Source organism: Kitasatospora sp. NPDC047058, from assembly GCF_040643935.1.
GTDB lineage: Bacteria > Actinomycetota > Actinomycetes > Streptomycetales > Streptomycetaceae > Kitasatospora.
In genome coordinates this window covers 1-47078 of the sequence record NZ_JBEYVJ010000022.1, presented here as the reverse complement: position 1 = coordinate 47078, position 47078 = coordinate 1, and the positions used below count along the sequence as shown (strand labels likewise).

Genomic DNA, 47078 nt, shown 5'->3' with positions numbered 1-47078 from the left:
CGGGACGCCCGCACCCGGCCCGCGCCCGGCCCGGGTGCGGGCGAGGCGGAGGCGGTGGCCGCCGCGCTGCTCGCCGACGGTTATCCGCAGCTCGGCGGGCTCCGGCTGGGCGAGGTGATCGGGCCGGACCCGGGCGACGCCGGCGAGGGGGCCGCCCGGCTGCTGGCCGGCCGGTCCAGCGGCGGTACGACGGTGGGCGGGGTGCTCGGCGCCGCCGCCACGGCGTTCCGCCGGGACCCGGCCGGGCACCTGCGGGCGCGGGTGGACGAACGGGTGCTCACCGAGGTGCTCGCCCTGCGCCCGGACTCCGCGCGGTCGGCCGGGCGGGCCGGGAGCGCGGGTGCCCCGGAGCGCGACGAGGCGGCCGGCCGGGCCCTGCTGGCGTCGCTCGCGACGGCGTAGCGCGCGCCCTCGGGAGCGCCCCGGGAGCGGCTGCGGGGCGGCCGCGGATAGGCCGCGGATTGGCCGAAAGCGGGCCGCCGTCCGGGGTGCCGCCGCTACGCTGCCGTCCATGGAATGGAGGCCGGCGGTGCTCCACCGCCCCCGCGGCGACCGGGTCCAGTGCCTGCTGTGTCCACTGCGCTGCACGCTTTCCGACGGCGAGTCGGGTCCGTGCGGAGTACGCCGGCGGAACGGCGCGGAGCTGGAGACCGCGACCTTCGCGACCACGGTGCGCCACCTCGACGCGGTGGAGCGCAAGCCGCTGTTCCACTACCGCCCCGGGAGCCACTGCCTGACCCTGGCCGCGCCCGGCTGCACCTTCCGCTGCGACTACTGCATCAACCACCGGGTCTCCCAGTACGGCCGTGACCCCGGGGTGCGGTGGACCGGCGCACCGGTCGACGCGGCGGCCGTGGTGGCGGACGCCGCGGCCGAGCGGGCCGCGGTGGCGCTGTCCTACACCGAGCCGTCGCTGGCCCTCGAACTGACCCTGGCCCTGGCCGAGTCCGGCCGCCCGCTGGGCGTTCCGGTGCTCTGGAAGAGCAACGGCTTCCTCACCCCGGAGGCCGTCGAGCTGGCGGCCGGCGCGGTGGCGGCGGTCAACGTGGACCTCAAGACGGTGGACGAGGCGCGGCACCTGGAGCTGACCGGGGCCCGGGTCGGGCCGGTCCTGGAGACGCTGCGCGGCCTGTACGAGCGCGGGGTGTGGCTGGAGGTGTCGACCCCGCTGATCCCCGGCATCAGCGCCGCGCCGGAGGAGCTGCGGCCGATCGCCGAGGCCGTCGCCGCGCTCGGGCCGGGCGTCCCGTGGCACCTGGGCCGGGTCTCGCCCGCCTACCGGCGGACCGGCCACGCCCCGACCCCGCCCGCCGACCTCGCCGCGGGCGTCCGGGTGGGCCGGGAGGCCGGGCTGCACCACGTCTACGTGGAGCGCGCCCTCGGCGCGGACGGCCGGGCGACCAGGTGCCCGCACTGCCGTGCGGTGCTGGTGGAGCGGGGCATCTGGTCCCTGGAGCGGAACCGGATCGAGTCGGGTGCCTGCCCTTCGTGCGGCACCGCGGTGGACGGAAGGTGGTGAGGTCCGTGACCGGGGAACCGGAGGGCGGGCAGGAGGGCCCGGCGTACCGGATGGTGGAGCACCTTCCGGATCTGATCCAGCCGGAGGAGTACGACCGGCACCCCGAGGGGCGCCTGGTCCGGATCCGGATCGAGGCCGGCCCGGACGGCGTCCGGGTGACCGGGGACGCGTTCCGGCCGGAGGTGATCGACGCGCTCTTCCAGGGGCTCGGCCCGGACGAGATCCAGCAGATGCTCTGCGGCTGAGCCTCGCGCCGGCCCTGCGCCGGCCCTGCGCCGGCCCTGCTCAGGGCCGGCGCCGGGTCTGCTCAGGGCTCGACGAGGAGCTCGGTGAGGACGTCGCGCAGCAGGGCCGGCGTCGGGTCGGGCGGCAGCGTCCAGCGGAGCCAGGCCGTCTCCCGCACCGGCAGACCGGGGTAGTGCACGCGCAGCTCGCGCAGCCCGGGGTGCGGCGGGAACACCAGGTACGGGTGGGTCAGCACGATCGTCCGCGGCGCGCCGCCGAGCCCGGTGGCCAGCTGCCCGGCCGCCGCCGCGGCGGTGTGCAGGGCCGCCTCGGGCTGGGCGGTGGCGAGCGGGCCGCTCTCCCAGAGGTGCACCAGGTCCTCCGGGCGGGCCAGCGTCCGGTGCTGCCAGGGGGTGGCCATCCGGACCACGGCGCAGGGGCGGCCCCGGCGCAGCGCGGCGGTGGCCAGCAGGTGCGCGGAGAGCCGCAGCACCGAGCCGATCGCGCCGTGCGTCGCGGGGGTGTCGTCCAGGACCAGCACCACGCCGCGCGGGTCGGGCGGGATCAGGCCGTGGCTGGTCCGGAAGAGCAGCTCGTTGCGGCTGTGGCGCAGCCGCAACAGCTCGTCCGGAAGGGCGAGTTGGGTGGGCAGCAGACGGCTGGGCGCGCCGTGCCGGGCCAGTCCGGAGCGGCCGGTCGGGCCGCGGCCGGTGGCCGGGCCGCTCGCGCCCTCCAGCAGCCGCAGGCCGAGCAGGACCCGCTGGGCGGGGCCCGGGGGGATCAGCGTCATCCGGAAGTCGCGGACCCGGACCGGGAGGGTCGGATCGGCGGCGACCGCCTCCGGTCCGAGGATGCGCAGCAGGCCCAGCAGGCGTTCGTCGACGGCCTGGACCGCCGCGGTCAGCTCGGTCAGCGGCGGGGCCGGCGGGCGGGGCTGGACCGTCGCGCCGAGCAGCGCCCGGCCCAGGGCGGCGGAGAGTTCGGCCGGGCCCGCGTCGGCCGGGGCCAGGTACGCGGCGGCCGGGGGCAGGCCGGAGACCAGCAGCAGGACGAGTCCGGGCAGCGCCGCGGGCGGCCAGCCGAGTTCGCGCAGGGACTGCAGGCCGCGCAGGCCGGCCAGCGGCAGCAGCCCCGGCGGGGGTTCGGCGCCGCCGACCAGGGTGAGCAGCTCGGACAGCAGCGAGAGCGGGGTGCCGGTGGCCAGCCGCCCGGCGGCGGCGCCCAGGCGGGCGAGCCGGTCCTCGGAGTGCGGCAGCGGCTCGCCCTCGGGCTCGCCCGGCCGCTCGTCGGCGATCTCCCAGAACACGATCGCGCCCGAATGGTGGCCGGTGGCGAGCCGGTCGCCGGTCGGTGACCAGCGGACCGCCCAGACGTGGCTGCCGACCCCTTCCGGCGGGAGCAGGGTCCGGACGTGCCGGCCGGTCCTGGCGTCCCAGATCTCGATCGCGGCGTCCTGCTCGGCCGAGGGGAAGGCGAGCAGCCGGGAGTCCGTGTACCAGGACAGCGCCGGTGCCCACTCCGGGCCGCCGGCGACGCCGAAGGTGCCGGTGAGCGTCCAGTCGGCGGTGTTCCACACCGCGACGGGGCCCTGCCCGCTGCCCGGCGCCGCGGCCAGCCGCAGCCCGTCGGGGGACCACGCCGCCCGGCGGACCGTGACCGGCCCGGTCGGCCAGGCCAGGACCTTGACCCGCTGCCAGCCGCCGGAGCCGGTCCGCTCCCAGACCAGCACCCGGCCGTCGGCCCCGGCGGCGAGCCGGCGGCCGTCCGGGGACCAGGCGGGGCGGCCGACCCCGCCGTCGACCGGCAGCCGCCAGGTGCGCGGCTCGCCCGCGGTCAGGTCGTGGACCAGCAGCTCGTGCGGGTGCCGGCCGTCCTCGGGGGCGGCCCAGCGGAGCGCGCCGGTGGGGTCGGCGGCCACCGCCGGGCCGCCGGGCAGCGCGGCGACGGCCTCGCCGGTGGTGAGGTCCAGCAGCTGCTGCCGGCCGCCCCGGCCGGGCGGCGCGAGCAGGAGCGCGTCCGGGCCGAGCGCCTCGGCGTCCGCCCACCCCGTCGCGGGGCCCGGGACGGGCACCGTCCGCAGGACCGTCCCGTCGCCCGGCCGGAACTCGCTGAGCGTGCCGGGCCCGGACTCGTACCAGCAGGTGTCGCCGGCCGGGGACCAGGCCGGCACCGGGGTGGCGCAGCCGTCGCCCGCGCCGGGCACCCGCAGCGGCCGGACCAGCAGCCGGCCCTGGTCGACGGTCGCGGAGACCTTGCCCACGGTGGCGCCCATCGCGTTGGCCCACCGGCGGACGGCCGACCGCCGGGCCAGGTGGTGCCGCCGCCGGGGCGCGGCGTCCGGCGGCTCCCAGACGGCGACCGCGCCGTCGTCCAGCCGTGCGGCGATCAGCCCGGTGGCGGAGAGACTGAGTTCGGCGGGGCCCCGGACGTCGCCGGGGACGGACCCGCGCGGTTCGAGGTGGGAGTCGAACAGGGCCGGCTGCTCACCCGGGACGGCGAGGGCGAGCAGCGTGCCGTCGTCGGTGAAGGCGAGCGCGCCGCAGCGCCGGTCGAGCCGGCGGCCGGCCAGCTCGGCGTGGGTCACCGGGTCGACCAGGACGACCCGGCCCTGCTCCTCGACCGCGAGGTACCGGTCGTCGGGCGCGCAGGCGAGCCGGCCCAGGCCGTGGTGGCGGGGGCCCACGGTGCCGCTCATGATCTGGTCGAGCGGCTCCCAGAGCTGGACCGAGGACGGCGTGGCGACGTAGAGCTGGGTGGTGCGGGGGCGCCAGTGGACGGCGACCACCGGGTCGAGGCCGTAGAGCTCGACGGTCTCCCCGCTGCCGAGATCCCAGACCAGGACGTCGCCCGAGTGGTGGCCCACCGCGAGGGTGCGGCCGTCCCCGGACACCGCGAGGGCGGCCGCCGTGGCGGTGCCGGCCAGGGCCGGCGGGAGCGGCAGCGGCGTGCCGGTGTCCGCGTCGAGGGAGAGCAGCCGCCCGCCGCCGAGCAGGAACAGCCGGTCGCCCTCCGCGGTCCAGGCGGCCGCGGTGCCGCCGCGGTCCGGGGCCGGGCCGCTCCACGGCACCTCCCAGAGCGGCCGGGCGCGGTCGTCCACCCGGCGCACCATCGTGCCGTCCAGCAGGACCAGGCCGGAGCCGTCCGGGGAGAGGGTGAGCAGCCGGCAGTCCGGGACGGGCACGGTGAGCAGCCGGCGGGCCGTCCACGCGGTGCCCCGCTGCGTGCCGGGGGTGCTCACCGGAACCGCTCCCCGGGCCGCTGCGCCTCGGCCGCCCGCTCGTACATCTGCGCGGCCTGGAGGAAGTGCCCGACGTCCTCCAGCCGTTCCGCGGCGGCCCGGTACTCGCGCTGGAGGGTCAGCTCGGCGGCCTCCTGGAGCAGTCGGCGGCGGGCCTCCCCGGTGCCCGGCCCGGGGGCCTGCGGGGCGGGCTCCTCGGTCTCCTCCTCGCCGAGCCGCCGGAGGATCTCCCGGGCGGGGCCGGAGACGCCGGCGGCGAAGGCGGGCGGTTCGGGCAGCCAGAGCGTCCAGGCCGGGACGGGCTTGGCGGCGAGCCGCCAGGCCCCGCCGCGGCCGAGGACGGTGACGGTGTCCGGCCGCAGCCCGAACACCTCCTCGCAGGCGGCCGGGGGCAGCGGCGGGGAGAGGACGCAGCCGCTCTCCACGTAGAGGGCGCCGGGCCCGACGTGCCGCAGCGGCAGGCCGAACGGCAGTCCGCGGGCCAGTCCGGGCGCGGCGCTGACCAGGTGCCGGCCGGGGCCGAAGACGAGGAAGGCGCTCTCGTGCAGCGGCCGGCCCAGCAGGAAGTGGCGCAGCAGGTCGAGTTCGCCGTCCTCGACCAGGACGGCGTCGGTCCGGACGGTGGTGGCGGCCGTACTGGCCACCACCCGGACGGTCATCGGCGCGCCGCTCCCGGGGGTGGCGCGGGTGCCGCCGGCGGGCGGCGGGGCGGCGACCGGACGGTGCTCGGGCACGGCCAGCAGCGCGGCCTCGGACTCGATCCCGGCCGGGGTCCAGTACCAGGCCGGGCCGGCGGCGGGCAGCACCTGGCGGACGTCGTCGGGCAGGGCGTCCAGCAGGTGCCGGTCGTCGAGCGGGAGGCGCAGCCGGACGTCGACCAGGAGCCGCCCGTCGGGGCTGGCGCGGCGGCAGACCACGGTGTCGGGCAGCCGGAGGAGGGAGGCCAGCAGCGCGGCCGGCACCGTCCCGTGCGGGGACCGCAGCCGGACCAGCAGCCAGCTGCGGTCGGTCACCGCCCCGCCCTCGTCCACCCGGTCGACGGCCATGAACCCGGCGGGCACGCCGCGGCGCATGCTCTGCCGGAGCACCCAGCGGCCGAGCGGGCCGCTGACCAGGACGGTGACGTCGTCGAGCGCCTCGGGCAGCCGCCCGGGCGGGGCGTGCACCGCGAGGTCGGCCGGTCCGGCCGGCCGCCAGTCACCGGCCGGGCCGGGCACCCGGCCGCCCTCGTACACCTCGCCGCCGTACCGGACGGCCAGCGCGGTGCTGGAGTGCAGGACCGGGTCGAGGTGGAACAGGACCGAGCCGTCCCGGGCGGAGACCTGGATCGGCGGGACGCGCAGGGCGGCGATCTCGGCCAGGTAGCCGAGCGCGGCGCGCGGGGAGGCGAAGCGGACGGTGGCGGACCAGGCCGGTGCCTCGGCCGGTTCGCCGGCTTCGGGCGGGCGGGGCGGCGGGGGTGGTGTCCGGGGCCGCGGCGGCCGCTGGTCTATGTCGTAGTGCGGCGGCTGGCGCGACAGGTTGACCCGCTTCACCTCGAAGCCCGGCCGGCCGCCGCGGCCGTCGTCGGCTCCGGTCGGGCGGGACTGCTGGCTGCGGTCGCGGAACCACTTGCCGACTCTGCTGGTCACTGTGCCTTTCCTGCCTGCCTCGGGCTCCGGTTGGTGCACCGTTACGGTCGGTGGGGCGGCCCGGCTCCGTTCGGCCGTGCGTTCGTGGTCCCTGCGTTGGTGGTCCGTGCGTTGGTGGTCCGTGCGTTGGTGGTCCGTGGTTCGTGCGTGGGTGGTCGGCGCGTCGGCGGCCCGGCAGGGTCAGCGCGGGAGCGGTTCGGCCGGCACGCCGGCGGTGCCGCCCAGCGCCTGGACCGCCCACTCCTGCCAGCGGTCCACCACGCCGGGCACCCGGGCGAGGTAGGAGCTGGTGAACACCACGGCGCCCAGGTCCGGCCGTTCGACCAGGTCGGCCGCGGCCACGGCCCACCGCTCGGCCCGGCGCTGCTGGTCGGGCGGCAGCTCCGGCAGCCGGTCGAGCAGGGCGTCGACGGCGCGGATCAGGCCGCCGGTACCGCCGCCGTCGAGGGCGGCGGCGAGCGCCAGGGCGAGGTCGAGCCGGGCCTGCTCGCCCGCATGGCGGACGGTGGCGGTACGCAGCATCCGCTCGCCGGCGGCGGTCCGCCCGGTCCGGGTGACGAGCAGCCAGCCGCCGGTCAGGGCGTCGCCCGCCTCCCGGTGGCACTCGGCCGCCCCGGCGAACTCGCCGATCGCCTCCAGGCATTCGGCGGCCCTGGCCGGACGGCTGCCCCGGCGCCAGCAGTCCGCCGCCCGCGCGAGGTCCCCGGCCTCCTCCCAGAGCGGGGCCGCGGCCAGCAGGTGGCCCGCGCGCTCCTGGCAGTCGGCGGCCTGGGCGTAGTGGCCGACGGCCACGTAGCACTGGGCGGCCCGCTCCAGCAGCGCCGTTCGGCTGGTCACTGGAACCGGCGCTCCCGCCGCTCGGCCGGGAGCTCCTCGTCCTGCTCGACGCCGACTTCCTGCGGGATCGTCGCGGCGTCCTGCGGGATCGTCGCGACCTCCTGCGGGATCGTCGCGGCGTCCTGCTCGGGCAGGAGCTCGTTGACGAGGGGGTCCCGCTCGACCAGCAGGCCGAGCCGGAGCGCGATGTCCTCGTGCTGCTGGTCGTGCTCCTCGTCCCAGGTCTGGTCGAGGTCGTCCACCCGGAACTCCTCGACCCGGCCGGTGGCGGCGTTGTACCGGAAGGACACCTTCACGCGCACGGCGTCACTCCTCGATCTCGAACTCGATGGTGAGGACGTCGCCGTCCTCGTTCACGGACAGGTTCTGCGCCCCGTGGGTCCTGGCGTAGGCCTCGAACATGTCCCGGTAGGCGGTCCTGAGGACGAGGTTGACCGGGCGCAGGTAGGTGTCCCGGGCCTCCCCCAGCTGCTCGGCGGCCTGCCGGTCCAGCCCGGGGCGGGCCTGTTCGGCCACGGCGCCGAGGTTGCGCCGGGCGTCCGCCGCGGCCAGGTCGTCGATCTCCTGCTGCTGGCCGGCGAGTCGGCTCCGGCCCTGGTCGCGGGCCTGGGCCTCCTGCCGGTCCGCCTCCTTCTCGGCCTTGCGGTCGGACTCCTTCTGCAGCCGGGTGTGCAGGTGCGACCTGACGTGATTCTCGGTCTGGCCGGCCCATCCGTCGGTGTAGAAGGTGCCGGACGCGGTCGCGTCGGTGCTGGCGACGACCCGGCCGGAGAGCGTCCGGGTGGCGCTTCCGGAAGCCTCGACCAGCTCGGTCCAGCGGGCGGTCATCTCGATCTCGCCGGTCTCGGGGTGGTAGGCGACCTGCCCGTGCGGCAGCTCCAGCCGGTAGGCGCCCTCCGACCAGGTCCAGCGCGGGTCCGCACCCAGGGCGGCCTCGAAGGCCCGGCGCAGCGGGGCGCCGAGCTGCGTGCCGAACGGCTGGTTCAGCCGTGCCTCACCGGTGACGTCGATGCTCGCACTGGCCGTCCTGGTGAGGGCCACCTCCCAGCTCCGGCTCAGGGTGCTGGTGGCCCGGACTTCGATTCGCCGAGGGTTGCACATGAAGCCCCCTAGGGGTGTCTGGCGGTCAAGCCGCTCACGGCAGCAGGCCGTTGACCGATGCGATGATACGCGACAGCTCGTGCAGGGCGGTGCCGTCCTGCGGATGATGCAGCGTCAGATCATTGCGGAGTTCGTTGAGTTGCCGCAGGGCGGCGATGATCACGTCGTCGTTGACGGGCCGCCGCTCCAGCAGCGGGTCGGCGACCGCCCGGGCGTCCGCCAGGAGCTCCGCCGCGGAGACGGCCCGCTCCCGCCGCGCCCCGCCGTGCCGCTCGACCGTGGCGTGCACCGACTGCTCGACCACCGCCCGGTCGGCCGGGTCGGTCCAGATGTGGGCCAGCGGCCAGAGGTCGGCCGGGGTGGCGGTGTCGGCCTCGCGCAGCAGCGCGGCGCCGGCGACCAGCTTCAGGCTCCGCACCAGCCGCCGGTCGGACAGCTCGACGCCCTGGACCAGCAGCTCCTGGACCAGCTCGTGGTGGACCGGCAGCACCTGGTCCAGACGGACCTCGAACAGCGCACGGGTCAGGGCGGCGAGCCGGCGCATCGAGACCACGGCGGACAGGTCGCCGTCCGTCCGGGGCGGACCCGCGGGCCGGTGCCAGGGGTGCAGGTCCTCCGCGCGCTCCCGCTCGTGCTCCCAGCCCACCGCGAGCAGGTCGTCCAGCCGGGTCGCCGCGACCGGCGCCACCTCCAGGCGGAGCAGGAAGCGGTCGGCGAAGGCCTTCAGTCCGGGGTCCTCCGGTATCTCGTTGGACGCGCCCAGCAGGCTGACCAGCGGCGTCCCGCACACCTCGGCGCCGTTGTGGAAGCGCCGCTCGTTGAGCAGCGTCAGCAGGGCGTTGAGGATGGCGCTGCTGCCCTGGAACACCTCGTCCAGGAAGACGAGTTCGGACGCCGGCAGCATGCGCTCGGTCAGCACCCGGTAGGTGCCCTGCTGGAAGGCGCCGAAGTCCAGCGCGCCGAACAGCTCCGACGGCTCGGTGAACCTGGTCAGCAGGTAGCTGAACCGGCTCGCCTCGATCTGCCGGGCCATCGCCGCGATCAGCGCGCTCTTCGCGGTGCCGGTCGCGCCGAGCAGCAGCGCGTGCTCCCGGCACACCACCGCGAGCTGCAGCAGCTCGACCGCCCGCTCCCGGCCGACGAACCGCCGGCCCAGCTCCCGGCGGGCGTAGTCGAGGTCCCGGACGGTCCCGACGATCTCCGGACCCCACGTCATGCTCTTCCCCCTCGACCGCGGCTCATGAGTGCCCCGCCATCCGCCGCTCCCGGATCGACCGCTTGAGCCGGCCCACGATCCGGCCCAGCTGCTCGGCGTCCGGCGGCACCGGCGGGTCCTGGAAGTGCTCGGCGACGAACGCGTCCCGGAACACCGAGTGGATGTCGTCACCGTTGCGGTGGCGCATCGCGTCGGCGACCAGCAGGTCCACCCCGCGGCCGACGTCGATCCCGAACTTGCCCGCGTGCAGCCGCACCATGGCCAGCCGGGTCTCGTCGTCCGGCAGGCCGATGTCGATGCTCTGGAACCGGCTGGGGCGCAGCAGCGCCTCGTCGATCATGTCCAGCCGGTTGGTGGTGCCGATCACCAGCACCGGCAGGTCGGGCCGGAACCCGTCCATCTCGGTGAGGATCTGGGCGACCAGCGCGTTGCCGGCCCGCGACGCGCCGTCGTTGGTGCCGGAACGGCGGGCGGCGATCGAGTCGAACTCGTCGAAGACGATCACCGCGGGCGCGTTGCGGCGGGCGTCGGCGAAGATCTCGCGGACCCGGCGCTCGCTCTCGCCGACGTACTTGTCGGTGACCTCGGGCCCGGAGACCACCAGGATGGTCCCGCCCATCCGGTTGGCGATCGCCTTGGCGAACAGCGTCTTCCCGGTGCCCGGCGGGCCGTGGAAGATGAAGCCCTTGGGGATCAGCCGGCCGCGCAGCGCCTCGTACTCCGGCGGGACCTGGTGGTGGCCCATGATGATGTCCACGGCGCGCTGGATCTCGGCCTTGACGGTGTCGTAGCCGGCGATGTCCTCCCAGCCGACGTCCGGCACCTCGAAGTTGGTCGCCAGCTGCGCCTTGAAGGCCCGGATGGTGCGGTAGAGCTCGCGGGGCGTGGCCGCGCCCTCGGGGTGGGCGTCCATCGCGTACCGCATCGCCTGGCGCAGCAGCACCGGGTTCATCCCGGCGACGTGCTTGTAGAAGTCGTCGGCGTCGAAGCCCGGGAACCGCTCGGCCTCCGCGGTCGTGACCAGCGCGACCCCGAGCGGGACCTCCGCGCCGCCCTCCGCGTCGGGCACGGTCCGCGGCGTGCCGGTGATCACCACCCGGGCGCTGAAGCGCTCCGCCAGGACCTCCGGCACCGACAGCGACGGGGCGACGAAGGCCAGCAGGATCTGCTCGGGCGCCGCGTGCACCAGGCCGGTGAGCTCCCGGGACTCGCCGGACAGCGTGCCGTCCGTCCCGCCCGCGAGCAGGTCCAGGTGCTGCACCACCAGCACCTGGTCGGACTTGAGGGTGCGGGTCAGGGTGCGCAGCCGGGCGAGCAGCCGCTGCCGCTGGTTCTGCTGGACCGGCACCAGGCCCTCGGGCTGCTCGGCCTCCTCCTCCCGCTCCTCCTGCTCCAGCAGGGCCGGCCGCAGCGCGGCGCGCTGGGCCATCTCCCGCCACAGGTGCGGCACCACCGACTTCTCGGCGACCACCAGGACGGACAGCCCGGCCCGCAGCAGCGAGGCCACCCGGGCGATGTCGGCGCGGTGCGCGATCCGGCTGGCGGTGGCCTCGTCGAGGGTCTGCGGACGGTCCGGTGGCGGGGGTCCGGCGGGCTGTTTCCGCAGGCCGGGCGGCGGTTCCGTCCCCGATCCCGTCCCGGGTCCCGGCCCCGGCGGATGGTCCGGCCCGGCGGGCGGGGGCGGCAGGTAGACCGGGGTGTTGCCGGCCAGCTCGTGGCGCAGCGCCGGCTCCAGCCGGACGCCGGTCAGCGGGAGCCCGGCCCAGTCGGGGCGGAGCGGGGCGAGCAGCAGGTACGGGCCGGTGCCGAGGGCCTCGGCCACCGTGACGGTGCCCGGCAGGCGGCGCAGGGCGCGCAGGGCGTCCTCGTCGGGCACCACCACGGGCAGGGGTCGGATCCGGGTCACCGCAGGGCCTCCAGGCGGGTCAGCTGCCAGTGCAGGCGGACACCGGCGAGGTAGTCGGAGTGGAGCCCCGGGCGTTCGCGCAGCAGGCGCCGGCGCGAGCGCTCCAGCTTGGCCAGCGCCGACCACCAGCGGGCGACCGGCCGGGCCCGGTCCAGGTCGGCGGGCGGGGCGAGGGCGGCACGGGCCTCCTCGACCCGGGCGAGGTGGCCGGGGCGGTGCAGCAGCATCGCGGTCTCGTAGACGTTCAGCACGAACGCGGTGTCCGTCAGGCGCAGCCGGTCCAGCATCCCGCCGCGCCACAGCGCCTGGGCCGGCGAGGCGGGTGGTTCGGCCCAGGCCGAGGCGACGGTGCGGCGGCCCTGCGGGTCGTTCAGCAGGACGTCGACCAGCAGTTCCTCGGCCGCCGCCCGGGTGCGCCCGCCGGGCCGGTCCAGCACCCCGGTCAGCGGCGAGACGTCCAGCAGGGCCTCGGCGAACCGCCGTTCCAGCTGTCCGCGGTGCAGGCCCAGCACCGGGCCGGCCACCCCGTGGCAGGCCAGGACGTCCCAGAACGAGCGGGACGGCGGGACGGCGGTGAGCAGGGCGGTGGCGGCCGGCTCGGCCCGGCCGCCCACGGCGGCGGCCGTCAGGACCGCGCCGACGCCCACCGGTCGCCGCTCCGCCGCGGCCAGCCGGTCCAGCCGCAGCCGGGCCGCCGTCCGGGCCGCCAGCGTGGCGGTGAGGGAGGCAGTGTCCGGGCCGGGGTCGGCGAGGTCGAGCGGGTGCCGCAGCCGGCCCTCGGGGAGGGCGGCCGCGTCAGGCCGCATAGTCCAGAGCAGTACCCGCAAAGCGGTATCGGCCGCGCTCATCGCCCACCCACACTGCGCATTCCCGCATCTCCTGGTCGGCCCACCGGTAGAAGCGCAGCAGCCGCTCCTCGGAGGTCAGATTGATCAGCGCGGCGACCTGCCAGGGCTGCCGGAAGGTCCCGTGGTGCATGTCCACGTCGATGCTCGACAGCCCGGACGTGCGGCCGCTGAACAGGTGGGTGTGGTACCAGCCGACGAGCTGTTCGTCCCGCTCGGACTCGGTGAGCCGCCGGTTCACCTCCCGGAACGAGTCGCCGGTGAAGGTGAAGTGGGAGACCGAGGCGCCCGAGTGCTCGGCCGGGGTGATCGCCGACACCTCCAGCAGGTAGCGCTCCCCGCCCGGGGCGCCGTCGGACGGGGCGAGCCGGTGCGGCCGGCCGAGCAGGAAGCCGCCCTCCTCCAGCCGGGTGGACAGCGGCATCGTCGCCAGCTGCTCGCGGAGCTCGTGCCCGAGCAGGATGCCGACCTGCCCGACCCGGGCCGGGTCGATGCCGAACTCGTCGGGCTCGGCGAGCGGCACGGGGTCGGCCTCGACCGTGCTGACCGTCAGGCCGGGCCGGGTGTCCCGCAGGTCGATCTCCATGCTGCCCTCGACCGGCGGCGTCGGGCGGTGCAGGTCGTACCGGTCGAGCCGGGGGTGCTCCAGGCAGTAGCCCCATTCCTCGGCCTCCGGGTCCAGCTCCGCGACGGTCCGCAGCAGGATCTCGCCCAGCAGCTCCCGGACGCTGAACACCTCCCGGACGACCGGCCGGCCCTGGGCGCCGATCTCGACGTGGATCTGCCCGATCTGGCTGCGCAGGTTGTGCAGGACCGGCGGCCCCTCGATCACCCGCGGGTCGGGGCGGGCCAGGAACCGCAGCCGGACGGAGAGCCGGGTCGGTGCCTGCAGCGCGGGCAGGTGCGACTGCAGGGCGGCGACGACCATCCCGCTGAGCGGGACGGTCGCGGCGCGTTCGAAGCTCCGGCCCTTGTACAGGACGATCATGGCCGAACCGGCGCTCGGGTCAGCGCTCATCCCGGCTCTCCTCCCAGGCGGTGATCTGGAGTGGCATCGGCGGCCGGTCCGCCGGGACCAGGCCGGCCCGCGACTCCAGGGTCCGGCCCCCGATGGCGTCGATCTGCTCCTGGCCCTCGTCGGAGAAGGCCCAGAAGGCCGCGCCCCGGTCGAAGTAGTTGCCGTTCAGGAGCAGCTCGTTGACCAGGCTCTCGTCGTCGAAGACGACGCTGTTGTCGGAGAGGATCCCGTAGTTGAGGTAGCTCGCGATGTCGACCACGTGCTGGCAGAGGTCGTACAGGCTGGAGTCGGGCTTGTAGTCCTCGGTCAGCGGGCCGAGGCAGACGATGCGCGGCCCGACGGCGGCCCGCCGGATGTTGGGGTGGAAGACCGGGGTCAGCCAGATCACGCTCGGCGGCCTGACCGGGAACTCGGTGGGCAGCCGGAGCTCCAGCCGGTGGTGGTGGATCAACTCGGGCTGGAGGATGAGCCGGTCGGGCGTCGGCTCGGCGAAGGCGAGGGCCTCCGGCAGCGCGAAACCGGTGACGTCCAGCTCGACGGTGAAGACCTCCGGAACGTCCTCGTTGTCGGTGCCGACCAGCCGGAACGCGGGGTGGCCGGCGGCGAACTGGGCGATCTCGTCCCAGGCGATCTGGATCGCCTCCAGCCGCAGTTCGGGGTCCACGCCCGCGGTGGACTCGGAGGACAGCTCCAGCCGGGCCCCGGTGCGGATGTTCTGCCGGTGCAGCGGGATGTCCGGGTTCAGCCGGGTGGCCTCGCCGTTGGCGTCCCGGTGGTCGATCACACTGCGCACCGGCGTGCCCTGCGGGGTGCGGGACTGCTCGTCCCGGTACTGGGCCCAGACCGCGGGCACGATGTCGCGCGGCAGCGCCGTGTTGGGGACGTGCGGCATGCGGAAGAGCTGCCGGTCGGGCCCCTGGACCTCCAGGGTCAGCAGGGCCGGCTGGAAGTCGTACTCGCCGTAGTAGGTCTCCACGTTCGGGTCGACGGCCCGGGCCCGTTCGCGCAGTTCCTCCAGCCCGCCGGGCGGCATCGCCGAGACCTGGACGGCGGAGTGCTGGCCGCCGATGTAGATCTGGGTGGCCTGCGGGTCGATTCGGTCCCGCACCAGCTGCAGCAGCGTCCGGTGGTCGGTGCTGCCGGAGAACTCCACCGTCCGGTGCGTGCCGTCGGAGTCGTCCGGGCGGACGGCGGCGGCCGCGGCCGGGCGCTGGAACCGCTCCTCCTCGGCCTCCTGCGCGGCCTGTTCGGCCCGGAGCCGCTCCAGGTGGCGCCGGACGTCGGGGTTGCCGGTGTAGTCCTCGCGGACCCGCGTCATCAGGCGGACCATTCCGCTGTCCAGGACGCCGAGTTCCAGCTGCTCGATGACCACGCGCCAGGCGAACGCGGGGCCGTTGGCGCCGTTCCAGGCCGGCAGATTGGCCGGCCAGTGGATGTCGTCCAGCACGGCCGTGGCCCGGCCCTCCTCGCGGTAGAGGAGGGCCAGCAGGCTGATCAGGGCCTTGCGGTTGCGTTCTCTCTGCTCGTCCGTCACCGGGACGCCTCCTCCTCTTCGCCGGACAGTTCCAGATAGCGGACCGTGCGGGCGCCGTCGGGGCCGCGGCCGATCACGGGCAGGATCTCGCGCGGGGCCACCGCGACGTCCGCGAGCCGGGCCTGCGGCGGCGCGTCCGCGAGCTTGGTGGACCCGGCGGTCGCGTCGGCCGCCCGCTGTCCCGGGATCCGCACGGGTGCCCAGGCCAGCACGGTCTCCCCGGGGGCGGTCGCGGCGAGCAGCTCGGCCACCGTGGCGCGGTGGGTGAGTGCCACCCGCTGCACCGCCCCGGGCGGGATCCGGCGGTGCAGCGGGCAGTCCGGGTCGCGCCGGACGGACACCGGGCCGGCCTGCCGGCCCGCGGCGTCCACCCGGAGGATCCCGGGCTCCGTCTCCAGCAGGAGCAGCAGCCGGACCGCCGTGGCCGCCATCCAGGAGCCGATCAGCGCCGAGACCGGCGCGGTGGCGCCGGCCACGGTGGTCCGGGCCGCGGCGCCGCAGCTCCACGGGTCGTCCTCGACGGCCCGCCGGCCCGGCGTCAGGGCGCAGCCGTAGCAGTCCTCCCCGGTGCGGTAGTAGCGGACCTCGCCGCCCCAGGCGTTCGTCCCGCCGTCGAGCAGGTCCACACCGACCTGGTTGCACCGGCTGGCCAGCTGGACCCGGGCGGCGACGCTGTCCAGGCAGCTCACCACCAGGTCGGCGTCCCGGAGTTCGGCCAGTCCGACGCCCTCCGCCAGGGCGGCCGTCCGGGGCGCCACGCGGATCCCCGGATTCAGGGCGAGCAGTTCGGGGACGGCCGCCTCCGCCTTGGGCCGGCCGACGTCGGCGGGCCGGAACAGCGGGGTGCGGCTGAGGTTCGACTCGGCCACCACGTCGGGGTCGCAGAGCAGCAGGTGGCCGACCCCGGCCAGGGCGAGCAGCCGGGCCACCTCGTTGCCCAGGGCACCGATGCCGCAGACGATCACCCGGGACCGGCCCAGGCGGTCCTGGTCCCAGCCCGGTACGAGCCGCTGGCGGGCGAACCTGTCCACCTCAACCCCGTTTTCTCGGCTGGAAGTTCATCGGGCACCGGGTGACCTCCAGGCCGGGCTGCCAGTCCTCGTAGCAGGTGAGGCCGCGGGCCGGGTCCTGGTGGGCGCTGGTCCGGCAGCCGGGGGAGACGGGATCGGGGTCGCAGGGGCAGATCACCGCCGACTCGAACGGGCGCAGGCTGTGCGCGCAGACGAAGCAGCGGACGTGCTCCGGGCCGGACAGCACGGGGTCGCCGGGCATCAGCCGGGTGACGTGCACCTCGTCCGGCAGCGGGTCGCCGAGGTCGACCCCGCGGAAGAAGTCCGCCGCGGCCCGCGGGTCCGTCTGCGCCGCCTCCTGGACCAGCCCGCTGCACGGCAGCTGGGGCATGTGGTGGGTGACCTCGACCAGCCGGTGGTCGGCGTCGTAGCGCAGGTACACCTGGTCGCCCCGGCGGAAGGTGTGCCCGCAGACCAGGCAGGGGAGCCGCCGGGTCGCGCCGGGCGGCCGCCAGGTGCGGACCCAGGGCGACTCCCGCCGGGTGGGCGCCGGGCCGTCCACCCCGGAGGAACCGGGCTCCTTGCCCTGGACCAGGCCCAGGTTGAAGGCCGCCTCGACGCCGGTCCCCGGCGGCGGGCCGCCCGGGGTGCCACCGGCCGTGGCCGTGCCGTCGGGGCTCTGCGGCGTCGTCACGCGGGCACCTCTTCCGTCGGATACCGGTGCAGTCCGTCCGTCGGCAGGCCGAGCAGCCGGACGGCGGCCACGGCCTCGGTGTACGCCCGCGCCGGGGTGCTCCCGGCGGCCAGCGCGTCGTAGAAGCCGGCGCTGAACTCCACCGCGGCCCGGTCGCCGAGCTCGGCCTCGGTGCCGATGGCGAGGCGGCTGCGGGCGGCCAGCACGTCCGAGTGGCCGGCCGACCAGCAGCAGCTGAGCAGGACGCACTCCAGCCGGCCGAAGGCCCCCAGCGCCCCGGCGAGCGCCTCGACCGGCAGGGTGGCCGGCAGGCCCTCGGCGTCCTCGAAGACCAGGCCGTCGAGTGCCGTGCCGTGGCCGGCGAAGTGCAGCAGGTCGGGGCGGGCCCGCCGGAGCAGCGGCAGCAGGTCGGCGATCCGGGCGGCCGGCTGCACGGTGAGCTCCAGCCGGCCGCCCGAGGCGTCGACGGCGTGCATGATCCGGCGCAGCTCCTCGCCGAGGCGCAGCGCCGGTTCGCCGACCGGGCCGGCCAGCAGGCAGAGGATGCGCAACGGGCGGCCGGAGCCGGCGCCGGGCCGGTCGGCGTCGGCGAGCAGGCCGGCCAGGCGCCGCAGTTCCCCGCCGGCGGGGAACTGGTCCGCGGCGGCGGCCAGCAGCCCGGCCAGGTCGACGTGCTCGAAGCGGCCGTTCGCCACCAGCCGGCAGACCTGCCGCCACCAGTCGGCCGGCGCCAGCGGGCCGAACGCGGGCACGTCGGCCAGGCTGACCCCCACGTCCTCCAGGAGGTTCTGGCAGGCGGTCTGGTCGGTGAACAGCCGGCCCAGGAGGGCGAATCCCCGCTCCCGGCGCATGAGGTCCCACTGAGCGCTGATGATCAATCACCCTCCCCTCAAACGTTATGAGTTGATGCCGAATCCTACGCAGGAAAACCGTGCCGGAGGTGTACTTTCAGTACCGGTCCCGGACGAGCCCGGGGGTCCGAGCATGCCTGGGGGCGGGGAGTGTCCGAACGGCTTGAGTTGATCGAGTGCGGAGGGTCGGGGCCTGACCGGCAGGCCGTCTTCGTGGTCGAGTTCGAACCGGGCGAACGGGTGCGGAACGGCTTCCGCGAGCGCACCGGGGTGCTCGTCCACCGGGGCGGCGAGCGGGTGGTGCTCCTGGTCGCCTTCACCGATGAGGCGCGTCGGCAGCTGGCCCAGTCCCTGCGCATGTCAAGGCAGTTGATCAGGAGGCTCGGGGAGCGCAGCTATCCGGCGGAGCTCATCCGGGTGCTGGGCTACCGGACCGAGGCGCACGCGCCGCAGCTCCTGGTCGCCGAGAGTGGCCGGCCGCTGTCCGCTCGCGACCACCAACTGCCGATACGGCCCGCCGAGTTGGGCGAGATGATCGACGGGCTGTTGAATGCCCTCGCCGTGCTGCACAAGGAGCGGCTGGTCCACCGGGCGGTCAGCGCCGACAGCGTCCTGTGGAACGGCTCGCGGATCCAGCTCCGTGACCTCGGCTCGATGACCGACGAGGGCGTGCCGCGCGGCGGGCCGGTGGGCGCGGACCCGTGGCGCTGCCCGGACCAGGCGGCCGGCCACGGCAACACCAGCCACCAGGACGACGTCTACTCGGCCGGCGCCCTGATCTTCCGGCTCGCCACCGGTGAGGAGCTCGGCCCGGCGGCGCACCTGGCCCACCAGGCCGGCCTGCAGGACACCGCACTGCGTTCCCTGCTCGACGGCGTCTTCGTCGAGGACTCCGGGCGGCGCCCCACCGCGGCCACGCTGCGCTCCCGCCGTCCGGGGCGACCTCACGACCATCCGTTCGGCCCGGGCCCCCGCCCCGACCCGGGCGAGCGGGAGCGGCAGGCCCGCGCCGACTTCCGCGAGATCCGCCGTCAGCAGGAGGCGTTCCGCACAACGGTGGCCGCCGGCCCGCCGCCGGCGGCCCCGCCCCTGCCGCGCCCGCAGCGCAGGCCGTACCCGGGGGTGCAGGGCACCCCCGGGTCGTACGGGCCGCCACACCGCTCGTACGGGGGGTACTCCGGGGTGGTCCGCCGCAAACCACTCGACCGGTTCCTGGACCTCGGCCCCAGGGTGGTGGGCGGCGCCGTGTCCGTCGTCCTGCTGGCGGCGGCGGCCGTGGCCGTCCTGGTGATCCGATGACCCCCGGCCCCACCCGCGCCCCACGAACGGCCCGCGCCCCACGAACGGCCCGCAGCACACGAAAGGGGAGGGCGTGACCACGGTCAGATGCCCGATCTGCCTCCGTCTGATCGACTGGTCGGCGGCCGAGGAGGTCGTGATGACCCCGGCCGGCACCTACGAGCGACTGGAACGCCGCCCGGACGAGGACGACATCCAGTGGAACCACCGGCGGCTGAACGTCTACCGGATGTGCCCCGGTTCGGCCGGCTCCTCCCAGCACGCCCTGCCCGGCCGCTACGGGGACTTCGGCGAGCCGCTGGTGATCGGCATGGTGGGGGAGTCCGCGAGCGGCAAGACGCACCTGCTGGCCGCCATGATCGGCATGTTCTGCGACGCGGCGCGGATGACCCGGATCGGGCTGTCGGTCGGCGCGCTCGACCTCGCCATGCACGACCAGTACATGCGTGAACAGGTCCGCCCCTTCCTGGACAACGGGCAGGGGCTGCTCGGGACCAGGCCGGCCCCGCCCGAGTTCACCGACGCGTTCTGGGTCCACAACCGGCGGACGGGCCGGGACACCGCCATCGCCTTCTTCGACGTGTCGGGCGAGTGGCTCGCCTCGCACGAGTCCGAGACCCCCTTCCTCGGGGCCGTCAACGGGCTCATCTTCGTGGTGGACCCGGCCCGGATCCGCCGTCTGGGAGGGGCCGGGGGCTCCGTCACCGGCGATCCCTCGTTCGGGATCGTGCTCGACAAGCTCGCCCGGATCCGCGGCTTCGAGGGCAGCGCGTTCCTGCCGGTCCCGGCGGTCGTGGTGATCGGCAAGTGCGACCTGCTGCGGCACACCGAGGACCTGGTGGGCCGGTGGTTCCCCCGGGGAGGCCAGGACGACCAGGAGGAGTTCGACCTCGGCACGGTGGAGGAGGAGAGCGAGGACGCCTACGCCTTCCTGTGGACCGTCGAGGCCGGCGGCTGGCTGGCCCCCTTCGTGCGCTGCGCCGACTCCACCCTGCACTTCGCCACCGCGACCGGCACCAAGGCCGTCCTGGAGGGCGACGGCGAGACCTTCCCGCTGGAACTCCTCAAACCACGGCGGACGCTCAAGCCCCTGCTCAGCCTGCTGGCCATGAGCGGCGTCCTGGAGCGCGACAAGCTCAGCCCGGCGGGCCGGAGGGGGGACCGGTGAACGGGGCCGGGACGGGCTCGCCGGGCCGCGGCCCGGAGCAGCCGGTGCACCAGATCCTGTACGGCTGGGCGGAGCGGGACTCCGGCGGCAACGCCGGGGTGCGTCCGATCGCGCACTCCGGACCGGCCACCATCGACCGCTGGGCCGAGCGGCTGGAGCACGTCTGGGCGACCCACGAGGCCGCCGGGGAGAACGCCGGCGATGCCAGCCTCGCGTACCTCGTCCTCGACGGCGAGGCGGCCGTCCTGCGCAAGCTGCCCGCCTCGAACATCCTGGGCCGCCCCGGGGCGACCCTGACCCATGTGCTGGTCGGCGCCCCGGAGCTGTTCGACGCCAGGACGGCGCTCGGCCTGGCCGCCTGGCCGGGCTGGGCGAGCGCACTGCCGCCGGCCGGGACCAGGCTGCCGGTCCTCGACGGGGACGAGCTGCAGGAGCGCGCGGACGACGGCCTCGCGCGGCTCCGGGAGGCCGCGGCCGCCCTGCCGGCGGCCGAGCTGGCGGCGCTGCTCGCCCGGGTGCTGGGCGAGCCGGAGGCCGACTTCTCGGTGATCGCGTCCGGTGCGGGGCGGGCGGAGTCGGCCCGGGCGGAGGCGAGCCGGGAGGAGACGGGCCGGGCGGAGGCGAGCCGGGAGGAGCGCACGGCGGCCCCGGGCGACTCCGACGGCCCCGCGCCCGCCGAGCCCGCGGCCGGCACCGACGCCGCGCGCGCCGAGGAGCCGAAAGCGGCCGCTGCCGCCCGGGCCGTCGCCTCGTCCTCGCGGGCCCTCGGCCTGATGACGGCCCTGGTCGACATCCTCGGCGAGGACCCGGCCCGCCCGTGGACCTTCGCCAGCCGGGAGAGCACCGACATCGGCCGGCACCAGCCACGGGTGGTTTTCCTGGTCGGCCCGCCGAAGCGCTCGCTGTACATCCCGGACCGGCGCCGGCTCGAACTCGGCGCCCCGGTGCCTGCCGCGGTCGGCGCCCAAGCCGAACTCGGCGCGTTCGCCGCCCTGTTGGCCGAGTTCTACCAGCGCTCCGGGTGGCGGGCGGTGGCCCGGGTCCGGCCGGGCGCCCCGCTGCGCTCGCTCAGCGACGCCGAGGTGTGGCGCCGCTCGGTACCGGTCCGCGACGGCCGGATCGCGGACCCCGGCGGCCTGGTCGACCCGCTGCTCGACGACACGGCCCTGCAGTCGCTCGCCCACGAGTACCGCGGCCGGCCGTCCGGCTACCCGGTGGAGCTGGTCGAGTCGATCGCGGCCGAACTTCGCCAACGCCCCGCCGAGTTGCTCGAACGGCTGCTGAGCCGCTGGAGCCGGACCAGCCCGCGCTCGGGGCGCCACCCGCAGCTGCGCTCGGTGGTCGAGTACGAGGCCGTCCGGGCCGGACTCACCGCGCCGTTGGACGACGACCTGTCCGGGCACGTGCGGACCCTGGTCGGCCGGGTCCGGGCGGACGGCCCCTCCCCGACGGTGGTCGCCCGGATCGTGCTCGACCTCACCCCGCACGGCGGACTGGACCTGGAGCGGCCGGCCCACGCCCGGTTGCTGGCCCGCGCCCTCGTCATCGGGGTCGACACCCGGCTGCTCACCGCCGAGCGGGCCCTGGCCGCCACCTCCTCCGGACGGCTGCTCCGGTTCGCCGTCGACCGCGCCCGCGAACGCGACCCCGCAGCCGCCCGCTGGCTGCTGACGGAGGTGCTGCCGGACCGGGTGGACGAGGCGCTCGCGCACGGCGGCCCGACCCAGTCGGTGCACGACTTCCGCGCCGTCCAGGAGCAGCTGCGCGGCGGGTACCTGCTGACCGAGGAGGTGCCGAGGATCGCGGGGCACGACCGGACCCGCCAACTCGACTGCCACCGCGAGCTGTTCCGGGCGGCCTTCGGACAGCCGCTGGACGAGGACGCCGTGGTCTGGCTGCTGCGCGAGGCGGGGAGCCGCTCCACCCCGGCGATGCTCGCCGCGCTGCGGTCGCTCGCCCGGGAGGGTGCGGCGCAGGACCGGGTGGCCCGGGAGGCGGCCGACCGCTACTTCCGGGAGCACGGTCTGCTGCCCGCCGAGGGCTGGCGGCGGCCCGTCCCCGCCCGGCCGGCCGGACCCGCGCCGACGGGCGGGGCGTCGCCCGCTCCGGCCCGGGCGGCTCAGGCCCACGACCCCGCTCCGGCCCACCGCCACGAGACGGCTCATCCGCCCGGCCCGGCGCATCCCTCGCACGAGCTGACCTCGTCCGACTCCGGGTACCTGCCCCGGCCGGTCCACCCATCCGGGCCGGCGGGGCACCCCGCACCCCCGGCGGACCCGCCGGCCGGCCCCCGCCCGGACCCGTACGCGCGGCCGTCCCGCGCCGAGCGGCAGGCCGAGCGGCGCGGCGCACGGGAGGCCAGGAAGCAGGCCAAGCTCGACGCCCGGCGGCGGTCCGGGCCGTTCCCGGAGCATCCCGCCGGCCGGCCGGCCCCGTCCGCGCCTCCGCTCCCGGCGTCACCGCCGGAGGCGCCCCCGTCCGCCCCGCCCTCACCGGAGGCGCGGCCGGACCACGACCACGACCACCACCGTCACCACGACCACCACCACGACCACGACCACGACCACGACCGTCACCGGGGCCGCCGCGGCCGTGAGCGCCGGCCGGTGAGCGGCCGCGCCCGGTCGGGCGCGCTGGAGCTGGTCGGCTTCGTGCTGGGCACCGTGACCCTGGCCGTCCTGCTCGTCCTGCTGGTCGCCTCCCTGATGGGGCGGCTGTGACGCCCCGGACCCGGCACGGCCGCCGGCCCGCGCACCCCTGAGGCCCGCGCACCCCTGAGCCCGCGCGGCCCCGAAGAGAGAGGCACCTGCGTGTCAACGCCCGCACCTGAAGTCCGGTACGAGCTGGGCGGCATCGCCGGACGGATCCGGCGGACGGCGTCGCCCGGCGGCATCCCCGTCGTCGACCTCATCGCCGACGAACTCGAAGCCGGCGGAACCGCCCTGGCCGGCGTCGACCTGGTCCGCGCCTACCCGGCGGAGGTCCTGCTGCCGGACCCGCCGACCCGCCAGTGGCACGGCGCCGAGGGCTGGCTGAGCGTGCTGCGGGACGTGCTCGTGTTCGCGCCCATCGGCCTGATGTGGTGGCGCCTGGGCAGCGCCCTCTCCGCCTACCGGGACAGCCCGGGCGGCGACCAGTTCCTGCTCGCCTGGACCAAGGGCTTCCCGAAGGCCGGATCGGCCACGGCCACCACCGCCACCCTGGGGGACGCCGCCTTCCAGATCGTCCTGCTGATCGCGGCCGTGGTCGTGCTCACCCTCGTCGTGCACCTGCTCCGTTCCCGCCGGACCGGCCCGGCGCTCGACCGCCGCCGCCAGCTCCTCTCCGCCGACCTCGCCCTGGTCACCTTCCTGCTCGCCACCCGGCTGCCGGCGCCGACCGCCCCGGTCGACGCCCGACGGCTGCACGGCGTCGCCGAGCGGGTCGCGGCCAGCACCACCCAGCTGGAGTCCGCGCTGCGGCGGACCGCCGAGGAGATCACCGCGGCCCTCGACTCCGGGCCGGCCTCCCGGCTCCAGGGCGCCCTCGACAGCTGGAACACGGCCGCCGCGGGCCTGACCCGGGCCGCCGAGTCGCTCACCACGCCGAGCCGGACCTTCGAGGCCTTCCTCGCCCTGCGGGAGGAGCTCGCCCGCGACGAGGTCAGGCTCCGTGCCGCGCTGGAGAACCTCGTCGCCGAGCTGCGCCGGACCCAGGAGATCTCCGGCGACGAGATCCACCGTCACGACCTCGCCGTCGCCGCCGTCCGCGACCTCGCCCAGACGCTCGGCGAGGCCGTCCAGGTCTTCACCGAGCGCACCGAGTACCTGATCGACTCCACCCGGAGCATCTGGCAGCTGGTGGAGCGGATCGACTCCCGCGACAGCCCGTGGGGCGGCCGGCGCGCCGACGGCGTCCCCGGTCCGGGCGCCGCACCGGGAGGCCTGCTGTGACCGCCGCCCGCCGGAGCGGTCCCCCCGGCGGCGGCCGGACGATGCTGCTGGCCGGCTGGCTCTTCGCCGACCTGCTCCTGGTGCTCCTCGTGGTGGCCCTCAGCGCCCTGCCCGCCCCGCCGCCGGAGGCCTCGGCCACCCCGTCCGCGTCGGTCACCGGCCCGACGGCCACGTCCGCAGCCCCGTCCCCGACCGCGACCAGGGCCGCCGAACGCGGCCTGGTCACCCAGCCCTGCCGCTTCACCGTCAACGTCGGCTACGCCTCCCTCGGCGCCGGCGGCGGTGCCGACCAGGTCGCCAGCCAGCTCGACGGCCTGCTCCGGGCGGCCGGCGTCGAGCGGCGCACGGCCGGCTTCGTCCTCTCCTTCGGCCACGCCCCCGACGTCAACGCCGGCCAGGACGCCGCCCGGAAGGTCAACGACATCATCAACGGCAGGCTCTCCACCGTCTTCGGCAAGGCCCCCAAGAAGGGCTACTGGACCGGTGACAGCGCCTCCGACGTGGTCGACGTCGACGTCTTCTTCCTGGCCGACGCCAACGGCGACACCTCCTTCCCCCCGCGCTGCCGCACCTCCGACCGCTGACCTCCCCGCCGGCTCGCGTGGACGCGCCGGCACCGGGGATGATCGGTCATAGGCGCCGACCGCCCACCGTGAGAGGGCGCCCACCGATTCGCATAGGCGGCAGGAGGTCGACCTCGGGCAGTGGCACTCGTTCCACCTTCGCGAGCGCCTTGTCCACCTCGGCCCAGACTCCCTGCGCCACCCACTCGTTGAAGTACTTCGAGGCAGTGCTCGTCGATCCGTACTCCTCGCGGAGCGTCGGCCAGGAACCGCCGGTCCGGGCCTTGGCAAAGATCGCGTCGACCGAGCGACGAACGCGGTCGCGTCGGCCGGCGGGGAGCAGGTGGGAGACCATCGCCCACTGGTCGTCCGACAGGTCGGCCGCCGGGACGTTCACTCCGGCCGACTTGTACCAGGATTGCACGGTGCAGACGTGGCCTCCGGCTCGAACCGGAACCGGCGCCTCGATGAACACGTTCACGTCGAGCAGGCCGAGTACCTCGCTCTGCTCCTCCAATCTCATGCCCACCAGCTGGTGCTGAGCCGGGTTGGCCAGCGCCTTGAGGTCACGGGCCCGGCGGTCGGCCTCCTCGACCTCGGCCAGCCAGGCGGCGGCCTCGGCGCGCATCTCCTCCAGCTGATGCAACTCCTCGTTGAGGGCCGCTGTCGCGGTGGCGATCGCGTCCGGGGACTGCTGCTGCTTGGCGGCAGCCACGATCACAGCGGCGATGGACGCCTTCATGGCGTCGATCTGCCGGTCGAGGCCGGCGATCCGCTCGGCGTGCGCCTCCTGATCTCCGTCGGACATGCCGACCCACTCGGCGGCCAGCGCTTCCAGCTTCTGCGAGTCGCTGAGCAGGATGACGACCTCTGACCAGACGCGCTTCTCCACCGCTTCGGCGTCCATGTACGAGCAGTCGCAGACCCCTTGCCCGGGCACGGTGTCGGCCTTGCCGCTACAGCGATAGTTGCGACGACCGTACGAGAGGGACTCGCGGCTGATGCCGGTGTACGGCGCCTTGCAGAGGCCGATCAGCCGGCCCGTGAGCGGGTAGACCGCTCGGTTGCGGCTGCTGGTCTTCGCGCGGGCGGCGACCTTCCGGCGGAGCGTGGCGGCCTCGTCCTCGGACAGGATTCGCGGGAGTGTGATGGTCACGGAGTCGCCCCACAGCGGCCTGCCGTCAGCGTCGGTCTTGGCGTGCGCTCCGCGGAAGATCAGCTCGGCGTCGAGCACCGCCCGGGACATGATCCGATCACGGAGGTTGGCCACCGACCACGGGCGGCCCGATCGGCAGCTGATCCCCTCGGCGTTGAGCCGGATGGCGGCCTGCCGCAGGTTCAGCCCATCGATCACCACCATGTCGTGGACGCGCTGCACTACGGCACGCTCGGCCTCGTCGACTACCAGCCGCGACTCGCCCTTGACGCCCTTCGCCTCGATCCGGTAGCCGTACGGAGGCCGGCCGCCGATGTGCGGCGAACCGGGGTCCTCGGCCTTCTCCTGGAGGCCGCCCTGGGTGCGCGATCGGATGTTCTCCCACTCGGTCTCGGCGTAGTCGGCTTCCCGCCGAATCTGCGCCCGGCCCTCGGGGGTGGTGTTGTCGATGTTCCGGTTGGTGATGGCGACGAAGATCCCTATGTCCTCCAGCGCCCAGACCCAGCGCCAGAAGGCCCGACCGACACGGCCGATGCGGTCACCTTTCTCCACCACGACGAGGTCGAACCCGCCGAGCTTCGCCTGCTCCATCAGCCGGTCGAAGTCCGGGCGTTCGCCCATCTCCTTGGAGCCGGAGACGCCCTCGTCCTTGTACGTGCCGACGTGGTCCCAGCCCTTGTTCGCGATGTGGCGGCTGTTCTTGCGCGCCTGGCTGGCGATGCCGTAGCCGAGCTTCTGTTCCTCGGTGCTCACCCGGAGGTAGTCCACGGCCCGGAGGGCGCGCGGCGTCGTGGCGCGGGTGACCGTAGCGGTCGCGGCGCGTAGGCGTGTGCTTGGATTCGTCACGTCGACTCCTAGACAGTCGGCCGGCCCCGGGACGGTTGCAGCCGTCGCCGGGGCGCTCAATGTGGGGCGAGGGTATGCGAATTACTCGCGGCTTGCTGCGGTTTCCGCGCGAGCGCGAGGACCTGCAGGGCGCGGACCGAACAGCAGGCGCAGGAGACGAACGCGCTCGGCTGGGGTCAGATCGGCTCCCTGCGACCACGTCACGGAGATCGTGGGCTGCTGGGCGCCCACGTGGCGATTGCCCACGCGCGGCCGGCCGATCGCGCAACCGCTTCCCCAGCACCGTCACCGCCTGGAAATGGAGCGGGATCGCCGTCGATCAGCCAGATGGGTGCGTCGCCATCTTCGGAGTCGAGGGGTCCGTGCAGCCGGAGGGATGCCGCTCGTCATCCATGCTCCCCGATGCGCGCGCTGCCAGCGCCCGTCAGGCAGACGGGTTCAGCTGCGAGACGCCGAACGCAGACCATGGGAGGCTGAGGACATGAAGGTGATCGGTTTCGTGCTCAACGTGCTCTGGCTGCTGTTCTGTGGCATCTGGATGGCCATTGGATATGCGATTGCCGGAATCATCTGTTGTGTCCTTATTATTACGATTCCATTCGGCATCGCCGCGTTCCGCCTGGCCGGGTTCGTGATCTGGCCGTTCGGGCGGAAGGCGGTGGAGCGGCCGGACGCGGGGGCGCCGTCGTGCGTCGGCAACGTGATCTGGCTGGTGTTCGCCGGGTGGTGGCTGGCACTGATGCACCTGGTCACGAGCATCCCGCTGTTCCTGTCGATCATCGGGATCCCGTTCGGCTGGGCGAACCTCAAGCTGATCCCCGTCTCGCTGACGCCGCTGGGCCGCGAGATCGTCTCGACCGACGAGCCCTGGGGCGGCCGCTGAGGCTCCCGGCCACGGTCGGACGGGCCCGTCGGGCGGACCTCGTGGGCGTGGTCCGGGCGCGGGACGGACGCGTCCGCCGCCGCCCGCCGGCCGTCACGGCGCGTCGGTGAGCTGGACGATCATCTTGCCGGTGTTGGCGCCCCGGAGCATGCCGAGGAAGGCGTCGACGACGTTCTCGAAGCCGCGGACGACGGTCTCGTCCGGGACGACCGCGCCGGAGCGCAGGTGCGGGACGAGGAAGTCGTACAGCCCGGGGCGGGCGTCGAGGTGGTTGCGGACCAGGAAGCCCTCCAGTCGCAGGCTCTTGCCGACCACGTCGTACAGGTTGCGCGGCGCGGCGGGCGGGTCCTGGAGGTGGTTGTACTGGGCGACGGCGCCGCACCAGGCGATCCGGCCGTGGTCGCGCAACGCGGCGATGGCGCCTTCGAGGTGGTCGCCGCCCACGTTGTCGAGGTAGACGTCGAGGCCGTCGGGGGCCGCCTCGCGGAGCCGGGCGGCGATCGGGCCGTCGTGGTAGTCGAACGCGGCGTCGAAGCCGAGGCGATCGGTGAGGTGCTCCACCTTGGCGGCGGAGCCGGTGCTGCCGATGATCCGGCCGGCGCCGAGCAGCCGCGCGAACTGCCCGGCGGCGCTGCCGACGCCGCCGGCGGCCGCCGAGATGCGTCACCCGTCCGGTCTGCCGGTCGCCCGCCGCTGGCGACGCCGAGGCGCTGCACGCGGCCGTCGCCGCGCACGCGCCGGACATCGTCATTGCAACATCCTGATGAAGCTGGACCTGCCGCCGGCCGGGGAGACCCACCGCCGGGTGCTGGCGGTCCTGGAGTACCTCCGCGCGTGAACGCCCCGGAGCGCGGCGGCGTGAACGCCCGAGGCACGCGTGCGCGGGGCACGGTGGCGTGCCCGTCAGGGCCTGTCCGGCGGGCTACTCCACCGCCTCCCGCAGCCGCCGGAACTCCTCCGCGAGGCCGTCCGGCGTGTAGTGCGCGTTGAGCCCGCTCGGGTTCGGCAGCACCCAGACCTCGGTCTCCCCGATCCCCTCGGGCTGCGGCCCGACGGCCGCCGTCCGCCGCCCGAAGGCCGTCCGGTACGCGCCGATGCCGAGGACGGCGAGGACGCGCGGGCGGAGCCGCAGCACCCGCTCGGCGAGTGCGGCGCCGCCCGCGCGCAGCTCGTCCGCGGTCAGTTCGTCCGCCTTCGCCGTCGCCCGCGGGGCGACGTTGGTGATGCCGAGGCCGAGGCCGAGCAACTCGGCCTGCTCGTCCGGGCGGAGCAGGCGAGGGGTGAAGCCGGAGCGGTGCAGGGCGGGCCAGAAGCGGTTGCCGGGGCGGGCGAAGTGGTGGCCGGTGGCGCCGGACCAGAGCCCGGGGTTGATGCCGCAGAACAGCACCCGCAGCCCGGGGGCGGCGACGTCCGGGATGGTGGTGTCGCGGGCGGCGAGCAGCTGTTCGGCGGTCGGCTTCACGGGCTTCACGGGCTTCACCGGCTGTCCGGGCCCCGCCGCGTCGGCGGCGGGCTGTCCGGGCTCCGGGGGCTTCGCAGGCGTCACCCGTCCAGTCTGCCGGTCGCCCGCCGCTGCGCCCGCAGCCACCCCACGCCGAACACCACCACCGCCGCGTACGACCAGCCGGCCAGCACGTCCACGATGAAGTGCTCCGCGCCGTACACCAGGGTGAACGCCATGGCGAGCGGGTACGCGACGAGCAGCACCCGCAGCCATCGTCCGGCGGTCGGCCAGAAGAAGAACAGCAGCATCGCCGGGTACGCGGAGTGCAGCGAGGGCATCGCGGCGACGTCGTTGGCGAACCGGCTGCCGTTCTCGAAGACCGACCCGGCCCGGGGCAGACCGCTGCCGGTGAGCACGTCCGACACCACCCGGGTCAGCGCCGGCAGGTGGCCCTGCTGCGAGGCGAGCCACGGCGGCACGGCGGGGTAGAGCAGGTACGTCGCGAAGCCGGCGAAGGTCAGTGCCAGGTAGCAGGTGAGCAGGTGCCGGAACCGGTCGTGACGGCGGCGCCAGAGCACCGCCAGCACCACGAAGACCAGGAAGAAGTGCGACAGGTAGACGACGACCGCCGCGTAGTCGTACCACTGCGGCGAGCCGGGCGTGTAGAGCCCGTGCTGGAGCCGGACGGTCCACGTCCCGCCGAACCCGAGCAGTTCGTCGGCGCGCAGCTGGGGCCACAGGTACGGGCCCCACGGGGTGTGCGCGCCGTAGCCGCGCAGCAGCGAGTACGCCCAGACGACGGCCATCACCGGCACCCAGTCCCGCAGCACCAGCAGGAACCCGCGCGGCCCGTGGCCGCTGTGCACGGCGGCGGCCAGCAGTGCGCCGATCAGCCAGAGGAACACCACGTCATTGGCGTAGGGCAGCCCGTAGACGAGCAGGTACCGGAGCAGCGCGAGGAGGTAGAGCGGCCACGCCAGCAGCCGGAGCCGTGCCAGGGCGCGGACGCGCGCACCGGGCAGCGGCCGGCGTACCGGACGCAGCCGCCCGGCGCGCGCGGGTGGGAGCGGCGCCGGGCGGAGCAGTTTGGTCATGCCGGTCGAAGCTAGCAAGGCATTCTTGGAGATCTCTTCACGCGAACGTTCCGTCGCCCAGCAAAGACTCAGAAAGCCACCGGTCGGCCGAACGCCACGCCCGGTCCGGCACCTGGCACCACGCCTGGTCCGGCGCCCGGTCCGGTGCCTGATACGGCGCCCGGTCCGCGCCCCGCGGTGCGGCCGGGACGGGCCCGCGGCGCGCCTACGCGACGATGCCCAGCTCGTGCGGCGTGTTGTTGAACCGCCGCCCGCCCTGCTCGGTCACCGTCACGATGTCCTCGATCCGCACCCCGAACCTGCCGGGCAGGTAGATGCCGGGCTCGATCGAGAAGCACATGCCGGGGACGAGCGGCCGCTCCTCGCCCTCGACCAGGTACGGCGGCTCGTGCGTGGTGATGCCGATGCCGTGGCCGGTGCGGTGGATGAAGTACTCGCCGTAGCCGGCCCCGGCGATCACCCGCCGGGCGATCCGGTCGATCTCCTGGCAGCTCACCCCGGGCCGGACGGCCTCGAACGCGGTCTGCTGCGCCTCCCGGACGACGTCGTGCACCTTCCGCACCTCGGCCGGGACGTCCGCGCCGACGTGCACGGTCCGGGTGGTGTCGGAGCCGTAGCCGTCCTTGAGGCCGCCGAAGTCGAGCACGACGGTGTCGCCGGGCCGGATGACCCGGTCGCCGGCCTCGTGGTGCGGGTTGGCGCCGTTGGGGCCGGAGCCGACCACGGTGAAGTCGACCTGGCTGTGCCCGTACCGGACGAGCAGCGCGCTGAGGTCCGCGGCGACGTCGGTCTCCCGCCGGCCGGCGAACCGGACCTCCAGGATGCCCCGGTAGGCGGCGTCGGCGGCGCTGCCGGCCGCGGCCAGGCGGTCCAGCTCGTCGGCGTCCTTGACCGCCCGCAGCATCGGCAGCGCCTCGGTGAGCGCGGTCCAGCCGGTGCCGGGCAGGGCGGCCTGGAGGCCGAGCAGGTGCATCGCCCAGGCGTTGTCGGAGACGCCGTACCGCCCGGCCGGGTCGAGCAGCGGGACGGCGGTGGCGTACGGGTCCTCGCCGTCGCTCCAGTCGAGCAGCCGCAGGGCGGGGGCGCCGACCGCCTTCTCGGCGTCCGGGCGTTCCAGCCGGGGGACGATCAGGGCCGGCTCGCGTCCGGCGGAGAGGACGAGCGCGGTCAGCCGCTCGGTGACCGCGGTGGGCCGGTAGCCGCTGAGGTGGACCAGGTCGGGGCCGGGCGCGACGACCAGCCCGGTGAGTCCGGCGGCGGACGCGTCGGCGGCGGCCCGGGCCAGCCGGGCGGAGTAGTCCTCGGTGGTGAACGGTCGTGGCACGGGTGTCTCCCGCCTTCCTGGGTCGACAGCGCTCGGTCCGGTGTGCGGGCTCGTCGGGTGTGCGCCCGCCGGTGACGCTCTATCACGTCCGGCCGGAGGCGGCCGTCTTCGCCCTGCGGTGCGGCCTCCAGCCGGCAGGCCCCTCTCGGGGCGATTCCCATCCAGCCACGGAATCGTAAATCGCAGGCGCACTGTCAGTGCCGTGGTTCAGGATGACTGGATGCCCTACGAACTCCAGGCGCTGATCGGCTCGGCGGAGCTGCTCGCGGTGGCCGCCGCCGAGGTACCGGCTGCCCGCCTCAGCCCACTGTCCCAGGGGCTCGCCCTGATCCCGGCCACCCCCGCCTTCCTGTCCGCACCCCAACTCGGCGGCGGTGACGGGGCGTCGGGCTGCAGCGCCGGCTTCGCGTGGTTCCCGTCCGGGCTGGAACTCCGGATCGCCGCCTGGTCCAAGGCCGGGCCGGTCGTCTGCGTGGAGGCCGACTACTTCGGCGGCTCCGGCACCCAGCGCGCCGCCGTCTGGGCCGACGGCCGGCTCGACCTCGGCCCGCTCACCAGCGGCGAGTTCGAACCCTTCCCGCCGGAGGGCAGCCCGATATCCCGCGCCCTGCGCCGGATCGGCGCCCGCGTGGACGCCGGCTGCGCCGACGAGTTCGAGGCCGTCGGCCTGGCCGCCCACTCCAGCACCGCCCGCTGGGCGATGTCCGGCTGACCCGCCGGTCCCCCCGTCCTTCCCGTCCTCTCCCGGCGCTCCCGGTGTGTCGTCACCGTTCGGCGTACGTGCGGTGGCCGGCCCAACTGGCCTGCCCGAACGTGTGAGTCAGGCGATCTCGCCTGTTTCGCACCGAGAGGAAGCAACACCCATGCGTGCCACCCGGATGGCCGCCGCGCTGACCGCAGCCCTCGTGCTGACCCCGGTCGCCACGGCGTCCGCCACCGCCGTCGGCAACGGTGCCGCGGCCCCCGGAATCTCCCCGGTCTCCATCACCGTCCCGGTCCTCCCGGGGCTCCCGGGCCTCCCCGGCATGTCCGCCCTGTCCGCCGTCCCGGCGGCCCCCGCGCGCCCGGCCGACGTGCCGCTGCCCGTTACCGTGCCCCCGGCCGACGCCCCGGCGCTGCCGGAGCTTCCGGAACTGCCGGAACTGCCCGCCGCTGCCGAGCTGCCGGCCCTCCCGGAGCTGCCCGCCACCCCGGACCCGAGCGCCCTCCTCGGAACGGTCGGCAGCCTGGTCGACACGGCCACCGGCCTGGTCTCCTCGCTGACGTCCGCCCTCCCGCTCGACGTCGTGCAGCAGCTGCTCGGCTCGCTGCAGGCCGTCCTGCAGGGCCTGCTCGGCCAGCTGCCGACGCCACCGGTGACCGTCCCGTCCCCGCCGGCCCGCCCCGGCACCGCCGCGCCGGGCCGCGCCGACACCACCACGCCGGCCCTCTCGGAGCAGCTCGACTCCCTCAAGTCCCTCAAGGCGCAGGCCCAGTCCCTCGCCGGCGCCGCCGCGGCCCGCCCCGGCGCCGTCCCCCACCGCCCCGCCGCCGGCTGACCCCGGCCGCCCGGCAGCAGGAGGCCCCGGCCCCGAACCCGGGACCGGGGCCTCACCGCGTCTCCCGCCGGTATCAGCGGTAGTTCACGAACTGGAGCGCGAAGTCGAGGTCCTTGCCCTTGAGCAGCGCCTGCACGGTCTGCAGGTCGTCCCGGCTCTTCGAGCTGACGCGCAGCTCGTCGCCCTGGACCTGGGCCTTCACGCCCTTCGGGCCCTCGTCGCGGATGATCTTCGCAACCTTCTTGGCATCGTCCTGGGAGATGCCCTCCTTCACGTCCGCGAAGATCTTGTACTCCTTGCCGGACAGCTGCGGCTCCTTGGCGTCCAGAGCCTTCAGCGACAGGCCGCGCTTGATGAACTTGCTCTGCAGCACGTCCAGCACGGCCTTCACCCGCTCCTCGCCGTTGGCCTTCATCTCGATCGTTTCGCCGGAGCGGCTGATCTCGGCGCCGACGTTCTTGAAGTCGAAGCGGGTGGCGATCTCACGGGAGGTCTGGTTGATCGCGTTGTCGACCTCCTGCCACTCGACCTTCGAGACGATGTCGAAACTGGAGTCGGCCATGGGTGTTGGTCTCCTTGATGCTCTGGCTTCACTGGCACGGCCCGCCCCACCGGGCGCCCGCCGTCCCAGCCTATCCAGCCCCACCCCGCCCCCGCCCGCGACAGCCACGCCGCACCCGGTGATCGTCACGCGGTCAACCGAGTGGCGAACCACCCCCCGGCATCAGGTATCGTTTACGACGTCGAACGGGGCAAGCGCCCGGGGAGACACCAATCCTGGCTGGTTGCCCGAGCGGCCAAAGGGAGCAGACTGTAAATCTGTCGCGCAAGCTACGCAGGTTCGAACCCTGCACCAGCCACTGGATAGAAAACAGGCCCTGATCTGCGGAAGCGCAGATCAGGGCCTATTTCGTTGTGCTCGAACACCGGTCATGCCGGATGGTCGTTCTGGGTGGTTTGTCTCACCTCGTTCACCCGGATCCCAGTTCTGACCAGCGGTTCCGGACCAGCTACGGACCAGGATCCGGGGCCGGCGGCGCCGGGCGGTTCCGGTTGAGCCGCTTCGAGATCAGCTCGTTCGCGTACTCGACGGTGCCGTGCAGGCACTTCGCGTAGACCCGGAGCATGACGGCCACGCTGTGCCCCGCGCGCCGGGCGACCTCGGTGGGGTCGACTCCGGAGTTCAGCCCGAGCGAGATCCCGGCGTGCCGCAGGTCGTACGGCCGCTTGCCGAGCTTCGTGGCGCACTCGGCGGGCGACAGCACCTCGGCGCGCGCTCGCTGCCAGACGACCCCGTAGCCGCTCTCCTGCACCATCCCGCCCCTGGACGTGCGGAACAGCCGCCCGTCGGGCGCGGCGCCGAAGGCGGCGACGTGCTCCCGCAGGATCGCCACCAACTCGGGCGGGATCGGAACGCGGCGGGTCGCCTTCTCGGCCCGGTGCTTCAGTCCGCGCTTGTCGTGCGACGTCCCGTCGTCCGTCCAGGACGATCCGACCCGCGGCCGGGTCTCGTCCAAGACCACGTATCCCCAGCCCTCGGCGGGCAGGTAGCAGCGCGAGAGCGTGAGGAACACGGCCTCGGCCGGCCGCAGCCAGCCGAAGTAGAGGCAGGCGAAGAAGGCCCGGAGGTGGGCCCCACGCTTCCCCTGGCGTCCCACTGCCTCGATGAGCGCGGCGGCCTGGTCCTCGTTGACCACCAGGCCCGGGTCGACCTCCTCCTCGCTCTCCGGCGGCTGCCACTGGACGGTCGGGAGGGGGTTGGCGGTCAGATAGCCCTCCTCCACGGCGTAGCCGAAGAGGTGGCCGAGGATGCGGCGCTTGCGCAGGATCACTGAGGGGGCGGCCTTCTTGCCGTCCAGCTTCACCGCCAAGGCGTTCAGCAGGCGGCGCACCATCGGCGGCTCCTCGAAGGCGGAGACCGGCACGGACTGCTTCTGCACCCACGCCAGGGCCTTGGCCCAGTCCGCCGGCGGCTCCTCCTCCCACGCGTTCACGTTGAAGGCCCAGCTGTAGAGGGCCCGGCGGACGATCCGCTTGTCCGGCATGCCGGCCTTCGACTTCACCAGCTCGAACGTGACCGTGGCGAGGGCGTCAGCCCAGGTCGTACGGGTCTTGGCCGGCGCCCCCTCCCAGCGGGCCTCGACGTACTTCCGGCCGAGCTCGTACCAGCTGATCTGCTTCTCCTTGCGGAGCTCGGAGAGCGGTAGGCCGCGATCGACGTCGAACGGCTGCCCGTCGCGGAGGGCGGAGATCAGCTCGGCCTTTCGGCCGTCGGCCGCGGTCTTGGTCAGGAAGGACTCGGAGCACTCCCTCCCGGCGACGGTCCAGCGGACCATCCAGGGGGCCCGCCGGTCCGGGCGGTGGCGGTGCTCCCAGAACTTGACCTTGTAGGAGGTGGGCATCAGGCGGCCACCTCGCAGGAGTCGAGCCACGCGTCCAGGTCGGCGCGGTCGACCCGGACCTGGCCGTTGGGGAGCTTGATGAGGCGCGGGGCCTTGCCCCGGGCGCGCATCCGGTAGAAGGCGGCACGGGACATGCCGAGTTCGGCGAGCACGACGGGGAGCTTGAGCAGTTCGCGCTTGGGCATGGCGAAGTCTCCTGCTGTGGGTGCGGATTGATGACTGCGGAGTGTCGCGCGCCCTCTCGCGGGTGGACGTGGAGGGCGGAAGGCGTCAGGGATGTCAGGAGAACTCGCTGACCTGCAGATATGGCCGCTGGCAGGGCGTCAGGGATTGTCAGGACTGTCAGGGAATCCCGGGTATCCCTAAAAGCCCTGACGCTCCCTGACAGGCCGTCCGGTGGCACTTTGAGCTGGTCAGGGCTTTGTCCTGACATCCCTGACGGTTACGTGGCCGCGTCCGTGTCCGTGGGGGTGCTCGCGGCCGGGTGGACGCGGTAGGTGACGGCCTGGGGGCGACCACGTCCGCCGCCGGCAGGGGGCTGGTCGGTGCGGAGCCAGCCGTGTTGTTCGAGGAGGGTGAGAGCGGGTTCGACGTCGGCGACCTTCTTGAAGCGGCGGCTGCTGGCTACGGCGTCGTGGGCCTTGATGTGGGTGCGGTGGGTGCCGTCCTTCTTCGGCCGCTGGAGCCACTGGAGGAGGGCGTGGGCGTCCTCGGTGGCCGGGTCGGCGGCGATGAGGTCGAAGACCGCGAGGGTGTGGGCGGTGTAGTACTCGGCGATTTCGGCCGCGCGGTCGACGGTGGCGGCCTCCAGGCCGGCGCGCCAGGCGTTGCAGTCCTGGGCGGAGGCGACGTGGTCTGCGAGGTGGAGCAGGACGGCGATCCGGGCGATGTGGCCGACCAGCTTGCCGGCCCAGTCCTTGATGTGGGAGAGCGGCTGGTCGGGGCGGAGCTGGACCTCGACGCGCTCCTGGAGCTTCTCGATGGCGAGGTCGGCGGCCTGGTCCATGAGCACGGTGACCGGTTCGGTGAGGTCGGTCATGGCGTGGAGCAGACGGGTCAGGTTGCGGTCGTAGGCGTTCGCCACCTTGTCGGGGATCGGGTCGGTGCGGACCTTGCGGTAGCCGAGGTTGGAGGGTGGCAGGGAGTAGAGGAAGCGGGCGAGCAGGCCACGGTCACGGGCCCCGGGGGCGGCGCCGAGTTCCTGGAGGACCGCCGGCTGCGGCGTGACGCCGATGGTCAGGGCGGGCTTGTCGACCGTGGGCTGCTCACGGGTGATGCGGTCCGTCTGGAGCCGCTCGCCCTTGTGGGCCTGGAGGAACACGCCCAGGTTCGGCTTGCTGCTGTAGCGGCCGACCATGTTGTCGAACAGGTCGCCCTCGGGGGAGAGCGCGGCCAGGCAGCGGTGCACGGCGAGCTGACTGGTGACGGTCTCGGACGTGATGTCCCCGGACAGCGTCAGACGCGGGCTCGGCGGGACGGTGATCTCCTCGGAGAGCATCTTCGCGGCGGAGATCTCCGCGACGAGCTGGGTGCGGTCGAGGTTGGGGTTCTTGCGGGCCTTGGACATCAGGGCCTCGACCTCCGCGAGTGCGGCGTCCTTGGCGGTCTCGGCCTCGATGATCGCCGCCCTGGCGCCGGCCTGGAGCTCCGCCTCGACCTTGTAGACCGGGCCCATCGTGAACGCGAACACGTCGGACTTGCGGCTGGCCGGGGGCATCGCGCAGGTCAGGTAGAGGTTGGACTGCTCGCGCCAGCCGGGCCGGATCTCCACGTTCACCCGCCCGCCGGCGGCGGTCGACAGCGCGGCCAGCGCCATGGTGGCGGCCGCGTCGGGCGGGGTCTGGGTGAACTCGGCGACCGCCTCCACGTAGGCGCCGACCCATCCGGGCAGGGCCTGTACGGGGAAGGTCGGCAGGGCGCCGTGGGAGCCGAGCGGGACGGGGTCGAGCCAGGTCTCGCCGGAGGCGAGGTCGGCGAGCGCGGCCAGGGCGGCGGTGCGGACGTCGGCCAGGTCGGCGTGCTGGTCGCCGGCCAGGTGGGCGAGTCGGCTGGTGGCGGTGTTGATGCGGCGGCGTTCGGCGCTGGCCCGGACGAGGTCGGCGTAGTACTCGCCGTTCGCGGCGGTGGGGGTGGCGGCGATGCAGGTGTGCAGGTAGCCGGGCCCGCCGACCTTGTTCAGGTCGCCCTGGGCGTGCAGGACATCCGTCAGCAGCAGCGGGTCGACGGGGCGCTCGGCCGCGTTCATCCGGGTGATGGTGCGCCAGATCGTCTCGTGGGCGGGCCGGTAGAACACGCCGGGGTCGCCGAGGATTTCGGCGAGGGCGGGGATGCGCGCGGGGTCGAGCAGGGCGGCGCCGATGACGGCCTGCTCGGCGGTGAGGACCTCGGAGGGCTCGGGCCGGAACGGGATCACGTTCAGGGAGTTCTCGGTCACCGCTCGTCCTGGTTGGGGAGTTGGTGGTGGTCGAGCCAGGCGAACGCGGAGGTGGCCTGGGCTCGGTCGTAGACCTCGGTGGCCGCGCCGGGGACGCTGCCGGGGTGGACCTGGGGGCCGACGAGGCTGGCGTACAGGCGCGTGCCGTGGTGCACGCAGGCCTTGGCGGCGTCGCCGTGCCGGTCGAGGACGATCACGGCGTCACGCGGGCCCTCGCAGGGGCTGGCGTCGCCGAGGTGGGCGGCTTCGCAGCGGGGCTGCGGCGGGGTGGTGTTTCCGGGCATGCTGAAGTCCTCTGGTCTCTGAGAGGGATCGGATTGGCCCCGCAGCAACCGCCAGTCACCCGGCAAGGTCGACGGTTGGTGCGGGGCTTCGTGCTGTGCGGGTCAGTCGTCTTCGAGGCCGAAGCGGTGGTTCTCGACTCGCCGCTGCGGCAAGGGCCGCACTGGCCCGGTGCCCCCGTCGGATGATCCACATCCCCTTCCGAAGAGGGGCTAGATCCGGGGCTAGACGTAGACGCTAGACATCTGACCTGCGCGTCTAGCGCGTCTAGGCGGTCCGCCGCGTGGCGGGGGAGTGGCTCTGGAAGGGGTGGCTCTCACCCGCGTTCACCGGTTCGTCGTGGGTCAGGTCGGGGACCAGGTGGGCGGGCAGCCGCGGGGAGTGGCCGAGGGCCTTGGTGAGTTGGTCGCACCGGACGCCGAGCTGGTTGTCGCCCTTGATGCTGATCCCGGTGACCGGCAGACCCGCATCGCGGAGCTTCGCGGGGAAGCTCGACCGCGTGAAGCCGAGGTAGCGTCCGGACTCGTGGAGGCCGTTGAGGAGGTCCACGGCATGGACGCCGGCACGGCCCTGGAGGTCGGCGTGTGCGACGGCGTGCTCGACGTAGAGGCGGAGTTCGTCGCGCCACTCCCCCGAGTCGACCGGTACCGGCGTCGACTCCGGCTCCGGCTCCACCACGCTGGCGGATGCGATCGGGACCACGAGCGGCGTCGCGGCGACCAGCTCGGCCGGCACCGCGCGGACGACGAGGTTGAACGGCTTGTCCCCGCGTGCCAGGCAGGCTCCCACGCCGCCGAGCACGCTGAACAGGAACACGGTGCCCGAGAACATCCACGAGGCCGTGAGCACTCCGGCGACCGGCGACGCGAGTATCGCGCACCGCCAGGCGGCGATCCGGTGGCGCCGGTGCCGCACGTGGCCCGGGTCGAGCACCGGCACGGTGAACTCCCCCAGGGCGCTCAGCGCGGCGTCGTGGCGCCGGGCCTCGAAGTCGGCGGTGGCCAGCGCGGTCATGTGGGCCGGGACCAGGCCGCCGTTCTCGTCGGCGGACCGGCGGAGCCGGGTGGCCTTCTTGTGGGCGGCCTTCGCCTGGCGGCCGGCCTCGGCCACGGCGGTGGCGTGGGCTTCCTGGCGGGCCTTGACGATGCGCCGGATGATCTCCTCCTCGCTGACGGTGTGGCCGCCGGCCCAGTGGGCGAGGAACAGCGCGATGTGCTGGGCGCCGCGCTGGGTGCGGACGATGGTGGGCCCGGCCATCAGCCGATCACCAGCTCGCCGATCCAGGAGACCAGCGGGACGCCGACCATCGCGGCCCAGCCGCCGATGGAGGAGGCGATGCCCCAGGTCGCGCCGGTCAGCGCGCCGGAGAGGGCCAGCGCCCGCTCCTTCCAGCTCTTTGCGAAGTAGATGAACAGGGCGACGCCGACGACCAGGACCAGGACGAGCCAGGAGCCGGAGTAGGAGAGCACCCCGCCGGTGGAGATGTCGACGGCGCCGGCACCGTCCTGGCCGATGCCGAGGTGGCCGACCGCTTGGCCGGCCTTGTTGCCGGTCCCGGTGAAGCCGCCGGAGATCTTGCCGATGACGCCGCCGGTGACGGCGGAGGCCAGGACCATCGTGAGGGCGGGTCCGGCCCAGGGCAGCCAGGTGGCGCGCCGCTTCAGCGCGGCCAGGTTCCGGCCGTTGGAGTAGTAGAGCACCATGGCGGTGATCGCCATGACGGCGAACCCGAACGCGGCTCCGGCGCGGGTGACGACGTGGGTGAAGTCGATCAGGTTCACAGCTCAGCTCTCCATGATCCAGGCGGCGATGAGGTCGCGGACGGGGGCGGCGTAGAGGGTGCCGCTGATCGCGGTCACCAGGGCGACGGCGGCCAGGCGCCGCACGATGGGGCGGATGCGGCCGATGGTCATGACCACGGAGGCGTACACGCCGGTCATGGCGGTCAGCCCGATGGCGGCGGCCGCGCCGTAGAGCTTGATGAGCGGCATCGCGGCGTGGCTGGTCCACCACGGGCCGAGGACGGCGCCGGCGCACAGGGTGGCGGCGGTGCGGACCGGGTGCTGCAGGCGGGCCGCGCGCTTGACGCGGTCCCAGTCGACGGCCTTGTGGTGGTCGGCCGGGAGCTGGGGGATCTGGTCGTAGCTCACTTCCACCCCCGGCGGATCAGCTCGCGGACACACAGGACGGTGATCGCGGCGTCGACCAGCAGGAACAGCAGGCACAGCGTGTAGCCCACGGGGTTCTCCTTGGGGAGGGGCCCGGCCGGGGAGGCCGGGCCCGATGGGTGGTCAGGAGGGGCGCCGCGGGGCGTCCGGGATGTGCCGCCAGTTCGTGATGCTGCGGCTGGTGGGGAGCGCGTCGATCGCGGCGTTACCGGCCCTGTCCGCCCTGCGGACGGCCTTCGCCCTGCGCTGCTGGCGGGACTGGGGCTGGGCGGGCTGCTTCTTGCCGATGCCGAACATCAGGCGCCCTCCCCGATCCGGCCGACGAGGACGAACGGCTCGCCGTCCAGCTCGCAGATCGCCCTGACCTCGGCGGGGCGCCGGCCGTCGGCGGAGGCGTCGGTGACCACCAGGCGGCGGCACCAGGACTGGCGGGCCAGGCCGCCGACCTCATCGATCGTCAACGGTTCGGCCAAGCGGTAGGCGAGGCCGCCGCCGTCGAGGCGGGCGATGCCCAGGCCGGGCACCTGCTTGTGGGCGCTCATCGGGCACCGCCCTTCGCGCCGACGAGACGGGCGAGCAAGCGAGTGGCGGCGCCGGCGGCGTGGGCGCGGTCCTTGTGGGTGATCGGGAGGATGGTGGGTCGGGTGCTGGTCAGGGTCATGACACTGCCCTCCGTGTGCGGTGTGGTGGGGCAAGGCTTCGTGCAGGTCAGGCAGCGTTCGGGGTGTAGCCGGAAGCGATCAGTTCGGCGGCCTCGGAGCGGCGTCCGGAGGCGGTGGCGAGGGAGACGCCGAGCGTCTCGGCGATCGTCTGGAGATCAACGGCGTCCGGGCTGCCGGCGCCGTCGGCGAGGATCATGCGGGCGACGCGGCGGGTGGCCCGGGCGGAGGGCGTCAGCTTCGCCTCGTCCTCCATTTCGACCGCGCGCAGTTCGACTTCAGCCGCGCGCCGGCGGGCTTCAGCGGCCCGCAACCGGGCCGACTCGGCGGCCTCTTCGGTGCCGGCCTGGGTGCGCTTGGCGGCGGCGATGTCGCGCTCGGCTTCGGCCGCGCGGCGGCCCGCTTCAGCGGCGGCCTCCTCCGTTTCGGCCGCAGCCTTGGCCGTTTCAGCCGCGCTCAGCCGGGCGGCTTGGGCGGCTTCCTCGTCCTCGGCCCGGGCCCGCTCGACAGCCGCCGCCTCGCTGTCCGTTTCAGCGGTACGGCGTCGCGTTTCAGCGGCGGCCTGTTCCGTTTCGGCGGCGGTCCGGTCGGTTTCAGCGGCGTACCGGCGGGCCTCGGCGACCTCCTGTTCGGCGGCGGCGGCCTTCAGCTCCTCCTCGGCCTGGTCGAGCCGTTCGGCGGCCTCCGCCTCCCGGCCAGCGGCCAGCGTCCGGGCCTGGGCCTGGGCCCGGGCAGCAGCGGTCTCGGCTCCGACCTCGTACCCGGCCGCCTCGATCCGGCCCGCCGTCCGCAGGCTGGAGATTTGGGCGTCCGCGGTCCGAGCCTCGGCGCGAGCGGTGACCTCGGCCTCGAACGCGGCCGCGCGTTCGGCCCGCAGCCGGGCGCTTTCCTCGGCCTCCAGCGGCAGGGCCAGGGCCTCGTCCACGCTCAGCCCGAAGCGCTCCATGGTGAGCGGAAGGCGCTGGTCAGCGGGTGCCTTGCGCCAGTCTCCGCCGTGCTCGCGCTCCAGCATCACCCGGTAGACGAGCCGTTCGCGCTCCAGCCCGACCGCCCGGTCGTAGGAGTCGATGCCGTTCAGGCGCATCCGCCGGTACATCCGGAAGGACGGCCAAGGGGCGAGGATCCAGCGGTGCAGCGGCACCCCGTCGCTCTGGTGGCCGGCCTCGATTCGGGTGATGCGGATGACCAGGCGCCGCCCGGCCTCGACCACCGCGACGAACATGATCGGGATGACGGCGTGCATCGCGGTGCCGGTCGGATCCTTCAGCAGCGGCCCGGCGGAGGCGGCGTTGAAGTAGATCGTCGCGGCGGTGAAACCGTGGGCCAGCAGCCGCAGCATCGGCCACGGGGTGCCCTTGCGGATCAGGTGCAAGTCCATCGCCAGCAGGGCCACGATCCCGGCGTCCACGCCGACCGGGAACGCGTAGCTGAAGTCCCCGAAGCCGTGCCTGAAACCGAGGTCCCGCAGCGCGGCGTAGGAACCGCTGAAGCCGATGGCGGCGAGCGTCGCGCCGCCGACCGCGGCCAGGATCGTCAGGCCCAGCATCAGCGCGCTCGGAGCCGTCGCCGACGCGGTCGAAGCGGCGGGCCGTGTGGTTGAAACGGCGATCGGCGGAGCTGAAACGGCCGTCGGCGCGGCCATGGTCGTCACGCGGCCGCCCGCTCGACGCTCTCGGTGCAGCGGATGACCACCGGGCGCTGCAGCGGCACCGGCGCGATCCTCAGCAGCCGTTCCGCATAGGAGGCCAGCTCCGGGTCCTCCCGGCGCAGGTCCGCCAGGACGTCGCCGGCGGCGTCCCTCCGGGCCGCGCGCTCGACCTCGTTCTCACCGGGCACCCCGGTGAACAGCCGGGTGAACTCGGACTCCACGCCGAGCGCCAGCTCCGCGAACTCGCCCTCGTTCAGGGCCGTCTGGCCTGCGACAATCGACCTCACGGGTCTACCTCTTCTCTCGTAGGTTCGTGGGCCCGGGGTCGCCGCGCGCCCGGCCAAGGAATGCGCGGCGGCCCGATCCGCGGGCCCAAGGAAGGCAGTGGCCAGCGCGGGATGCGCGGCGTTCTGCACGTGGACGGGGAGGGAGTCGCACCCTCACCCCCGCAGGGGCCCACTACGAGCCGTCCGCCTGGTCTGCCACCGCCTCTCCCCGGACACCTCCCTTCGTGGGGGTTCTCGGCGGGACCTATGGAGTTGTCAAAGAACAAGCGCTGCCTTCAGGGGGGATGCCATCCCGCCCCTCAGGGCGCATTCGCGCAGCTCAGAGCAGCCCAAAGAAGGCCTCTCTGTGTCACTCCTGTCTCACTCGGTGCGACACTCACAACATAGAGAACCTGCTTAGGCAGGTCAAGAGAGTTGGGTTTCTCGCGCCTGTTGGGCACCTCCCCTAGCATTGGCCCATGGCCCTAGACCCGGATGACTCTCGCCCCCCGTATCAGCAGGTCGGCAGCTCTCTGCGGGCCTCGATCCTCACGAAGAAGCCGGGCTTCGAGACCGGCGACAAGCTTCCTTCCGGCCCCGAGCTGGCGAAGCACTTCGGCGTGGCGCGCGGCACGGTGGACAAGGCGCTCGACCTGCTCCGCACCGAGGGGCTGATCGTGACCCGGCAGGGGAGCGGCTCCTTCGTCCGTGAGAGGACCTCTCGACCGGTCGGGCTGCGGCCCCACCTTGAGGCGGCCTTCGAGCAGCAGCAGGTGACCCTCGACTTCGCCGGCTTCTCCAGCGAGACGCTGCACAACGCGCTGCAGGAGCCGCTCGACAAGGTCCGCTCCGGCCGGCTGGCGCCGGAGTCCATCGCGATTCGGTTGCTGCTGCCGGACACCACGGCGCCGATGGCCGTGCCGGTCCTGGTCGACGGGCTCCAGGACGAGGAAGCCCTCCGGGCGCGCGCTCGCAACATCGCCCTGACGAACGCCGGCGGCATCGCCCACTCGGTGGAGATGCTGGCTGAGCTGGGCCTCGTCCAGAAGGCGAGTGTCGAGGTCAAGGTCCACCGGGCGTCCAGCCTGTTCAAGCTGTACATCCTGAACCGGGCGGAGGCGTTCTTCGGCTTCTACCCGCTCCGCGAGCGCACCGTGGCGATCGACGACACGGCCCACACCTTCTACGACGTGACCGGCAAGGACACCACCCTGTTCCACCACGCCGCCGGCCCGGACGACGCCTCGCTCGGATCGCAGTACGTCCAGCAGGCCCAGATGTGGTTCGACAGCGTGTGGAGCACGATCGCCTACGAGCGGCAGCCATGACCACCGCCCCTCGGCAACTTGCTGATGTCCTGCGGCCGGTGAAGCATGTTCTGCTCGACTTCGATGGCCCGGTTTGCTCGGTCTTCGCCGGCCTTCCCGCCCCGGAGGTCGCGCGCCGACTCCGTGAGGGCCTGCTCGCCACCGGCGAGCAGGCCCCGGCCGGGGCGGAGGAGGAGACCGACCCGCTCGCCCTGCTCCGCCTGATCTCGGACGCGCGGCCCGACCTCACGGAGGGCACGGACGCTGCGCTGGCCGCGCTGGAGACCGAAGCTGTTCGGGTAGCCCGCCCGACCCCGGGCGGAGAATCGGTTCTGCGTGCGTCTGCACGCTCCGGCCGGCTGGTCTCCGTGGTCAGCAACAACGCAGGCGCGGCCATCGAGGCCTACCTGACCGAGCACGGTCTCAGCGCCTACGTGGCCGGCGTCTTCGGGCGCGCCCCAGGCGACCCCTCGTCCATGAAGCCGAACCCGCGTCTCCTGCTCGAAGCCATGGAAGCCGCAGGCACCGGGCCGGAGCACTGCATCTTCATTGGCGACGCAGCCCGCGACGTCGAGGCCGGGGAGGCCGCCGGCGTCCGAACGATCGGCTACGCCAACAAGCCGGGGAAGGATGCCAAGCTGGCCGCTGCTGGCGCCTTGGTGATCGTGGACTCGATGGGGCTCATTGCCGACGCCCTCGCTTGATTCACACCGCAACGGCCCGGGTAACAAATTTCCAGAGCCTTTCACGGCTCCGCGTCGGGGCAGGCGGAGCTCTCATGAGGCCGATGATCGTCGCAGGCCAGGAGCTGTCGATTGTTGCAAGGATCGTCTTTCCTGGGTCGCTGTGCCGCCTTGATCACGTCACAGCCGACGACCAGCGCGGCCCCATTCGAACGTCATGGCCTGAGCGCCTCCACTAGCCTCTTGCCGTGCTAACCACTCTGCTGACAGGTCTTCGCGACTTCCGCACGCCGCTGGCTGTTGGCTACCTTTGGCTGGTTGCGCTGTGGCTCGCCTTTCATAACTCTGTGCCGCCGCGCACCACAGCCACAGGGCTGCCTGCTGACGTCTATCAGCTCGTTGAAGTAGCCGGGCGACCCCTCACTCTGGCTTCGTTGAGTCTTGTCGCGTACCTCATCGGAGCCATGCTCGAAGTAGCCGCGGCCAGACTTATCAGGCCTCGCTGGCTGCGTGTCGCAGCAGTCACAAAGTTGACGAACGACACCCTCTCGGCATACATCCGCGACAGGACCAATAATGCCAACAGGCCTCACCTGCTGGACGAAGACAAGCAGGTTGAGCTCAGGGAGAAGTTTCTGAGTGAGGTGGAGCCGATGGCAGTAAGGCTCCAGTCAGCTGACAAGGAGATATCGGCAGATCAGCGACGTGCAGCAACTGAGGCCGACTTCCGGGCAAATATGGGGCTTTCTCTCCTGGCGGTCGTCATCGTTCTGGGCTGGCGCTATACACCTCTTTGGGGCATTGCCGCGCTCTTTCCGATCCTGCTAATCGCCAGAGGGATTGGGCGTCTCCGCACGGCCAACGATCTAGTCGTGCAGGCGGCCATTGGTCGCACTGGGGGCCTTTACTCAACGCTCTTTGAAGAAGAACTCAACGCGCCAGAGCCCACGCCAGATGAAGGGCAGCCCGCCTCATCCAGCTAGTCCTGCAGGTGGAGACGTACGGCAGCCTGTGTATCAACTTTGCCACGCATAAGAGAACAGCTGGCTGCCAGTTGCACCAGTCCTCGCGATTCCCCTCAGCCTGCATGGGTTGTGCGCTGGTGAACAGGGCCGACTCTGCCTCGGCTCTGGCCGAGGCCAGTTAACGCCCCGGAGGGTTTGCCCTCCAGCGGCTCGGCTTGTTCAGGTGCGTCTGCCCGTACGTCAATACTCGGGCGGGTCGGCCGCTGGTGGGTTGCTTGGCGCTCGGGCGCCAGCCAGGGCTGGGCTGGGGCTGTGGGGCCGCCCCATCGACGAGAATCAGCCAAACAGGCGTGGGTGGCTATTTCGCGATAGCTAGCGGAAGCCTACATTAAACCGCATTAGCTTCGGTATGCATCCGGCGCCTTCCGGCGGGATCGGCCCCCGGGGTCCTCTCGTTGGATCTCATCGCCGCAGGTCAAGGTGGATCCTGGTCCTCATATGCGCTGAGGTAGCGGCCTGATTTGGGGTTTCCCCCACTGCAAGTTTTCGGGGCTTGTATCGAGCGGAGGCGAAGTTGGGCACCCCTCCACCCGTATAGCTTTTCCCTGCCGACGTCGGATGGCGAGTATGTCGACTCGAAGGAGGAGCGCCCGTCGCTGGCTCGCGGCGACGGCTGGTGAAGCTCACAGGTGGCCGAAATCAGCCAACTTCCGCAGCTACCGTGCGCACATGCAGATGCCTGGCCAACGCCAAGCGAGGACGTGTGGGTAGCTCTGGGGGAGCCTGAGGAGCGCTGAGGAAGTCACGCATCGTGACTGCTTCTCAGAGTCAATATCCGAGTCTGATCGCTGGGCTTCGTAGCCACGATGCCCTAACAGTGGCCGCTGCTACGGTCGCTGACCACACAGCAGTGCCCACCACGCCGCGTAGGCGCCAACCAGTGACGGCGCGGTGGGCTCAGTACTCCCATGGAGGTACCAACATGAGTCTTTCGCCTTTCAGGGGCGCCGTGTCAACTGCCATGCCCGGGTTCTGGCCGGTGGCGGTGATCATCATCGTCATCGTGCTTAAGGCGCCCACTGAGTTGCTCCCGGCCGTTCTGTCTGCCGCTGGGGGAACAGTGACGGTTCTGCTGGGCGCCGGCTCCGCTGCCCGGCCCGACGGTTCTCGCAGTCGAGCCGGCCGGTAGGTACCGGGAGCTTGATCCGGACCAGTGGCGGACCAGCCTCAAGCCCGTGAGGTAGTTCGTGCGTTGAGGAGCAGGTCAGGGCCGGTTTGAGCTTGGATCGGTCAGCGGCCTGTAAATCTGTCGCGCAAGCTACGCAGGTTCGAACCCTGCACCAGCCACTGGATTACCAGACCGGCCCGAACAGCGGAAACGCTGTTCGGGCC

General features: G+C 73.8%; 44 protein-coding genes, 1 tRNA gene and 2 pseudogenes. 16 read left to right on the top strand and 31 right to left on the bottom strand.

Annotated features, from left to right (window positions below; translation table 11 throughout):
- The 3 genes from ABZ885_RS05655 to ABZ885_RS05645 all read left to right on the top strand — a co-directional run.
- The coding region (locus tag ABZ885_RS05655) for a hypothetical protein (protein WP_360183702.1) at positions 1-402 on the top strand (402 nt) is incomplete at its 5' end.
- A gap of 109 nt (positions 403-511) precedes the next feature.
- Positions 512-1519, top strand: a complete 1008-nt coding sequence (locus ABZ885_RS05650; RefSeq protein WP_360183700.1) for a radical SAM protein — start codon at positions 512-514, stop codon at positions 1517-1519.
- A gap of 5 nt (positions 1520-1524) precedes the next feature.
- Positions 1525-1764 carry a radical SAM-modified peptide, FtsH ternary system-associated gene (locus ABZ885_RS05645; protein ID WP_360183698.1) on the top strand — a complete coding sequence of 80 codons (240 nt, stop codon included), beginning with the start codon at positions 1525-1527 and terminating at the stop codon, positions 1762-1764.
- A 62-nt stretch (positions 1765-1826) separates the two neighbouring features.
- On the opposite strand, the gene ABZ885_RS05640 is transcribed toward ABZ885_RS05645, so the two are convergent.
- The 13 genes from ABZ885_RS05640 to ABZ885_RS05580 form a co-directional block, all read right to left on the bottom strand.
- Positions 1827-4982 carry a hypothetical protein gene (locus tag ABZ885_RS05640; protein ID WP_360183696.1) on the bottom strand — a complete coding sequence of 1052 codons (3156 nt, stop codon included), beginning with the start codon at positions 4980-4982 and terminating at the stop codon, positions 1827-1829.
- On the bottom strand, positions 4979-6613 hold the full coding sequence (locus ABZ885_RS05635) for a hypothetical protein (protein ID WP_360183694.1): 1635 nt from the start codon (positions 6611-6613) through the stop codon (positions 4979-4981). The genes ABZ885_RS05640 and ABZ885_RS05635 overlap by 4 nt, the downstream gene beginning before the upstream one ends.
- 180 nt (positions 6614-6793) lie before the next feature.
- Positions 6794-7450 (bottom strand): hypothetical protein, encoded by a 657-nt coding sequence (locus tag ABZ885_RS05630; RefSeq protein WP_360183692.1) that lies wholly within the window; start codon positions 7448-7450, stop codon positions 6794-6796.
- Positions 7447-7752: a hypothetical protein gene (locus ABZ885_RS05625; RefSeq protein ID WP_360183690.1), complete on the bottom strand. Its 306-nt coding sequence runs from the start codon at positions 7750-7752 to the stop codon at positions 7447-7449. Before ABZ885_RS05625 ends, ABZ885_RS05630 begins: the two co-directional genes overlap by 4 nt.
- Before the next feature lie 4 nt (positions 7753-7756).
- A complete protein-coding gene (locus ABZ885_RS05620) occupies positions 7757-8551 on the bottom strand; it encodes a hypothetical protein (protein ID WP_360183689.1) in 795 nt (264 codons plus the stop codon).
- 34 nt (positions 8552-8585) lie between these two features.
- Positions 8586-9767 carry an AAA family ATPase gene (locus tag ABZ885_RS05615; protein WP_360183687.1) on the bottom strand — a complete coding sequence of 394 codons (1182 nt, stop codon included), beginning with the start codon at positions 9765-9767 and terminating at the stop codon, positions 8586-8588.
- A 22-nt stretch (positions 9768-9789) separates the two neighbouring features.
- Positions 9790-11673, bottom strand: a complete 1884-nt coding sequence (locus tag ABZ885_RS05610; RefSeq protein WP_360183685.1) for an ATP-binding protein — start codon at positions 11671-11673, stop codon at positions 9790-9792.
- On the bottom strand, positions 11670-12479 hold the full coding sequence (locus ABZ885_RS05605; RefSeq protein WP_360183683.1) for a hypothetical protein: 810 nt from the start codon (positions 12477-12479) through the stop codon (positions 11670-11672). Before ABZ885_RS05605 ends, ABZ885_RS05610 begins: the two co-directional genes overlap by 4 nt.
- Complete coding sequence (locus ABZ885_RS05600) at positions 12469-13536, bottom strand: JAB N-terminal domain-containing protein (RefSeq protein WP_360183681.1); 1068 nt, start codon at positions 13534-13536, stop codon at positions 12469-12471. The genes ABZ885_RS05605 and ABZ885_RS05600 overlap by 11 nt, the downstream gene beginning before the upstream one ends.
- A complete protein-coding gene (locus ABZ885_RS05595) occupies positions 13526-15070 on the bottom strand; it encodes an effector-associated domain EAD1-containing protein (RefSeq protein WP_360183679.1) in 1545 nt (514 codons plus the stop codon). The genes ABZ885_RS05600 and ABZ885_RS05595 overlap by 11 nt, the downstream gene beginning before the upstream one ends.
- Positions 15067-16101: a ThiF family adenylyltransferase gene (locus ABZ885_RS05590; protein WP_360183677.1), complete on the bottom strand. Its 1035-nt coding sequence runs from the start codon at positions 16099-16101 to the stop codon at positions 15067-15069. Before ABZ885_RS05590 ends, ABZ885_RS05595 begins: the two co-directional genes overlap by 4 nt.
- Before the next feature lies 1 nt (position 16102).
- Positions 16103-16774 carry a hypothetical protein gene (locus ABZ885_RS05585; protein WP_360183675.1) on the bottom strand — a complete coding sequence of 224 codons (672 nt, stop codon included), beginning with the start codon at positions 16772-16774 and terminating at the stop codon, positions 16103-16105.
- A complete protein-coding gene (locus tag ABZ885_RS05580) occupies positions 16771-17652 on the bottom strand; it encodes a CHAT domain-containing protein (RefSeq protein ID WP_360183673.1) in 882 nt (293 codons plus the stop codon). Before ABZ885_RS05580 ends, ABZ885_RS05585 begins: the two co-directional genes overlap by 4 nt.
- 123 nt (positions 17653-17775) lie before the next feature.
- On the opposite strand from ABZ885_RS05580, the gene ABZ885_RS05575 reads away from it, so the two are divergent.
- The 5 genes from ABZ885_RS05575 to ABZ885_RS05555 all read left to right on the top strand — a co-directional run bounded on the left by ABZ885_RS05575 (position 17776) and on the right by ABZ885_RS05555 (position 24608).
- Positions 17776-18924, top strand: coding sequence for a hypothetical protein (locus ABZ885_RS05575; protein ID WP_360183671.1), 1149 nt, complete (start codon positions 17776-17778; stop codon positions 18922-18924).
- Between the two features lie 73 nt (positions 18925-18997).
- On the top strand, positions 18998-20092 hold the full coding sequence (locus ABZ885_RS05570) for a hypothetical protein (RefSeq protein WP_360183669.1): 1095 nt from the start codon (positions 18998-19000) through the stop codon (positions 20090-20092).
- A gap of 44 nt (positions 20093-20136) precedes the next feature.
- On the top strand, positions 20137-22812 hold the full coding sequence (locus ABZ885_RS05565) for a hypothetical protein (protein WP_360183667.1): 2676 nt from the start codon (positions 20137-20139) through the stop codon (positions 22810-22812).
- Positions 22813-22902: 90 nt separating this feature from the next.
- Positions 22903-24024 (top strand): hypothetical protein, encoded by a 1122-nt coding sequence (locus tag ABZ885_RS05560; RefSeq protein ID WP_360183665.1) that lies wholly within the window; start codon positions 22903-22905, stop codon positions 24022-24024.
- On the top strand, positions 24021-24608 hold the full coding sequence (locus ABZ885_RS05555) for a hypothetical protein (protein WP_360183663.1): 588 nt from the start codon (positions 24021-24023) through the stop codon (positions 24606-24608). The genes ABZ885_RS05560 and ABZ885_RS05555 overlap by 4 nt, the downstream gene beginning before the upstream one ends.
- Before the next feature lie 46 nt (positions 24609-24654).
- Here the strand turns inward: ABZ885_RS05555 and ABZ885_RS05550 are convergent, their stop codons facing one another.
- Entirely contained in the window at positions 24655-26589 is a 1935-nt protein-coding gene (locus ABZ885_RS05550; RefSeq protein ID WP_360183661.1) for a recombinase family protein, read from the bottom strand.
- Between the two features lie 481 nt (positions 26590-27070).
- Between ABZ885_RS05550 and ABZ885_RS05545 the strand changes: the two genes are divergently transcribed.
- The gene (locus ABZ885_RS05545) at positions 27071-27472 is read left to right on the top strand and encodes a YccF domain-containing protein (RefSeq protein ID WP_360183659.1); all 402 of its coding nucleotides are present in this window, start codon (positions 27071-27073) and stop codon (positions 27470-27472) included.
- Between the two features lie 93 nt (positions 27473-27565).
- Here ABZ885_RS05545 and ABZ885_RS05540 read toward each other — a convergent pair.
- Positions 27566-28132, bottom strand: a pseudogene (locus ABZ885_RS05540) (NADP-dependent oxidoreductase); the annotation flags it as partial.
- A gap of 94 nt (positions 28133-28226) precedes the next feature.
- Between ABZ885_RS05540 and ABZ885_RS05535 the strand changes: the two are divergent.
- Positions 28227-28310: pseudogene (locus ABZ885_RS05535) on the top strand (DNA-binding response regulator); the annotation flags it as partial.
- Between the two features lie 84 nt (positions 28311-28394).
- Here the strand turns inward: ABZ885_RS05535 and mug are convergent.
- The 3 genes from mug to ABZ885_RS05520 all read right to left on the bottom strand — a co-directional run bounded on the left by mug (position 28395) and on the right by ABZ885_RS05520 (position 31334).
- Entirely contained in the window at positions 28395-28889 is a 495-nt protein-coding gene (mug, locus tag ABZ885_RS05530) for a G/U mismatch-specific DNA glycosylase (protein WP_360183704.1), read from the bottom strand.
- Positions 28890-29014: 125 nt separating this feature from the next.
- Positions 29015-30010, bottom strand: a complete 996-nt coding sequence (locus ABZ885_RS05525; protein ID WP_360183657.1) for a phosphatase PAP2 family protein — start codon at positions 30008-30010, stop codon at positions 29015-29017.
- A 205-nt stretch (positions 30011-30215) separates the two neighbouring features.
- Entirely contained in the window at positions 30216-31334 is a 1119-nt protein-coding gene (locus tag ABZ885_RS05520) for an aminopeptidase P family protein (RefSeq protein ID WP_360183655.1), read from the bottom strand.
- A 220-nt stretch (positions 31335-31554) separates the two neighbouring features.
- Here ABZ885_RS05520 and ABZ885_RS05515 point away from each other — a divergent pair, with 220 nt between their 5' ends.
- Positions 31555-32046 carry a hypothetical protein gene (locus ABZ885_RS05515; RefSeq protein ID WP_360183653.1) on the top strand — a complete coding sequence of 164 codons (492 nt, stop codon included), beginning with the start codon at positions 31555-31557 and terminating at the stop codon, positions 32044-32046.
- A gap of 151 nt (positions 32047-32197) precedes the next feature.
- On the top strand, positions 32198-32872 hold the full coding sequence (locus tag ABZ885_RS05510) for a hypothetical protein (RefSeq protein WP_360183651.1): 675 nt from the start codon (positions 32198-32200) through the stop codon (positions 32870-32872).
- 73 nt (positions 32873-32945) lie between these two features.
- Here the strand turns inward: ABZ885_RS05510 and ABZ885_RS05505 are convergent, their stop codons facing one another.
- A complete protein-coding gene (locus tag ABZ885_RS05505) occupies positions 32946-33434 on the bottom strand; it encodes a YajQ family cyclic di-GMP-binding protein (protein ID WP_360183649.1) in 489 nt (162 codons plus the stop codon).
- Between the two features lie 217 nt (positions 33435-33651).
- On the opposite strand from ABZ885_RS05505, the gene ABZ885_RS05500 reads away from it, so the two are divergent.
- Positions 33652-33732 (top strand) — tRNA-Tyr (locus ABZ885_RS05500).
- A gap of 150 nt (positions 33733-33882) precedes the next feature.
- Here ABZ885_RS05500 and ABZ885_RS05495 read toward each other — a convergent pair.
- From ABZ885_RS05495 to ABZ885_RS05440, 12 genes are all read right to left on the bottom strand, one after another.
- The gene (locus ABZ885_RS05495) at positions 33883-35274 is read right to left on the bottom strand and encodes a site-specific integrase (RefSeq protein WP_360183647.1); all 1392 of its coding nucleotides are present in this window, start codon (positions 35272-35274) and stop codon (positions 33883-33885) included.
- Entirely contained in the window at positions 35274-35459 is a 186-nt protein-coding gene (locus ABZ885_RS05490) for a helix-turn-helix domain-containing protein (RefSeq protein WP_360183645.1), read from the bottom strand. Before ABZ885_RS05490 ends, ABZ885_RS05495 begins: the two co-directional genes overlap by 1 nt.
- Before the next feature lie 257 nt (positions 35460-35716).
- Positions 35717-37708: a DUF3987 domain-containing protein gene (locus ABZ885_RS05485; protein ID WP_360183643.1), complete on the bottom strand. Its 1992-nt coding sequence runs from the start codon at positions 37706-37708 to the stop codon at positions 35717-35719.
- Positions 37705-37992 carry a hypothetical protein gene (locus ABZ885_RS05480; protein ID WP_360183641.1) on the bottom strand — a complete coding sequence of 96 codons (288 nt, stop codon included), beginning with the start codon at positions 37990-37992 and terminating at the stop codon, positions 37705-37707. Before ABZ885_RS05480 ends, ABZ885_RS05485 begins: the two co-directional genes overlap by 4 nt.
- A gap of 265 nt (positions 37993-38257) precedes the next feature.
- Entirely contained in the window at positions 38258-39247 is a 990-nt protein-coding gene (locus ABZ885_RS05475) for a hypothetical protein (protein WP_360183639.1), read from the bottom strand.
- The gene (locus ABZ885_RS05470) at positions 39247-39771 is read right to left on the bottom strand and encodes a hypothetical protein (protein ID WP_360183637.1); all 525 of its coding nucleotides are present in this window, start codon (positions 39769-39771) and stop codon (positions 39247-39249) included. Before ABZ885_RS05470 ends, ABZ885_RS05475 begins: the two co-directional genes overlap by 1 nt.
- Positions 39772-39774: 3 nt before the next feature.
- Entirely contained in the window at positions 39775-40140 is a 366-nt protein-coding gene (locus tag ABZ885_RS05465; protein WP_360183635.1) for a hypothetical protein, read from the bottom strand.
- A 141-nt stretch (positions 40141-40281) separates the two neighbouring features.
- The gene (locus ABZ885_RS05460) at positions 40282-40455 is read right to left on the bottom strand and encodes a hypothetical protein (RefSeq protein WP_360183633.1); all 174 of its coding nucleotides are present in this window, start codon (positions 40453-40455) and stop codon (positions 40282-40284) included.
- Positions 40455-40700 (bottom strand): hypothetical protein, encoded by a 246-nt coding sequence (locus ABZ885_RS05455; RefSeq protein ID WP_360183631.1) that lies wholly within the window; start codon positions 40698-40700, stop codon positions 40455-40457. The genes ABZ885_RS05460 and ABZ885_RS05455 overlap by 1 nt, the downstream gene beginning before the upstream one ends.
- Complete coding sequence (locus ABZ885_RS05450; protein ID WP_360183629.1) at positions 40697-40819, bottom strand: hypothetical protein; 123 nt, start codon at positions 40817-40819, stop codon at positions 40697-40699. The genes ABZ885_RS05455 and ABZ885_RS05450 overlap by 4 nt, the downstream gene beginning before the upstream one ends.
- A 47-nt stretch (positions 40820-40866) precedes the next feature.
- The gene (locus tag ABZ885_RS05445) at positions 40867-42363 is read right to left on the bottom strand and encodes a DUF2637 domain-containing protein (protein ID WP_360183627.1); all 1497 of its coding nucleotides are present in this window, start codon (positions 42361-42363) and stop codon (positions 40867-40869) included.
- 101 nt (positions 42364-42464) lie between these two features.
- A complete protein-coding gene (locus ABZ885_RS05440) occupies positions 42465-42752 on the bottom strand; it encodes a hypothetical protein (RefSeq protein WP_360183625.1) in 288 nt (95 codons plus the stop codon).
- A 458-nt stretch (positions 42753-43210) separates the two neighbouring features.
- Between ABZ885_RS05440 and ABZ885_RS05435 the strand changes: the two genes are divergently transcribed.
- From ABZ885_RS05435 to ABZ885_RS05425, 3 genes are all read left to right on the top strand, one after another.
- A complete protein-coding gene (locus ABZ885_RS05435) occupies positions 43211-44059 on the top strand; it encodes a GntR family transcriptional regulator (protein ID WP_360183623.1) in 849 nt (282 codons plus the stop codon).
- Complete coding sequence (locus ABZ885_RS05430) at positions 44056-44742, top strand: HAD-IA family hydrolase (RefSeq protein ID WP_360183621.1); 687 nt, start codon at positions 44056-44058, stop codon at positions 44740-44742. Before ABZ885_RS05435 ends, ABZ885_RS05430 begins: the two co-directional genes overlap by 4 nt.
- A 227-nt stretch (positions 44743-44969) precedes the next feature.
- Positions 44970-45704, top strand: a complete 735-nt coding sequence (locus tag ABZ885_RS05425; RefSeq protein WP_360183619.1) for a hypothetical protein — start codon at positions 44970-44972, stop codon at positions 45702-45704.
- Positions 45705-47078: the final 1374 nt, after the last annotated feature.

What these genes read in the sequence shown, in the direction of transcription:
- ABZ885_RS05650 (WP_360183700.1), top strand. Translation starts at nt 512, where the DNA reads ATGGAATGGAGGCCGGCGGTGCTCCACCGCCCCCGCGGCGACCGGGTC.
- ABZ885_RS05620 (WP_360183689.1), bottom strand. Translation starts at nt 8,551, where the DNA reads ATGTGCAACCCTCGGCGAATCGAAGTCCGGGCCACCAGCACCCTGAGC.
- ABZ885_RS05615 (WP_360183687.1), bottom strand. Translation starts at nt 9,767, where the DNA reads ATGACGTGGGGTCCGGAGATCGTCGGGACCGTCCGGGACCTCGACTAC.
- ABZ885_RS05605 (WP_360183683.1), bottom strand. Translation starts at nt 12,479, where the DNA reads ATGCGGCCTGACGCGGCCGCCCTCCCCGAGGGCCGGCTGCGGCACCCG.
- ABZ885_RS05600 (WP_360183681.1), bottom strand. Translation starts at nt 13,536, where the DNA reads ATGAGCGCTGACCCGAGCGCCGGTTCGGCCATGATCGTCCTGTACAAG.
- ABZ885_RS05545 (WP_360183659.1), top strand. Translation starts at nt 27,071, where the DNA reads ATGAAGGTGATCGGTTTCGTGCTCAACGTGCTCTGGCTGCTGTTCTGT.
- ABZ885_RS05525 (WP_360183657.1), bottom strand. Translation starts at nt 30,010, where the DNA reads ATGACCAAACTGCTCCGCCCGGCGCCGCTCCCACCCGCGCGCGCCGGG.
- ABZ885_RS05515 (WP_360183653.1), top strand. Translation starts at nt 31,555, where the DNA reads ATGCCCTACGAACTCCAGGCGCTGATCGGCTCGGCGGAGCTGCTCGCG.
- ABZ885_RS05510 (WP_360183651.1), top strand. Translation starts at nt 32,198, where the DNA reads ATGCGTGCCACCCGGATGGCCGCCGCGCTGACCGCAGCCCTCGTGCTG.
- ABZ885_RS05505 (WP_360183649.1), bottom strand. Translation starts at nt 33,434, where the DNA reads ATGGCCGACTCCAGTTTCGACATCGTCTCGAAGGTCGAGTGGCAGGAG.
- ABZ885_RS05495 (WP_360183647.1), bottom strand. Translation starts at nt 35,274, where the DNA reads ATGCCCACCTCCTACAAGGTCAAGTTCTGGGAGCACCGCCACCGCCCG.
- ABZ885_RS05490 (WP_360183645.1), bottom strand. Translation starts at nt 35,459, where the DNA reads ATGCCCAAGCGCGAACTGCTCAAGCTCCCCGTCGTGCTCGCCGAACTC.
- ABZ885_RS05480 (WP_360183641.1), bottom strand. Translation starts at nt 37,992, where the DNA reads ATGCCCGGAAACACCACCCCGCCGCAGCCCCGCTGCGAAGCCGCCCAC.
- ABZ885_RS05475 (WP_360183639.1), bottom strand. Translation starts at nt 39,247, where the DNA reads ATGGCCGGGCCCACCATCGTCCGCACCCAGCGCGGCGCCCAGCACATC.
- ABZ885_RS05460 (WP_360183633.1), bottom strand. Translation starts at nt 40,455, where the DNA reads ATGTTCGGCATCGGCAAGAAGCAGCCCGCCCAGCCCCAGTCCCGCCAG.
- ABZ885_RS05455 (WP_360183631.1), bottom strand. Translation starts at nt 40,700, where the DNA reads ATGAGCGCCCACAAGCAGGTGCCCGGCCTGGGCATCGCCCGCCTCGAC.
- ABZ885_RS05450 (WP_360183629.1), bottom strand. Translation starts at nt 40,819, where the DNA reads ATGACCCTGACCAGCACCCGACCCACCATCCTCCCGATCACCCACAAG.
- ABZ885_RS05445 (WP_360183627.1), bottom strand. Translation starts at nt 42,363, where the DNA reads ATGCTGGGCCTGACGATCCTGGCCGCGGTCGGCGGCGCGACGCTCGCC.
- ABZ885_RS05435 (WP_360183623.1), top strand. Translation starts at nt 43,211, where the DNA reads ATGGCCCTAGACCCGGATGACTCTCGCCCCCCGTATCAGCAGGTCGGC.
- ABZ885_RS05430 (WP_360183621.1), top strand. Translation starts at nt 44,056, where the DNA reads ATGACCACCGCCCCTCGGCAACTTGCTGATGTCCTGCGGCCGGTGAAG.